The 57,671-nt window shown below is 71.6% G+C and carries 49 protein-coding genes and 3 pseudogenes (1 of these 52 running past the window's edge); 25 read left to right on the forward strand and 27 right to left on the reverse strand.

Annotated elements, in window-relative coordinates:
• Positions 1-324: RNA-guided endonuclease TnpB family protein (locus tag BT364_RS34440; RefSeq protein ID WP_143166599.1), on the forward strand; the 324-nt coding region annotated here is incomplete at its 5' end.
• A 152-nt stretch (positions 325-476) separates the two neighbouring features.
• On the opposite strand, the gene BT364_RS34445 is transcribed toward BT364_RS34440, so the two are convergent.
• A complete protein-coding gene (locus BT364_RS34445) occupies positions 477-932 on the reverse strand; it encodes a MarR family winged helix-turn-helix transcriptional regulator (protein ID WP_072489137.1) in 456 nt (151 codons plus the stop codon).
• A 158-nt stretch (positions 933-1,090) separates the two neighbouring features.
• Between BT364_RS34445 and BT364_RS34450 the strand changes: the two genes are divergently transcribed.
• Positions 1,091-2,533 (forward strand): MFS transporter, encoded by a 1,443-nt coding sequence (locus BT364_RS34450; RefSeq protein ID WP_072489138.1) that lies wholly within the window; start codon positions 1,091-1,093, stop codon positions 2,531-2,533.
• Between the two features lie 248 nt (positions 2,534-2,781).
• On the opposite strand, the gene BT364_RS34455 is transcribed toward BT364_RS34450, so the two are convergent.
• Both BT364_RS34455 and BT364_RS34460 read right to left on the reverse strand, forming a co-directional pair.
• Positions 2,782-3,489: a B3/B4 domain-containing protein gene (locus BT364_RS34455; RefSeq protein WP_072489139.1), complete on the reverse strand. Its 708-nt coding sequence runs from the start codon at positions 3,487-3,489 to the stop codon at positions 2,782-2,784.
• An 87-nt stretch (positions 3,490-3,576) separates the two neighbouring features.
• Positions 3,577-4,413, reverse strand: a complete 837-nt coding sequence (locus BT364_RS34460; protein WP_072489140.1) for a DMT family transporter — start codon at positions 4,411-4,413, stop codon at positions 3,577-3,579.
• Between the two features lie 117 nt (positions 4,414-4,530).
• Between BT364_RS34460 and BT364_RS34465 the strand changes: the two genes are divergently transcribed.
• Positions 4,531-5,115, forward strand: a complete 585-nt coding sequence (locus tag BT364_RS34465; protein ID WP_177328356.1) for a helix-turn-helix domain-containing protein — start codon at positions 4,531-4,533, stop codon at positions 5,113-5,115.
• A 92-nt stretch (positions 5,116-5,207) separates the two neighbouring features.
• Here BT364_RS34465 and BT364_RS34470 read toward each other — a convergent pair whose 3' ends face one another.
• From BT364_RS34470 to BT364_RS34485, 4 genes are read right to left on the reverse strand one after another with little or no spacing between them, the layout of a single operon-like run.
• Positions 5,208-6,374, reverse strand: a complete 1,167-nt coding sequence (locus BT364_RS34470) for an acyl-CoA dehydrogenase family protein (protein ID WP_072489142.1) — start codon at positions 6,372-6,374, stop codon at positions 5,208-5,210.
• A 30-nt stretch (positions 6,375-6,404) separates the two neighbouring features.
• Complete coding sequence (locus BT364_RS34475; protein WP_072489143.1) at positions 6,405-7,346, reverse strand: hydroxymethylglutaryl-CoA lyase; 942 nt, start codon at positions 7,344-7,346, stop codon at positions 6,405-6,407.
• A complete protein-coding gene (locus BT364_RS34480; protein ID WP_177328357.1) occupies positions 7,343-9,436 on the reverse strand; it encodes an acetyl-CoA carboxylase biotin carboxylase subunit in 2,094 nt (697 codons plus the stop codon). The genes BT364_RS34475 and BT364_RS34480 overlap by 4 nt, the downstream gene beginning before the upstream one ends.
• A gap of 7 nt (positions 9,437-9,443) precedes the next feature.
• Positions 9,444-11,051, reverse strand: a complete 1,608-nt coding sequence (locus BT364_RS34485) for a carboxyl transferase domain-containing protein (RefSeq protein WP_072489144.1) — start codon at positions 11,049-11,051, stop codon at positions 9,444-9,446.
• A 186-nt stretch (positions 11,052-11,237) separates the two neighbouring features.
• On the opposite strand from BT364_RS34485, the gene BT364_RS34490 reads away from it, so the two are divergent.
• The 5 genes from BT364_RS34490 (at position 11,238) to BT364_RS34510 (ending at position 17,202) form a co-directional block, all read left to right on the forward strand.
• Positions 11,238-12,485, forward strand: a complete 1,248-nt coding sequence (locus BT364_RS34490; RefSeq protein ID WP_079179794.1) for a DUF418 domain-containing protein — start codon at positions 11,238-11,240, stop codon at positions 12,483-12,485.
• Between the two features lie 23 nt (positions 12,486-12,508).
• Positions 12,509-13,114 carry an SACE_7040 family transcriptional regulator gene (locus BT364_RS34495; protein ID WP_072489146.1) on the forward strand — a complete coding sequence of 202 codons (606 nt, stop codon included), beginning with the start codon at positions 12,509-12,511 and terminating at the stop codon, positions 13,112-13,114.
• 178 nt (positions 13,115-13,292) lie between these two features.
• Complete coding sequence (locus BT364_RS34500; protein ID WP_072489147.1) at positions 13,293-14,762, forward strand: glycosyltransferase; 1,470 nt, start codon at positions 13,293-13,295, stop codon at positions 14,760-14,762.
• Between the two features lie 64 nt (positions 14,763-14,826).
• Positions 14,827-16,341: a DUF6056 family protein gene (locus BT364_RS34505; protein ID WP_072489176.1), complete on the forward strand. Its 1,515-nt coding sequence runs from the start codon at positions 14,827-14,829 to the stop codon at positions 16,339-16,341.
• Between the two features lie 75 nt (positions 16,342-16,416).
• On the forward strand, positions 16,417-17,202 hold the full coding sequence (locus tag BT364_RS34510; protein WP_072489148.1) for a phosphatase: 786 nt from the start codon (positions 16,417-16,419) through the stop codon (positions 17,200-17,202).
• Between the two features lie 51 nt (positions 17,203-17,253).
• Here the strand turns inward: BT364_RS34510 and BT364_RS34515 are convergent, their stop codons facing one another.
• From BT364_RS34515 to BT364_RS34540, 6 genes are all read right to left on the reverse strand, one after another.
• Positions 17,254-18,267, reverse strand: a complete 1,014-nt coding sequence (locus tag BT364_RS34515) for a cation diffusion facilitator family transporter (RefSeq protein WP_072489149.1) — start codon at positions 18,265-18,267, stop codon at positions 17,254-17,256.
• A gap of 59 nt (positions 18,268-18,326) precedes the next feature.
• Positions 18,327-19,202 carry an acyl-CoA thioesterase gene (locus BT364_RS34520; protein WP_072489150.1) on the reverse strand — a complete coding sequence of 292 codons (876 nt, stop codon included), beginning with the start codon at positions 19,200-19,202 and terminating at the stop codon, positions 18,327-18,329.
• A gap of 19 nt (positions 19,203-19,221) precedes the next feature.
• Positions 19,222-20,379 (reverse strand): acyl-CoA dehydrogenase family protein, encoded by a 1,158-nt coding sequence (locus BT364_RS34525; protein ID WP_072489151.1) that lies wholly within the window; start codon positions 20,377-20,379, stop codon positions 19,222-19,224.
• Between the two features lie 191 nt (positions 20,380-20,570).
• Positions 20,571-20,960, reverse strand: coding sequence for a peptidase inhibitor family I36 protein (locus tag BT364_RS34530; RefSeq protein ID WP_072489152.1), 390 nt, complete (start codon positions 20,958-20,960; stop codon positions 20,571-20,573).
• A 284-nt stretch (positions 20,961-21,244) separates the two neighbouring features.
• Entirely contained in the window at positions 21,245-21,514 is a 270-nt protein-coding gene (locus BT364_RS34535) for a hypothetical protein (RefSeq protein ID WP_371268682.1), read from the reverse strand.
• 120 nt (positions 21,515-21,634) lie between these two features.
• Entirely contained in the window at positions 21,635-23,110 is a 1,476-nt protein-coding gene (locus tag BT364_RS34540) for a PucR family transcriptional regulator ligand-binding domain-containing protein (RefSeq protein WP_371268683.1), read from the reverse strand.
• Between the two features lie 147 nt (positions 23,111-23,257).
• Here BT364_RS34540 and speB point away from each other — a divergent pair, with 147 nt between their 5' ends.
• From speB to BT364_RS34560, 4 genes and pseudogenes are all read left to right on the forward strand, one after another.
• Positions 23,258-24,226 carry an agmatinase gene (gene speB, locus BT364_RS34545; RefSeq protein ID WP_072489154.1) on the forward strand — a complete coding sequence of 323 codons (969 nt, stop codon included), beginning with the start codon at positions 23,258-23,260 and terminating at the stop codon, positions 24,224-24,226.
• Positions 24,223-24,512, forward strand: a pseudogene (locus BT364_RS34550) (thiamine pyrophosphate-binding protein); the annotation flags it as partial. The gene speB and the pseudogene BT364_RS34550, both read left to right, overlap by 4 nt.
• Positions 24,513-24,851: 339 nt before the next feature.
• Positions 24,852-25,823, forward strand: coding sequence for a serine hydrolase (locus BT364_RS34555; protein WP_072489155.1), 972 nt, complete (start codon positions 24,852-24,854; stop codon positions 25,821-25,823).
• A 145-nt stretch (positions 25,824-25,968) separates the two neighbouring features.
• Entirely contained in the window at positions 25,969-29,724 is a 3,756-nt protein-coding gene (locus BT364_RS34560) for an ABC transporter ATP-binding protein (protein ID WP_072489156.1), read from the forward strand.
• Positions 29,725-29,746: 22 nt separating this feature from the next.
• On the opposite strand, the gene BT364_RS34565 is transcribed toward BT364_RS34560, so the two are convergent.
• Positions 29,747-30,253: a hypothetical protein gene (locus BT364_RS34565; RefSeq protein WP_072489157.1), complete on the reverse strand. Its 507-nt coding sequence runs from the start codon at positions 30,251-30,253 to the stop codon at positions 29,747-29,749.
• A gap of 258 nt (positions 30,254-30,511) precedes the next feature.
• On the opposite strand from BT364_RS34565, the gene BT364_RS34570 reads away from it, so the two are divergent.
• A complete protein-coding gene (locus BT364_RS34570) occupies positions 30,512-30,883 on the forward strand; it encodes a hypothetical protein (RefSeq protein WP_072489158.1) in 372 nt (123 codons plus the stop codon).
• Positions 30,884-30,994: 111 nt separating this feature from the next.
• Positions 30,995-31,111: pseudogene (locus BT364_RS40580) on the forward strand (hypothetical protein); the annotation flags it as partial.
• Positions 31,112-31,171: 60 nt separating this feature from the next.
• Here the strand turns inward: BT364_RS40580 and BT364_RS34580 are convergent.
• The gene (locus tag BT364_RS34580; RefSeq protein ID WP_072489159.1) at positions 31,172-33,025 is read right to left on the reverse strand and encodes a glycoside hydrolase family 3 protein; all 1,854 of its coding nucleotides are present in this window, start codon (positions 33,023-33,025) and stop codon (positions 31,172-31,174) included.
• A gap of 153 nt (positions 33,026-33,178) precedes the next feature.
• Positions 33,179-34,093, reverse strand: a complete 915-nt coding sequence (locus tag BT364_RS34585) for a LysR family transcriptional regulator (RefSeq protein WP_072489178.1) — start codon at positions 34,091-34,093, stop codon at positions 33,179-33,181.
• A 104-nt stretch (positions 34,094-34,197) separates the two neighbouring features.
• Between BT364_RS34585 and BT364_RS34590 the strand changes: the two genes are divergently transcribed.
• Entirely contained in the window at positions 34,198-35,115 is a 918-nt protein-coding gene (locus tag BT364_RS34590) for an EamA family transporter (protein ID WP_072489179.1), read from the forward strand.
• A 48-nt stretch (positions 35,116-35,163) separates the two neighbouring features.
• On the opposite strand, the gene BT364_RS34595 is transcribed toward BT364_RS34590, so the two are convergent.
• The 6 genes and pseudogenes from BT364_RS34595 to BT364_RS34620 all read right to left on the reverse strand — a co-directional run bounded on the left by BT364_RS34595 (position 35,164) and on the right by BT364_RS34620 (position 44,031).
• Entirely contained in the window at positions 35,164-35,952 is a 789-nt protein-coding gene (locus BT364_RS34595; RefSeq protein ID WP_072489160.1) for a sugar phosphate isomerase/epimerase family protein, read from the reverse strand.
• 46 nt (positions 35,953-35,998) lie between these two features.
• Positions 35,999-36,334, reverse strand: a pseudogene (locus BT364_RS34600) (GAF domain-containing protein); the annotation flags it as partial.
• A 51-nt stretch (positions 36,335-36,385) separates the two neighbouring features.
• On the reverse strand, positions 36,386-39,304 hold the full coding sequence (locus tag BT364_RS34605) for an ATP-binding protein (RefSeq protein ID WP_072489161.1): 2,919 nt from the start codon (positions 39,302-39,304) through the stop codon (positions 36,386-36,388).
• 70 nt (positions 39,305-39,374) lie between these two features.
• Entirely contained in the window at positions 39,375-39,560 is a 186-nt protein-coding gene (locus BT364_RS34610) for a hypothetical protein (RefSeq protein WP_072489162.1), read from the reverse strand.
• A gap of 144 nt (positions 39,561-39,704) precedes the next feature.
• Positions 39,705-42,743 carry a type 2 lanthipeptide synthetase LanM family protein gene (locus BT364_RS34615; protein WP_256260349.1) on the reverse strand — a complete coding sequence of 1,013 codons (3,039 nt, stop codon included), beginning with the start codon at positions 42,741-42,743 and terminating at the stop codon, positions 39,705-39,707.
• A 223-nt stretch (positions 42,744-42,966) separates the two neighbouring features.
• Positions 42,967-44,031, reverse strand: coding sequence for a LacI family DNA-binding transcriptional regulator (locus tag BT364_RS34620; RefSeq protein WP_072489164.1), 1,065 nt, complete (start codon positions 44,029-44,031; stop codon positions 42,967-42,969).
• A 109-nt stretch (positions 44,032-44,140) separates the two neighbouring features.
• On the opposite strand from BT364_RS34620, the gene BT364_RS34625 reads away from it, so the two are divergent.
• The 6 genes from BT364_RS34625 to BT364_RS34650 all read left to right on the forward strand — a co-directional run bounded on the left by BT364_RS34625 (position 44,141) and on the right by BT364_RS34650 (position 50,011).
• Positions 44,141-45,292 (forward strand): Gfo/Idh/MocA family protein, encoded by a 1,152-nt coding sequence (locus BT364_RS34625; RefSeq protein ID WP_072489165.1) that lies wholly within the window; start codon positions 44,141-44,143, stop codon positions 45,290-45,292.
• Between the two features lie 38 nt (positions 45,293-45,330).
• Positions 45,331-46,482, forward strand: a complete 1,152-nt coding sequence (locus tag BT364_RS34630) for a dihydrodipicolinate synthase family protein (RefSeq protein WP_072489166.1) — start codon at positions 45,331-45,333, stop codon at positions 46,480-46,482.
• Positions 46,479-47,306, forward strand: a complete 828-nt coding sequence (locus tag BT364_RS34635; RefSeq protein ID WP_072489167.1) for a sugar phosphate isomerase/epimerase family protein — start codon at positions 46,479-46,481, stop codon at positions 47,304-47,306. The genes BT364_RS34630 and BT364_RS34635 overlap by 4 nt, the downstream gene beginning before the upstream one ends.
• Before the next feature lie 347 nt (positions 47,307-47,653).
• A complete protein-coding gene (locus BT364_RS42050) occupies positions 47,654-47,821 on the forward strand; it encodes a hypothetical protein (RefSeq protein WP_177328358.1) in 168 nt (55 codons plus the stop codon).
• 37 nt (positions 47,822-47,858) lie between these two features.
• Positions 47,859-49,256: an AAA family ATPase gene (locus BT364_RS34645; protein ID WP_107408384.1), complete on the forward strand. Its 1,398-nt coding sequence runs from the start codon at positions 47,859-47,861 to the stop codon at positions 49,254-49,256.
• Positions 49,257-49,429: 173 nt separating this feature from the next.
• Complete coding sequence (locus BT364_RS34650) at positions 49,430-50,011, forward strand: HNH endonuclease (protein ID WP_079179797.1); 582 nt, start codon at positions 49,430-49,432, stop codon at positions 50,009-50,011.
• A gap of 56 nt (positions 50,012-50,067) precedes the next feature.
• Here the strand turns inward: BT364_RS34650 and BT364_RS34655 are convergent, their stop codons facing one another.
• Together BT364_RS34655 and BT364_RS34660 are read right to left on the reverse strand one after the other, a co-directional pair.
• Positions 50,068-50,292, reverse strand: coding sequence for a DUF397 domain-containing protein (locus tag BT364_RS34655; protein ID WP_072489169.1), 225 nt, complete (start codon positions 50,290-50,292; stop codon positions 50,068-50,070).
• Positions 50,264-51,103, reverse strand: coding sequence for a helix-turn-helix domain-containing protein (locus BT364_RS34660; RefSeq protein ID WP_072489170.1), 840 nt, complete (start codon positions 51,101-51,103; stop codon positions 50,264-50,266). Before BT364_RS34660 ends, BT364_RS34655 begins: the two co-directional genes overlap by 29 nt.
• 181 nt (positions 51,104-51,284) lie before the next feature.
• Here BT364_RS34660 and BT364_RS42055 point away from each other — a divergent pair, with 181 nt between their 5' ends.
• Both BT364_RS42055 and BT364_RS34670 read left to right on the forward strand, forming a co-directional pair.
• Positions 51,285-51,635, forward strand: a complete 351-nt coding sequence (locus BT364_RS42055; RefSeq protein ID WP_079179795.1) for a hypothetical protein — start codon at positions 51,285-51,287, stop codon at positions 51,633-51,635.
• A 26-nt stretch (positions 51,636-51,661) separates the two neighbouring features.
• Positions 51,662-51,985: a hypothetical protein gene (locus BT364_RS34670; RefSeq protein WP_256260351.1), complete on the forward strand. Its 324-nt coding sequence runs from the start codon at positions 51,662-51,664 to the stop codon at positions 51,983-51,985.
• Between the two features lie 371 nt (positions 51,986-52,356).
• On the opposite strand, the gene BT364_RS34675 is transcribed toward BT364_RS34670, so the two are convergent.
• Both BT364_RS34675 and BT364_RS34680 read right to left on the reverse strand, forming a co-directional pair.
• The gene (locus tag BT364_RS34675) at positions 52,357-52,827 is read right to left on the reverse strand and encodes a hypothetical protein (RefSeq protein ID WP_072489172.1); all 471 of its coding nucleotides are present in this window, start codon (positions 52,825-52,827) and stop codon (positions 52,357-52,359) included.
• A 9-nt stretch (positions 52,828-52,836) separates the two neighbouring features.
• Positions 52,837-53,124 carry a type II toxin-antitoxin system HicB family antitoxin gene (locus BT364_RS34680; RefSeq protein ID WP_256260350.1) on the reverse strand — a complete coding sequence of 96 codons (288 nt, stop codon included), beginning with the start codon at positions 53,122-53,124 and terminating at the stop codon, positions 52,837-52,839.
• 108 nt (positions 53,125-53,232) lie between these two features.
• Here BT364_RS34680 and recD2 point away from each other — a divergent pair, with 108 nt between their 5' ends.
• Together recD2 and BT364_RS34690 are read left to right on the forward strand one after the other, a co-directional pair.
• Positions 53,233-55,560, forward strand: coding sequence for an SF1B family DNA helicase RecD2 (recD2, locus tag BT364_RS34685; protein ID WP_072489173.1), 2,328 nt, complete (start codon positions 53,233-53,235; stop codon positions 55,558-55,560).
• A 129-nt stretch (positions 55,561-55,689) separates the two neighbouring features.
• Positions 55,690-56,979, forward strand: coding sequence for a citrate synthase (locus BT364_RS34690; protein ID WP_072489174.1), 1,290 nt, complete (start codon positions 55,690-55,692; stop codon positions 56,977-56,979).
• A 497-nt stretch (positions 56,980-57,476) separates the two neighbouring features.
• Here BT364_RS34690 and BT364_RS34695 read toward each other — a convergent pair.
• Positions 57,477-57,671: part of a heavy metal translocating P-type ATPase coding region (locus BT364_RS34695; protein WP_143166600.1), annotated on the reverse strand (this coding region is incomplete at its 5' end). 902 nt of the annotated region lie beyond the right edge of the window; the window shows 195 of its 1,097 annotated nt.

The following is a 57,671-nucleotide window of genomic DNA, read 5'->3' on the forward strand; positions in this document are numbered from 1 at the left end:
TCGGACGCGAGCTGGAGCGAGTTCCGCTCCATGCTGGAGTACAAGGCCGCCTGGTACGGGCGCGAGGTGATCGCCGTCGACCGGTGGTTCCCCTCGTCCAAGCTGTGCTCCGCCTGCGGCACCCTCGTCGGGAAGATGCCGCTGAACGTCCGTACCTGGACGTGCGACTGCGGAACGACCCACGACCGGGACGTGAACGCAGCGAAGAACCTTCTGGCCGCCGGGCTGGCGGTAACAGTCTGTGGAGCTGGTGTAAGACCCCAACGGAGTTCTCCGGGCGGGCAGTCGGCGACGAAGCAGAAACCCCCACGGCGCGAGCCGTAGGAATCCCCCTCGTTCGCGAGGGGGAGGAAGTCAAGGACGGACTCTGCCGTGCGGTGCGGCGGGCTGTCGAACGGATTCCCCGGTCGGCCGCACCGCGTACCCCGATGCGCCGCGGTCATGCGAGTCGGGCACGGACCCTGTGCCGCGAACGGTCAGGGGCGCGGCCAGGGGCGGCCGCCCAGGCGCTCGATGTCGGTGTTGAAGCGCCTCAGGTAGGCGGCGAACCCGGAAATGTCCTCGTCCGACCAGTTGGCCATGACCCGCTCCAGGGAGCGGACGAGGCCCTCGCGTTCCGCGTCGAGCATGCGGGCGCCCTCGTCGGTGATCCGGAACTTGCGGGCCATGCCGCCTTCGGGGTCCGGGATGCGTTCCACGAGTCCGGCGCGCATGGCCGCCGCGGTCTGCCGGTTGAGGGTGGAGGCGTCGAGCCCGAAGGCGTCGCTGAGCTCACCGATCGACATCGGCCCCTGGATGCGGACGCGGCTGAGCAGGATGTAGGCGCTGTGGTCCATCAGGCCGTCCTTGCGACGGCCGCCCTTGTTCTGCAGGAGGCCGTGGCGGCTGAGGAGCATCTGCTCGTACTCGACCTCGTGGGTGGGCCTGGTCATGCGCCTGCCGCCTCCTGCTGTCTCCGGGAGTCCCGGCGTGTTTCCGAATGTCGGCTTCCATTCTCCCATAAGCCTATGCAAGGTGCATGTAGTGTGCTCGATGCATGAAATGTGTACGATGCATAATCTTCTTCCGATACACACCCGAGGAGTCCCGGATGGGTGCCCCCCAGCCATCAACCCGCACCGGCGGCGTCGTCGCCACGCTGGCCATCGCCGGTGTCACGGCGGCGATCATGCAGACCCTGGTCACCCCGCTCATCGCGGAGCTGCCGCAGATCCTGAGCACCACCCCCTCGAACGCGGCGTGGGTGATCACCGTCACTCTGCTGGTGTCCGCCGTCTGTGTGCCGGTCTCCGGACGTCTGGGCGACATGGTCGGCAAGCGCCGGATGCTTCTCGTGTGCTCCGTGCCGCTGATGGTCGGCTCGGTGGTGTGCGCGCTCTCCTCGTCCGTCGTCCCCATGATCGTCGGCCGCGGTCTGCAGGGCATGGGGATGGGTGTGCTGCCGCTCGGCATCGCCCTGCTGCGTGACGTGGTCCCGGCGGAGAAGCTCAGCTCCTCCATCGCGCTGGTCAGTGCCTCCATGGGCATCGGCGGCGCGCTCGGTCTGCCGATCGCCGCGGCGGTCGCCCAGTACACGAACTGGCGGGTGCTGTTCTGGGGCTCGGCCGGCCTCGCCACCGTGGTCGCGGTGCTGATCTGGTTCCTGATCCCCGACGTGCCGGCCGGAGCCAAGGGCCAGCGGTTCGACGTGCTCGGTGCGCTCGGTCTCGGGGCGGGCCTGGTCTGCCTGCTGCTCGCGGTCTCCAAGGGCGCCGACTGGGGCTGGGGCTCGGCGACCACGCTCGGCCTGTTCGCCGCCGCCGCCGTGGTGCTGCTCGCCTGGGGCCTGTGGGAGCTGCGTACCCGGGACCCGCTGGTGGACCTGCGCACCACCGCGCGTCCCCGGGTACTGATGACCAACCTCGCCTCCGTCTTCGTCGGCTTCGGCATGTACGCCAGCATGCTGATCGCGCCGCAGCTTCTTCAGCTCCCCTCCGCCACCGGCTACGGCCTGGGCCAGTCGATGCTCGCGGCGGGCCTGTGGCTGGCGCCCGGCGGGATCATGATGATGATCGTCTCCCCGCTCGGCGGAAAGCTCATCGACGCCCGGGGTCCGAAGTTCACCCTGGTCTGCGGCATCCTGGTCATCGCGGTCGGCTACGGCCTGGCGCTGGTGCTCATGGGCTCCGCGTGGGGCCTGATGGTGGTCGGCATGGTGACCAGCAGCGGTGTCGGCCTGGCGTACGGTGCGATGCCCGCACTGATCATGGGCTCGGTCCCGCTGTCCGAGACCGCCGCCGCCAACGGCTTCAACACGCTCATGCGCTCCCTCGGCACGTCGATCGGCGCCGCGGTGATCGGCGTGGTCCTCTCGCAGATGACCGTCACCATGGGCGGCTACACCCTCACCTCCGAGAACGGCTTCCGTACCGGACTCCTGGTCGGCTGCGGCGTCGCCCTGGTCGCGGCGGTGATCGCCGCCGCCATCCCGGCCGCGCGCCGTGTCGAGTCCGGCGCCGACGCCGCTCAGGAACAGGCCACGGTCAAGGCCTGACCTGCGGCTCGCACGACGCCGTCCCGTACCCGTGCCTGCGGGGAACGGGCGGATCCCCGGCCCGGGTGCCATGCGGGCCGACGGCGTCGCGGGCAGCCCGGCCCCGTCAACCGGCATGGCCCTGCCGCTGGTTGACGGGGCCGGTCCGGTTCGTCATGCCGGCTCCTCGGCCTCACCGGCCCCGACCGCTGGGAGGACCCGCACTGGCCCGGCCACCGCTACTGACGCACCGGCCCCGCCCGGGGGACTCAGACGGTGACCCGGGGCTGTGCCGGGCCGAGGTGGTGCACCGCGGTCTGTTCGGCGTGCGGGGCGAGCAGACCCTGCAACTCCCCGGCCGCGGCGGTGAGGTGATGGCCGTCGCGGGCGGCGTGGAGGGTTTCGAGGACGAAGGCGACGCGGGTGGAGTCCTCGGTGACGCGGGTGCGGTGGGCGTCGCGGTGGTTCCAGTGGCGGGTCAGGACGTCGGTGGTGTCCGCGTAGATGATCTCGCCGGGCTTCGGGTTCTCGGTGGTGTCCGGTTCGCCGAGCGGGGTGAAGGACTCGGTGCCGTCCGCCCGGCGGATGACGACCTCGCCGGTGACCCGGTCCAGGTCGAAGGCCCCGGCGGGCAGGCCGTGCCGGACGGAGACGGCGTTGTAGGAGTCGACGGCCGGGTTGATGCGCGGCAGGGCGCCCTTCTTGGCGAGGCGGCGGCCGAGCGCGTCGACGCTGGGGCGGATGCGGCGCGGGTTGGTGCCGAAGGAGCGGTAGGCGGTGTGCCAGGCCTCGATCCGGGGGTCGGTCTCGTCGGCGGGCTGCCAGCTTCCGTCGGCGAGCCGCTGCTCCAGGTCCGTCAGGGCGGTGGCGGTGTCGGGCCAGGGCTCGTGGCCGCGCAGGCCGGTGGCGGTGACCAGGGCGATGAGGGTGTCGGGGAAGGCGTCGGCGACGGCGGCGGTGAGGTGGAAGGCGGGCATGGCGGTTTCCTTGGTGCGGTGCGGTGCGGTGCGGTGCGGTGCGGTGCGGTGCGGTGCAATGCGATGCGATGCGGTGGTGGGCCCGGGTCAGGTCAGGGCGAGGAGGCCGACGGCGACGGCGGCGGTGCCCAGGCCGACGAGCTGGCCGCGGTGGATGCGTTCGGCGAGTACGCCCCGGGCGAGCAGGACCGTGCCCGCGGGGTAGAGGGCGGTGATCACGGCGACGACGGTGAGGTCCCCGCTGCGAACGGCGAGCAGGAACATCAGGTTCGCCAGGGAGTCCAGCACGCCCGCGGTCGCCGACATCGCGTACGCGGGCCGCTCGGAGCCCAGCCTGCGGCGCAGCAGCCCCGCCGCGGCCAGGGTGATGGCCGAGGAGACCGCCCGGCCCACGATCAGCGGGGCCACACCGCTGTCGGACGGCGCCTGGTGCAGGAAGACCAGCTGGAGCGCGATGGCGGCGCCCGCGCCGAAGGCCAGCAGCAGCGCGGTACGGGAGGGGCGTGCCACCCCGGCGCCGTGTCCGGCGCTGACCAGCACCACCGCCGCCAGCGCGAGCGGCAGGCCCACCAGCCCGGCGGCGCCCAGGTGCTCGCCCTGCATCAGCCCCACCCCGACCGGCAACGCGGCGGAGACCAGCGCGGTGACGGGCGAGAGCACGTTCATGGGGCCGATCGCCAGGGTCCGGTAGAGCATGGCGAACGCGGCGGCCGAGGCGACCCCCGACGCGGCACCCCAGCCGAGGGCGCCGGCACTGAACGAGGCGCCGAGGAGCGGCCACAGCAGCAGCTCGACCGCGAGGCTGGCCGGCGCCGCGATCATCACGGTGCGCAGCACGTGTGCCTTGCGGGCGCCGAGGCCGCCGAGGAAGTCGGCGCACCCGTAGGCGAGTGAGCTGCCCAGGGCGAGCAGCAGAGCGAGCACAGCACATCCCTTACTATTCAATGGAACGACCGCACCGTACAACGGACCGACCGGGTCATGTCAACCAAACGACCGTACGGTGCATTGAAGTGTTCCACTTGCAAGGATGGTGATCAGGTGGCCGAGACGGCCGCAGCCCTGCGGACGGTTGCGCACAATGTCCGGGCGGCCCGCACCCGCGCCGGCCTGTCGCTGGAGGAGCTCAGCCGGCGCGCCCAGGTGAGCAAGGGCGCTCTGGTGGGACTGGAGAAGGCCCAGGGCAACCCCAATCTGGCCACCCTGGTCCGGCTGGCCGACACCCTCGGCATCTCGGTCTCCGCCCTGATGCAGGGACCGCCCGAGGGCCGGGTCCGTGTCGTGGCCGCCGACGCCGTGGCGCCGCTGTGGACCGGAGCGAAGGGCAGCGAGGCCCGGCTCGTACTGACGACCTCCGGCCCGGCCCCCGTCGAGCTCTGGCGCTGGCAGCTGCAACCGGGCGAGGAGTACCCCAGCCACCCCCACCAGGCCGGGGTCGTGGAGACCGTCAGCGTCACCTCCGGCCGGATGGCCCTGGTCGTCGACGGCACCGAGCATCCCCTCGAAGCCGGCCAGACCGCCACGTTCGACGGCGACACCCCGCACGCCTACCGCGGCGCGGGCACCGAAGCCTGCACCCTGATCATGACGGTCCACCTGCCGGCCGGTCCCGCTCCCACGGGCTGACCGGCCGGACGGATCGCCGGGCGGTTCCGGGCCGACCGGCCGTCCGCCCGCCCGCCCGTCCGGCCGTCCGCCCGGCCCGTGCCGTCATCCGGTCAGGCCGGGAGGCCCAGTTCGCGGGCGATCAGCATGCGCTGGACCTCGCTCGTGCCCTCGCCGATCTCCAGGATCTTGGAGTCGCGCCACATCCTGGCGACCGGGTACTCGTTCATGAAGCCGTAGCCGCCGTGGATCTGGGTCGCGTCGCGGGCGTTGTCCACCGCGACCGTCGACGAGTACAGCTTCGCGATCGCCGCCTCCTTCTTGAACGGTTCGCCCGCCACCATGCGCGAGGCCGCGTCGCGCCAGCCGACGCGGGCCATGTGGGCGCGCGTCTCCATGTCCGCGATCTTGAACTGGATGGCCTGGTTGGCGCCGATCGGACGGCCGAACGCGTGGCGCTCGGCGGCGTACTTCACCGACTCGTCGACGCAGCCCTGCGCCAGGCCCGTGGACAGGGCGGAGATGGCGATCCGGCCCTCGTCCAGGATGCGCAGGAACTGGGCGTAGCCGCGGCCCTCCTCGCCCAGCAGGTTCTCCAGCGGGACGCGGACGTCGGTGAAGGACAGCTCGCGGGTGTCCGAGGCGTTCCAGCCGACCTTGGAGTACGGGGCGGCGACGGTGAAACCGGGGGTGCCGGACGGCACGATGATCGAGGAGATGCGCGGGGCGCCGTTCTCCTTGCGGCCGGTCACCGCCGTCACCGTGACCAACTCCGTGATGTCCGTACCGGAGTTGGTGATGAAGCACTTGGAGCCGTTGATCACCCACTCGCCGGTGGCCTCGTCGCGCACCGCCGTCGTCCGGGTGCCGCCCGCGTCCGATCCGCCGTCCGGCTCGGTCAGGCCGAACGCGCCGAGCGCCTCGCCGGAGCAGAGCTTCGGCAGCCACCGCTGCTTCTGCTCCTCGGTGCCGAAGCGGTAGACGGGCATGGCGCCGAGCGAGACCCCGGCCTCCAGCGTGATCGCCACGGAGGAGTCGACCCGGGCCAGCTCCTCCAGCGCGATCCCGAGGGCGAGATAGTCGCCGCCCATGCCGCCGTACTCCTCCGGGAACGGCAGCCCGAACAGGCCCATCCGCCCCATCTCCCGCACGATCTCGTACGGGAACTCGTGCCGTTCGTAGAAGTCGCCGATCTTCGGCGCGACGACATCGTGCGCGAACTCCTCGACGGTGCGCCGCAGTTCCTCGTGTTCGGCGGTCAGCCGGTGGTCCAGGGACATGGCAGGGGTCACTCCTTGTGGGACGGGTGTCTATCGCACCGAGAGCGCGCGGACGGTACGGGACGGGCTGGGTCGGCCCAGTTGATCGGCGAGCCACACGCTGGTGGCGGTGAGCGCGTCGAGATCGACCCCGGTTTCGATGCCGAGGCCCTGGAGCATCCACACGAGGTCCTCGGTGGCGAGGTTTCCGGTCGCGCTCTTCGCGTACGGGCAGCCGCCGAGGCCGCCCGCGGAGGCGTCCACCGTGGTCACCCCGTGCTGGAGCGCGGCGAGGGTGTTGGAGAGGGCCTGGCCGTACGTGTCGTGGAAGTGCACGCCGATGGTGTCGGTGGGCACGCCCTCCTCGTTCAGCTCGGCGAGCAGGGTCTGCACATGGCCGGGCGTGGCGACGCCGATGGTGTCGCCGAGGGAGAGCTCGTCGCAGCCGAGGTCCATCAGGGCCTTGGCCACCCGCACGACCTGGTGGACGGGGACGGGCCCCTCCCACGGGTCGCCGAAGCACATCGACAGATAGCCGCGGACATGCACCTTGTCGGCCTTGGCGCGGGCCACGACCGGCTCGAACATGGCGAGCGACTCGTCGACGGTGCGGTTGAGATTGCGGGCGGCGAACGTCTCGGTCGCGGAACCGAACACGGCGATCCGGCGGGCACCGAGCGCCAGCGCCCGGTCCAGGCCGCGTTCGTTCGGTACGAGGACCGGCAGGGCGACGCCGTCGATGTCGGCGAGGCGGGGGAACAGGTCCTCGGCGTCGGCCAGTTGGGGCACCCACTTGGGGTGTACGAAGCTGGTCGCCTCGACGGTGGTCAGGCCCGAGGCGGCCAGCCGGTGGATGAACTCCGCCTTCACCCCGGTCGGTACGACGGTCTTCTCGTTCTGCAGCCCGTCGCGGGCACCGACCTCGTGGATGCGGACCCGGGCGGGCAGATCCTGGGCCGGCACGGTCATGGGCAGGGTGCGGGACGTCGTCATGCTTCCTCCCCGGGAGCCTCGACGGGGGCCACCACGGCCAGGATCTGGTCCATGGCGACCGTGGCACCGGCGCCGACGTCCAGTTCGGTCACGGTCCCGGCGTGCGGGGCGGAGATGACGTGCTCCATCTTCATCGCCTCCACCACCAGCAGGCTCTGCCCGGCCACGACCTCGTCCCCGACCGCCACCTTCACCACGGTGACCGTCCCGGGCATGGGCGCGGCGAGCGTGTCCGCCCCGGAACGGCCCGCGCCGGCGAGGGACGCCGCCACCGGGTCGTGATCCTGTACGTGCCAGCTGTCGCCGTCCCGGCCCAGCCACACGCCGTCCGGGGAGGGGGCGTGGGTGAACGCGTGGGTGACACCGGCGAGTTCGAGGGAGAGACGGGGGCCGGAGACCTCGACCAGCCTGGCCGTCTCCCTGCCGCCCGGCAGCGGGGCCAGCGGACCGCACGCCCCCGTCACGGGCTCCGGCGGCTGCGCGCCCTCCCCGACATGGCCGAACGCCAGCTCCGTGCCGGCCGGGCAGGAGCGCAGCGAGACCTGCACCGGGTCGTGGCCCGGCAGCCGGAAGTCGAGCACCGTGCGGGCCGGGGTGCCGCCGAGCCGCCAGCCGCTCGCCACCGAGAACGGGTCGACCCAGCCGGAGGCGTCGGCGAGGGAGGCAGCGGGGGCCGTGGACCGCCGCAGCAGCGCCGCCGCCGCGTACACCTCCTCGGGCACGCCCTCCGGTACCAGGCCGGCCGCCTCGCGCTCCACCAGACCGGTGTCCAGATCACCCGCCACCACCGCCGGGTGGGCGAGCAGCCGGCGCAGGAAACCGGCGTTGGTCGGGACGCCGAGGATCACCGTGTCCGCGAGCGCCGCCCGCAGCCGGCGCAGGGCCGTGGCGCGGTCGGGGCCGTACGCGATGACCTTCGACAGCATCGGGTCGTACAGGCTGCCGACCTCGCCGCCCTCGCCGAGCCCGGAGTCCGTCCGCACCCCGTTGCCCTGTGGCTCGTGCAGTGCGAGGACCGTGCCGCCCGAGGGCAGGAAGCCGCGTGCCGGGTCCTCCGCGCAGATCCGGGCCTCGATCGCATGGCCGGTGAGCGTGATGTCCCGCTGCTCGTACGGGAGCCGCTCGCCCGCCGCGACCCTGAGCTGCCACTCCACCAGGTCCAGGCCGGTGATCAGCTCGGTGACCGGGTGCTCGACCTGGAGGCGGGTGTTCATCTCCATGAAGAAGTACGAGGCGGGGTCGTTGCCCGGGACGATGAACTCCACCGTGCCCGCGCCCACATAGCCGCAGGAGCGGGCTGCCTGGACGGCCGCCTCGCCCATCGCCGCCCGGGTCTCCTCGTCGAGCAGGACCGAGGGCGCCTCCTCGATGATCTTCTGGTGGCGGCGCTGGAGCGAGCACTCGCGCTCGCCGAGGTGGACCACGTTGCCATGGGTGTCCGCCAGCACCTGGATCTCGATGTGCCGGGGGCGGTCGATCCACCGCTCCACCAGCAGGGTGTCGTCGCCGAACGAGGACCGCGCCTCACGCCGGGCGGCCGCGATCTCGTCCCCGAGCAGCGCCTCGTCGCGCACCAGCCGCATGCCCTTGCCGCCGCCGCCCGCCGAGGGCTTCAGCAGCACCGGCATCCCGATCTCGCGGGCAGCGTCGACCAGCCGGTCGTCGGTGAGCCCGCTCCCCGAGGAGCCGGGCACCACCGGAACCCCGGCCGCCGCGACCGTCTCCTTGGCCCGGATCTTGTCGCCCATCAGGGTGATGGCGGAGGCGGGCGGGCCGATGAAGACCAGCCCCGCCTCGGCGCACGCCCGCGCGAAGCCCGCGTTCTCGGCGAGGAACCCGTATCCCGGGTGGACCGCCTGCGCGCCGGTGCGGCGGGCCGCGTCCAGCAGCGCGGGCACGCTCAGATAGCTCATGGCGGCCGGGGCGGGCCCGATCCGTACCGCCGTGTCGGCCTCCCGGACGTGCCGGGCGTCCGCGTCCGCGTCGCTGAAGACGGCGACCGAGCGGACGCCCAGCTCCCGCAGCGTGCGGATGACACGTACCGCGATCTCGCCGCGGTTGGCGACCAGAACCGTGTCGAACATCGTCATCTGTTCCTCACATCCGGAAGACGCCGAAGCCGGGCTCACCCAGCGGGGCATTGGCACACGCGGTCAGGGCGAGTCCCAGCACCTGCCGGGTCTCCAGCGGGTCGATCACCCCGTCGTCCCAGAGCCGGGCCGTGGCGTAGTACGCGTTGCCCTGCGTCTCGTACTGCTCGCGGATCGGGGCCTTGAAGGCCTCCTCGTCCGCCGCGCTCCAGTCGTCGCCGAGCTGGTCGCGCTTGACCGTCGCGAGGACGGACGCGGCCTGCTCGCCGCCCATGACGGAGATCTTCGCGTTGGGCCACATCCACAGGAAGCGGGGGGAGTAGGCCCGGCCGCACATGGAGTAGTTGCCCGCGCCGTACGAACCGCCGACCACCACGGTCAGCTTCGGGACACGGGTGCAGGCGACCGCCGTCACCATCTTGGCGCCGTGCTTGGCGATGCCGCCGGCCTCGTAGTCCCGGCCCACCATGAAGCCGGAGATGTTCTGCAGGAAGACCAGTGGGATGCCGCGCTGGTCGCACAGCTCGATGAAGTGGGCGCCCTTCTGGGCCGACTCGGAGAACAGGATGCCGTTGTTGGCGACGATGCCGACCGGGTGGCCGTGGATGTGGGCGAAGCCGGTGATCAGAGTCGTCCCGTACTCGGCCTTGAACTCGGCGAACCGCGAGCCGTCGACGACCCGGGCGATCACCTCCCGTACGTCGTACGGGGTGCGGGAGTCGACCGGGACGGCGCCGTACAGACCCGCGGGATCGACCTTCGGCTCGTCGACCGGGCGCACGGACCACGGCAGCGCGCCCCGGTCCGGCAGGGTGGCCACGATGTTCCGCACGATCCGCAGCGCGTGCGCGTCGTCCTCGGCGAGATGGTCGGTCACCCCCGACGTACGGGAGTGCACCTCGCCGCCGCCCAGCTCCTCGGCCGTCACGACCTCGCCGGTCGCGGCCTTCACCAGCGGCGGGCCGCCCAGGAAGATCGTGCCCTGGTTGCGGACGATCACGGCCTCGTCGCTCATCGCGGGGACGTACGCCCCGCCCGCCGTGCACGAGCCCAGCACCGCCGCGATCTGCGGAATGCCGGCGCCCGACATCCGGGCCTGGTTGTAGAAGATCCGCCCGAAGTGCTCCCGGTCGGGGAAGACCTCGTCCTGCATCGGCAGGAACGCACCGCCCGAGTCGACGAGATAGAGGCAGGGGAGACGATTCTCCAGCGCCACTTCCTGGGCGCGGAGGTGCTTCTTCACCGTCATCGGGTAGTACGTGCCGCCCTTGACGGTCGCGTCATTGGCGACGATCACGCACTCCCGGCCGCTGACCCGGCCGATCCCGGCGATCACCCCGGCCGCCGGGGCGGCGCCCCCGTACAGCCCCTCGGCCGCCAGCGGGGCCAGCTCCAGGAACGGGGAACCCGGATCGAGCAGGGTGTCCACCCGGTCCCTGGGCAGCAGCTTGCCGCGCGCCACATGCCGGGCGCGGGCCCTCTCACCCCCGCCGAGCCTGGCCGTGGCGAGCCGCTCACGCAGCTCGTCGGCGAGCGCGTGATGCGCCGCCTCGTTGGCCTTCCAGGCCTCGGAGGCGGGATCGGCCGCGCTCGCCAGCACCGGTGCCTGCTGCATCGTGTCGAGCCCCCTTGCCCGTACCGCAGTAGTTAGTGACCGTTAACGTCCGACTTCAGGTTAACGAGCGCTAACAGCCTTGTCCAGGGCGGAATGCCGGGGCGGAATAATGGCCCGCGCCGCTCCCTGACCCGGGGCGGCGACGGTCGCGGACCGACGATGGCCTTCGGGGTGGGGGAAAAGCGGATGACGCAGCAGTCGCAGTCGCAGTCGCAGTCGCAGACGGTGCGGGGCGTGGGCGCGGGGGAGGGAGCGGCCGTTGGAGTGACCGGGAGGCCGCGCGTCCTCGAAGTGGACGCCCTGCGCGGGTTCGCGCTCGCCGGGATCCTGGTCGTGAATCTCCTGACGACCGCCGGACCTCCCGGCGCCAGGGGCGGGCTCGCGGCCGTGCACGCGGCGGACGGGGCGGTGGAATGGCTGGTCGTTCTCCTCGCGCAGTCGAAGTTCTACCTGCTCTTCTCGTTCCTCTTCGGATACAGCTTCACCCTCCAGATGGACTCGGCCGAGCGCGCCGGCGCGCGCTTCGTGCCCCGGATGTCGCGGCGGCTGGCCGGACTGTTCGTCCTCGGAATCGCGCACGCGGTGCTGCTGTACACCGGCGACATCCTCATGATCTACGCCCTGCTCGGACTGGTCCTGCTGGCCGCCCGGAACGCCGGACCCGCCAAGGTCCGGCGGGCGGCGCTGTGGGTGTTCGGCGTCGCGGGCGGGTTCCTGCTGCTGATCGGGCTGGGCGCGGCCCTGCTCGACCCGGGCGACCTGGGCGAGTCCGCCACCGTGAAGGCCGAGCTGACCGCCGCGTACCGGGGCGGCTTCACCGAGGTCGTCGGCGCCAACATCCGGGCACTGCCCGAGATCCTGGCGGCCGTTCCGCTGATGGGCGGATTCGTGGTCGCCGCCTTCCTCGTGGGGTTCGTGGCCGGACGGCGGCAGTGGCTCGGGGCGCCCGCGCTCGCCGACCGGGCGCGGCTGCGCCGCATCTGCCTGACGGGTCTCGCCATCGGGGTCCCCGGGGCGGTCTTCTCCGCCGCGGCGCTCATGGGGCCGCTGCCGGAACGCTGGACGCTGCTGGGCCTGGCGGTCGGTATGGTGGCGGCCCCGGCGCTCTCGGCCGCGTACGCCACCGGGCTGCTGCTGTGGTTCGCCACACCGGGTGGCGCCGCGACGGCCCGGGTCCTCGCGCCCGCCGGGCGGATGGCGCTGACCAACTACCTGACCCAGTCCCTGGTCATGGCCCTCGTCTTCTCCGGGTACGGGCTCGGGCTGTACGGCCGTACGGGTGCCGCGGCGGCGGTCGGCGGGGGGATCGCGCTGTACGCCTGCCAGCTCGCCCTGAGCGGGTGGCTGATGCGCCGGTACCGGCTCGGGCCGGTGGAGTGGCTGCTGCGCACGGTGACGCTGTGGGCGCGACCCACATCAGTTAACGTTCGCTAACCCGACTGTCTAGAATCGAATCCATGACCACGAGGACGGACGCCCCCACCCGCCGCGAGCAGATCCTCAAGGAGGCCGCCCGCCTCTTTGCCGAGCGCGGCTTCCACGGCGTCGGTGTCGACGAGATAGGTGCCGCCGTCGGCATCAGTGGCCCCGGGCTCTACCGCCACTTCCCCGGCAAGGACGCGATGCTCGCCGAGTTGCTGGTCGGGATCAGCGAGCGGCTGCTGGCGGGCGGGCAGCTGCGCGTCTCGGAGGACGCCGCCTGCGCCGACGGCTCCCCGCAGGCGCTGCTCGACGCGCTCATCGAGGGGCACATCGACTTCGCCCTCGACGACCGTCCCCTGATCACCCTCCACGACCGCGAGCTGGACCGGCTCCGGGACGCCGACCGCAAGCGGGTCCGCCAGCTTCAGCGGCAGTACGTCGAGGTGTGGGTGGAGGTGGTCCGCGAGATGTACCCGGAGCTGCCAGAGCACGAGGCCCGCGCCGCCGTCCACGCCGTCTTCGGTCTGCTGAACTCGACCCCGCACCTGGGCCGGCCCGGTGCGCAGCCGGACCGCGCGGGCACGGCGGCACTGCTGCACCGGCTGGCGCGCGGGGCCTTCGAGGCGGCGGCCCGCGCGTAGGCCGTGGCGTATGCGTGAATTCCTCCCGCGCTTCGAATATATGAATTGATGCGCAAGGGGAGGAGAGGTGTCCAAATTCTCCCCCATTTCTCCGCCGCGGCTCCGTACGTCGGAGTGTCGCGGTGATCCACAGGCATATGGTTTGAGTCGTCTCGCCCACGCCTGATGGGGAATTTAAATGAAAACATGTCAGGTTTCGATCATTGTCCCCTGTTTCAATGAGGACGAGGTCGTCGAGGTATTCCACCGTGCGTTGATCTCCGCCCTCGAACCGACTCGGCGGACCTTCGAGATCTGTTATGTCGACGACGGCAGCAGCGACCGGACCAGGCTTCGGATCGGTTCGCTCGCCACTGCGGACCGACGGGTCCGCTACACCTCCTTCAGCCGCAATTTCGGCAAGGAGGCCGCCATGCTCGCGGGACTGCGCATGTCCCGCGGTGACGCCGTCGTCCTCATGGACGCCGACCTCCAGCACCCGCCCGAACTGCTGCCCCGCATGCTGGAGCTGCGGCAGCGCGGCTACGACCAGGTCGTCGCGCGGCGCGACCGCACAGGAGAAGGCGCCCTTCGTACCTTTCTCAGCGCCCTCTGCTACCGGGCCATGGGCCGGTGCATGGACGTCGAAGTCGTCGACGGCGAGGGCGACTTCAGGCTGCTGTCGCGCACCGCCGTGGACGCCGTGCTCGCGCTGCCCGAGACCAACCGGTTCTCCAAGGGGATCTTCTCCTGGATCGGCTTCGACACCGTCGGCTTCACCTACCGGAACACCCGGCGCGCGGCGGGACGTTCGAAGTGGGGCGGCAGACGCCTGCTCAACTACGGGATCGACGGGCTGATCTCCTTCAACAGCCGTCCGCTGCGCCTGGCCATCCACATGGGTCTCGTGCTCGCGCTGGCGGCACTGGGATACGCCCTGTGGATCATCGCCGACGTCGTGCTCCACGGTGTCGTCGTACCCGGCTACACCACCCTGCTGACCGCCGTCGTGGCGCTCGGCGGAATCCAGCTCGCCACGCTCGGCGTCATCGGCGAATACGTGGGACGGATCTACTCGGAGTCGAAGCGCCGCCCGCACTACGTGGTGCGGGAAACGGACGAATCTCCGCACGTCCTCCCGGTCGATATTCCGGCAGAGGCGCGTTCGGGGCCGTCCGCCCCCGGGGGCGGGAGACCATCGGCGGGGCGCACCGGGGCGACCGCGCTCGGGGCATCGAGGGGGCGCACCGTACGCCAGTTCATCGAATTCGGGTTGATCGGGATCATCAATACGGCGGTATATCTGGCGGTATACGCCTCGCTGAATTCCTGGATTCCCTATCTGGCCGCGCACGTCATCGGATACGCGGTCAGCGTCGTGGGATCATTCCTGCTCAACTCCTGCATCACCTGCCGCACGGAGCCGACCTGGCACGCCTTCGTCCGGTATCCCCTGTCGAGCGTCGTCAATCTCGTACTCACCGGAATTCTGCTCTACCTCGGCGTGAGCAGGCTGGGCATGGACAAGAACATCGCCGCCGTGGCCGCGGGGATCCTCGCCGCCCCCTTCTCGTTCCTGCTCGCCCGCTGGGCCATCGACTCCGGTGCCGCCCTCGCCCGGCAGGGCGGCGGCCCGGCCGGGAGCAGTACCGGACACACCGCACCGTGAACCCACACCGCCTGAACTTCTTGGGGCGCAAGACGTGAGCAACGTACGAAGGGCACCAATGCACATGACCACGGACACGTCGGAATTCGCCGGCACACAGGCGGAGGGCGAGGAATCCCCCGGGCCGGAACCCGGTCCGGGCCCCGCGCGGCGGTGGGCGACGATCGGGACGTCGGGCCTTGCCCTGCTGCCGCTCGCCCTGCTCGGCGCGGCCTTCTGGATCGGCCGGCTGGTCCGCCCGGGAGGGGACGACTGGTGCTTCCTCCCGGTCGTACGGGACGAGGGCGCCTCCGGGATGATCGGGAAGTTCTTCCTCGACGACAACGGACGCATCGCCAACGCGCTGCTCGTCATCGCGTACGGATTCTTCGGCGTCCCGGGCCAACAATGGTTCGCCCTGGTCAGCGGAGTGCTCATGCTGGGCATCCTCTGGGCGCTGATCGCCTCGGCGCTCAAGAGGGCCGGACTGACCGCGCCACGCGGGCTGGCGCTGCTGGTGGGCGCGACGGCGGCGGCGCTCTTCTTCCTCGCGACGCCCAACCCGTACAAGGCGTTCTACTGGCCCGCCTCCTCCGTCTCGCACACCGTCGCACCGGTGCTGGCCTGCGCCGCCGTGATCCCGCTGCTGCGCGCACGGACGCGGCGGGGACGCGACTTCGCGCTGGGCGTCGCGTACCTGGCGGGGATCTTCATCGGCACCCTGTCGGAGGAGACGGCGATCGTCGCGTTCGTCGTGCTCGCCACCGTCCTGCTGATGAGCCGGTGGGCCCTTCCCGGGGCCGGCCGGACCCGTACGCGCGTCTGGTGCGTGGTCGCCTTCGCCGGGGTCGCCGTCGGGACGGCCATCCTGTACATGTCGCCCGGCGCACGCACCCGGCGTGAACGGTTCGGCGCCGACAGCGCCTCCATGTTCGGCCCGGAGGCACTGACCACGGCGCTGCGGGCGTTCGGACACGTCCTGGGGACGGTCTTCACGACCTGGCAGTACCTGGGAGCGGTCGCCGTCGGCGTGCTGCTGGGCCTGCTGGTGCGCGGAGGCGAGCGGGGAACGGACGTGCCGGACGGGTCCCTGTGCCGCAGGCCCCTCCTCCTGGTTCTCGTCGGATTCCTCGCCTTCCTGGTCTCCGGCTACCTCTGCGTCGTCGTCGCCTACCCCGCCTTCGGGACGAGCGTGGTGACCGCGTCGCGCATCTGGGGCGACTTCCTCCTGTTGTACGTGCTGCTCCTGGTCGGCGCCGGCGCCCTGCTGGGGCGGTGGCTGCGGGCCCGCCGGTGGGGGATCCGTACGGCGACGGCGGGCGTCGCCGCCGCCATGTGCGCCGCGACCTGCGTCGGCCTCGCCGTCCCGCTGTTCCGGCTGGAACGGCAGATGGAGGTGCGTGCCCAGCGCTGGGACCGGCAGGACCGCGCGCTGCGGGAGGGGGCGGCGCGCGGCGCCCGGGTGCTCCCGTACACGCCGGTGCCGGTCAGCGGGATGCTGGAGCCCTTCGGCAACCACGGCCGGCGGGCGTGGCCGGCGAAGTGCGTCGCCCAGTACTACCACCTGGAGAAGATCACGCACTCGACCCGGCTGCCCTGAGCGGCGGCCGGGTTCGGTCCGCCCGTCGTGCAGGACACCCGGCACACTGCGCACACCTGACGGCACAATGGGTTCATGCCGATACCCAGCCGTGCCGCCCTCGTCGAACACCTCGTCCGTACGCGTATAGCCGGAGACGTCGCCACACCGCGCGACAACAACCTCTCCCACTACCGCAAGCTCGCCAACGGCGACCGCCACTACTGGCTGGGGCTGGAGCTCGGGGACCGGTGGCGCGACGAGCAGGACGTGCTGGCGGTGATGGCCGAGCGCTGCGGGGTCAGCGACGACCCGGAGCACCGGTTCGGCCAGGACACCATCGACCCGGAGCTGACGGTCGACGCGCTGGAGCGGATGGCGGCGCGGCTGCGGAAGGCCGTGGCGGGGTCGCAGCGGGTGCTGTTCGCGACCGGGCACCCGGGCGGGCTCCTCGACGTGCACCGGCAGACCGCGGCCGCGCTGCGGGCCGCGGGATGCGAGATCGTGACGATTCCCTCGGGGCTGATCGCCGACGAGGGCATGGTGTTCCAGTTCGCGGACGTCGCGGTGCAGGAGCGCGGCGCGACGCTCTGGCACACGCACTCGCCCGCCCCGATGGCCGCGATCCTGGACGGCCTGGAGCGCGAGGGCCGCCCGCTGCCGGACCTGGTGGTCGCCGACCACGGCTGGGCGGGGTGCGCGGCGCAGCGCGGGCTGGACGCGGTGGGGTACGCGGACTGCAACGACCCGGCGCTCTTCCTCGGCGAGGCGGAGGGGACGCTCCAGGTCGCCGTCCCGCTGGACGACCATGTGCTGGACCCGCGGTTCTACGACCCGATGACGGAGTATCTGCTGGACGCGGCGGGGCTGACGCAGAGCTGACCCGGGGCCGGTCCGGGCCGACGCGGAGCTGCCGTCGGCCGTTCGGCCCGGTCAGACCGGACCGGTACCGCCGCCGGTGCCGGGCCCGCCCGGCCCGCGCAGCCGCTGCCTCAGGCCCGGGGTCGGGTCCAGGTACACCCGGCGGACCGACGGATAGCGCTCGCGCAGCTGCTCCTCGGCCTCCTCGCACGCCCACTCGATCTGGTCGGCGGTCGAGGCGTCCCGGAAGTCGACCTTCGCGGCGATCAGGATCTCGGCCGGGCCCTGGACGAGCGTGGTGAGTTCCAGTACGTCGATGATGTGCGGGACGGAGAGCAGTTCCTCGCGGATGCCGGCCCGCATCGTCTTCGGCACCGGGCGGCCGATCAGCAGCTGCGCGTTGGACCGGCCCAGCACCCAGGCGACGTACACCAGCAGCAGACCGATCAGGATCGACGCGATGCCGTCCCAGACCCCGGAACCGGTCAGCCGGCCGCCGAGCAGTCCGCCCGCGGCGAGCAGCAGACCCGCCAGCGCCGCCGAGTCCTCCATCACCACGGCCTTGACCGCGGTGTCGGGGGTGTGGCGGAAGTAGTGCCCGACGGGCGCCCGCAGCCGCGCGGCCTCGCCGCGGACCTGGCGGAGCCCGGTGCGCAGCGAGTAGCCCTCCAGCAGGAAGGCCACCGCGAGCACGATGTACGAGACCAGCGGATCGCCGAGTTCCTCGCCTGCCGCGAGGGTGTGGATGCCGTCGTACACGGAGAAGACCGCGCCGCCGACGAACGTGGCCACGGAGGCGAGCAGCGCCCAGATGTAGCGCTCGGGGCCGTAGCCCAGCGGGTGTTCCTCGTCCGCGGGCTTCCCGCTGCGCCTCAGCGCGGTCAGCAGCATCAGTTCGGTGACCGTGTCGGCGACCGAGTGCGCTGCCTCGGAGAGCATCGCGCTCGACCCGCTGATCAGTCCGGCGACCGCCTTCGCCACGGCGATGCCGAGATTGGCGGCCGCCGCGACGACGACCGTGAACGCGGACTCCCCACCGCCGGACTTCGCGTCGCCCACGGTCTCGTCCACGGTCTTGTCGCTCATGGTGGGGAGTATGTCCGAACCGGCGGCCGGCGGCCGGCGGCCCGCCGGCGCGGGGCGCGTCAGTCCCGGGGGACGCGGACCACGCCCTCCTGGATGACGGTGATCGCCAGCCGGCCGTCCTGGGTGTGGATCCGGGCCTGGCCGAGCCCGCGCCCGCCGGAGGCGGACGGCGACTCCTGGTCGTACAGCAGCCATTCGTCGGCCCGGAACGGCCGGTGGAACCACATCGCGTGGTCCAGGCTCGCGCCGACCACGTCGCCGACCGCCCAGCCACCGCGCCCATGGGCCAGGAGCACCGAGTCGAGCAGCGTCATGTCGGAGACGTACGTCGCCATGCAGACATGGAGCAGCGGATCGTCCGCGAGCTTGCCGTTGGTGCGGAACCACACCTGGGAGCGGGGCTCGCGCGGTTCGCCGACGCTGCCGAAGGGCGGGGCGTCCACATACCGCAGGTCGACCGCGGCCCGCGCCTCGATCAGCCGGTCCACGACGCCCGGTCCGCTGAAGCGGTCCGCGTACCGGGGCAGCATCTGCGCCGCCGTGGGCAGCGTCTCCGGGTCCGGGGCGGGCGGCATGGCCGCCTGGTGCTCCAGGCCCTCCTCGTACGTCTGGAACGAGGCCGAGAGATGGAAGATCGGCTGGCCGTGCTGGACGGCGACGACCCGGCGGGTGGTGAAGGAGCGGCCGTCGCGGATGCGGTCGACGCTGTAGACGATCGGCGCGCCCGGGTCGCCCATCCGCAGGAAGTAGGAGTGCAGGGAGTGGGCGGCCCGGTCGGCGGGGACGGTGCGGCCCGCGGCGACCAGGGCCTGGGCCGCGACCTGGCCGCCGAAGACCCGGGGCACTACCGCCGAACGGCTCGTACCCCGGAAGATGTCCCGCTCGATCTGCTCCAGGTCGAGCAGATCGAGCAGGGAGTCGAGTGCTGCGCTCATGGAACGAACGTAGCCGCTCTCACAGGCCCATGGACTTGGCGATGATCGACTTCATGACCTCGCTGGTGCCGCCGTAGATGCGGTTGACCCGGTTGTCCGCGTACAGGCGGGCGATCGGGTACTCGTTCATGTAGCCGTAGCCGCCGTGCAGTTGGAGGCAGCGGTCGATGACGCGGTGCGCGACCTCGGTGCAGAACAGCTTCGCGGAGGCGGCCTCGGCGGCGGTCAGCTCACCGGCGTCGTGGGCCTCGATGGCGCGGTCGCAGACGGCCTCGGCGGCGTCGACCTCGGCCTGGCAGGCGGCCAGCTCGAACTTGGTGTTCTGGAAGGACGCGACGGTCTTGCCGAAGACGGTGCGATCGGAGACGTACTGCTGGGCGAACCGGACGGCGGCCTTGGCTTGGGCGTACGCGCCGACGGCGATGCCGAGGCGCTCCTGAGGCAGGTTCTGGCCGAGGTAGGAGAAGCCCTTGTTCTCCTCGCCGAGGAGGTCCTCGACCGGCACCTTGACGTCCACGAAGGCCAGCTCGGCGGTGTCGGAGGTGCGCAGGCCCAGCTTGTCGAGCTTGCGGCCGACCGAGTAGCCCTCGGCCTTGGTGTCGACGACGAGCAGCGAGATGCCGTGCCGGCGGTCGTCGGCCCTGGGCGCGTCGGTGCGGGCGCAGACGATGACCCGGTCGGCGTGGACGCCGCCGGTGATGAACGTCTTGGCGCCGTTGAGGATGTAGTGGGTGCCGTCCTCGGAGAGCTTGGCGGTGGTCTTCATGCCGGCCAGGTCGGAACCGGTGCCCGGCTCGGTCATGGCGATGGCGTACATCGTCTTGCCGGTGACGAAGTCCGGCAGCCAGCGCTTCTTCTGCTCCTCGGTGGCGTACGCCTTGATGTACGGCAGGCAGAGCAGCACATGCACGCCGGAGCCGCCGAAGTTGACGGCCGCGCGGGCGCACTCCTCGGAGATGATCGCCTCGAACTTGAAGGACTCGATCCCGGCGCCGCCGAACTCCTCCGGCACCTCGATGCCGAATATGCCCAGCTCGGCGAGCTTGTAGTAGAAGTCGCGAGGCACCTGGCCGGCCGCGAACCACTCGTCGTAGACGGGGGCGACCTCGGCCTCGATGAAGGCGCGGATGGTCTCCCGGAACGCCTCGTGGTCCTCGTTGAATACCGTACGGCGCACGGGGGTGCCTCCTTGGTCAGCTTCGGGCGAGCTTCGGCCAGCCTGGCTAAGCGCTTGCTCAGATACGTTTAGAAGTTACCCGGGGGTCACCGAGACTGTCCAGGGTGATGCGCAGCACGCCCGCGCGGACACGGAGGAGCCCTCCCCGGCCGGGTGGGCCGGGGAGGGCTCCTCCGTGTGGTCCTTGTCGCCTACTGGGGCTTGAAGGAGCGGATCTGGTAGTTCCCCTGGAGGTTGCCGCCCTGTCCGGCGGGGGTGGAGCCGACCCGGGAGTTGTAGTTGGTCTGGGTGTAGTACTGCACCTTGTGCCCGGTCGCGTTCCATACGGAGCGGACGTTCTGGCCGCGCTGGATGAAGGAGCAGTCGTCGGCGGTATTCGCCCGCCGCTCGTCGGACCACTGGCAGCGGGTGCCACCTCCGTTCCAGTCGCTGTAGATACAGAAATAGCCGGGGCTGCAGTTGTAGGAAGCCCTGGCGCTCCCGACGGCGGCGTTCTCCGCCGCCGCGACCGCGACGGGTCCGGCGCCGAGTCCCAGGGCCAAGGCGATCGAGGTGATGGTGAGCGCGCTGATGCGATGCATGACGAAACCCCTTCTCCTGACGGTGATCAGGGTTCCGTGCCCTGATCAACAGCAGCGTGGCACGGCTGCGACCTGCGCAGACAGGCGGAAACGGGGGCGCTCGAAGCCCGCTTCGAAGATCGCGGCACTCCTGTGCGCACCGGCGCGAACCCCCACCCGGCACGAGCGGCGGCGGGCGCCCCGTGTCCTCCCTGCTCGAAGGCGCCCCGGGCGCGCTCAGCGCCCTGCTCACCGCCACCCACGACACCTCGCGCGACTGGCTGCACTGCCTCGGCCTGCGGTAGCTAGGAGCGGGTGGCGGTCGCGCAGCTGTTGCCCGTGGCCGTCGTGCCGTTGCTCGTGTCGATCGGCTTGCTGCGGTCGTACGGATCGACCTGGTGGGCCTCGTCGGCGGGCTGCTCGTCGGCCGTGCCGAAGGGTGGCACGAAGTAGCCGGTCGGGGCGGAGCAGCCGCCGTTGGTCATGTCGAGCGCGTACGAGACGAGGGACATCGTGCCCGGTTCGGTGATGACCTCGGCCGGGTCGTCCCAGCTCATCACCACCTGGCGCCGCACGATCGTACGGACGACCTCGGCGTCCCGCCCGCCGTCGCCGCGATGTCCGCCGGCACGGGCGTGGGCGTGACATTTGACGACAGAACCTGGCTGAGGGCTCCGCTCCGTGCCGGGCGCCGTTCACCGCTGCCGCAGCGCGAACCACAGCTCCGTCCGTACGTCCATGTCGTCCAGGTCCGCGTCCAGCAGGGCCGCGCAGCGGGCGATGCGCTGGCGGACCGTGTTGCGGTGGATCCGCAGGGCCGTGGCCGTGCGGTCCCAGCTGCCGTGCAGGCTCAGCCAGCAGCGCAGGGTCTCGGTCAGCGGCTCGGTGAGCGGGGCGAGCAGGGCGCGGGCGTGCGCCTCGGCGCGGTCGGCGGGGACCAGGGCGGCCAGACCGGCCGCGGCGTCGGTGAGGTGGTGGGTCAGCGGGGTGCGGGTGGCGACGGCGCGGCCCAGGGCGCGGGAGGCCTGACCGTCGGCGAGGTCGAGGGCGGTGATGGGGGCGGGGGCGGACGTGCCGAGGGTCCAGCCCGGCTGCGGGGTGATCCGGTCGGCGCCGGGGATCAGTACCCGTACGGCGTCGCCGCCCCGGCCCGCGTCGACCAGGGCCGAACCGAGGGCGGCGCCCAGCGCCCCGGTGGTCAGCGGATCGACCGGGCCGTCGCCGCTGCGGCGCGCGTGCACCACCGTCCACAGCTCGGCGTCGCCGAGCAGCGGCGCGACGTCCTGCGGGTCCGCGCCCAGCAGCATCCGCACCAGGGCGGCGGACCGGCCGGCGGCGTCGGCACCCTGGTGCGGGGCGGCCAGCAGGGAGAGCAGGACGACCGCGACCCCGGCGATGGTGTGGTCGCCGGCCACGCGCCGGTCCGTCGCCAGCGCCAGGACGAGCCCCTGCCCGCCGCCCAGCGCGTACGCGGACAGATGGCTGTCCCGCAGCGCGTCGGTGGCGGACGTCGGGCCGGGGCGGGCCCCGGCGGCGACCACCCGGGTGAGCCTGGCCAGCGCCGCCGCGACGTCGGGGGCGGGGCGGCGGCCCGAGGCGTGCAGCTCCTCGCCGTCGGCGGCGAGCAGCGCCGCCCGGCCCTCCAGCTGAGCCGCCAGCTGGTGCAGCACCGCCGGGACCGGGTCCGGCCGGGCCGCCGCCGTGGCCAGGGCCTGCTGGGCGCGGGTCACCCGGCGCAGCTCCCGGTGCCGGGCCTCGGCCATCAGCCGCCACACCGCACGGGCGATCGCCGTGAACGGGGTCTCGGGCGGCACCTCCAGCAGCGGCAGGCCATGCCGGTCGCACGCCTCGATCAGCTCCCGCGGCACCGTGTCGAACACCGGCGTCACCCCGAAACCGAGCGCCGCCGCCCCCGCCTCCACCAGCCGGGCCACGAACGTGTCCGGGTCCGTCAGCTGCACCCCGGCGCTCAGCAGCAGCTCACCGCCGAGCAGATACGGGTACGGGTCGGCCATCTCCGAGGTGTGCACCCACAGCAGATCCGCCTCGGCCGGACCCGCGATCCGGCGCAGCCCGAGCTCCTCGTGGGCGAGCAGTTCGCCGAGCGGGATCGGGGGAGTGGGCGGCGGGGTCGGCCCGCCCGCGGCTTCCGGCATGGACGATCCATCCATCAGAGACTTCGATAATGGATGAAACGTACTCTTCAGCGCCGCCTGTGGGCCACCTACCGTCTTCACCACGTACGACGTGCGCGCACGTGACACACAGCGCGCACCGCCCCGGCGCCACCACGCATCGCAACAAGAAGGGCACTTCACATGAGCAGCAACGAAACGCCGCGCGGTCCCGTCGACTCCTCCCGCGTCCCGCGGTACGCCGGACCCGCGACCTTCGCCCGGCTGCCCCGCCTCGACGAGGTCCCCGCGGCCGATGTCGCCGTCGTCGGCGTGCCCTTCGACACCGGTGTCTCCTATCGCCCCGGCGCCCGCTTCGGCGGCAACGCGATCCGCGAGGCCTCGCGCCTGCTGCGCCCGTACAACCCGGCGCAGGACGCCTCGCCGTTCGCACTCGCACAGGTCGCCGACGCCGGTGACATCGCCGCGAACCCGTTCGACATCAACGAGGCCGTCGAGACGATCGAGGCCGCCGCCGACGACCTCCTCGCCACCGGCGCCCGCCTGATGACGCTCGGCGGCGACCACACCATCGCGCTGCCGCTGCTGCGCTCCGTCGCCAAGAAGCACGGCCCGGTCGCCCTGCTCCACTTCGACGCGCACCTCGACACCTGGGACACCTACTTCGGCGCCGAGTACACCCACGGCACCCCGTTCCGCCGCGCCGTCGAGGAGGGCATCCTCGACACCTCCGCGCTCTCCCACGTCGGCACCCGCGGCCCGCTCTACGGCAAGCAGGACCTGGACGACGACGCGAAGATGGGCTTCGGCATCGTCACCTCCGCCGACGTCATGCGGCGCGGCGTCGACGAGGTCGCCGACCAGCTGCGCCAGCGCATCGGCGACCGGCCGCTCTACATCTCCATCGACATCGACGTCCTGGACCCGGCCCACGCCCCCGGCACCGGAACCCCCGAGGCCGGCGGTCTGACCTCCCGCGAGCTCCTCGAAATCGTCCGCGGCCTGTCCTCCTGCAACCTCGTCTCCGCCGACCTGGTCGAGGTCGCCCCCGCGTACGACCACGCCGAGATCACCTCCGTCGCCGCCTCCCACACGGCGTACGAGCTGACGACGATCATGTCCCGCCAGATCGCAGGGGCCCGTACGAAGTGAGCCACGACCACCACGACGAGCGGCCGCGGCTCACCCCGAGCAGATCGCGGCCGCTCTGAACCCCCCGGCCGGGCGCAACGGCGGCGACCTCGTCGTCGAGACCCTCCAGGGCCTCGGCGCGACCACCGTCTTCGGCCTGCCCGGCCAGCACGCGCTCGGCATGTTCGACGCGCTGCGCCGCTCCTCGCTGACCTGCATCGGCCCGCGCGTCGAGAACAACGCGGGTTTCGCCGCCGACGCGTACGGCCGCATCACCGGCGAGGTCGCCCCGCTGCTGCTCTCCACCGCCCGAGTCCTTCGGCGTCCCGGCGGTCCGCACCACCCCCGAGACGCTCACCGCCGACCTGACGAAGTCCTTCGCCCGGCCGGGCCCTTCGGTGGTCGTGCTCCCGGCCCTGCTGAGGATGTTCGAGCCCACGCATCTGTAGCCGGCCGGCTCCACGGACAACCGGAACCCGCGCCCCCGCCCGGCAGTCCGTCTGCGCAGCGTCGGCAGCGTCCCCGGCGTCACAGCCCCGTCACATGACCCGTGCCTCGTACAACTTTTCGTACGCCAGGGAGTCATTCCTTTCGGGCGTGCAGGGGGCGCGCCCGTACAGATGACTCAGGGGACGGGGAAAGCCTCATGTCTGGATCCCACGTATCGCGCCGTGCGCGCGGCGCGCTGTCCGTCGCGCTCGCCGCGGGCGTGCTCGCACCGGTGGCGCTCGGCGCCGCGCCCGCCGCCGCGGCGGCGACGCCGACGGTGAGCTGCACGTCCGGGAAGGCGGGGCTCGCCGCCAAGCTGTCGAAGGACATCACCGCCGCGCTCAAGGGCCGGAAGTCGACGACGGCCGTGGCGCTCTACGACCGCAGGACCAAGACCAACTGCTCCCTGCGGGCGACCAGCACGTACGACTCCGCCAGCGTCGTGAAGGCGACCGTGCTGGCGACGCTGCTCTGGGACAACAAGAAGCACAACCGCTATCTCACCCAGCGCGAGATCAACCTCGCCACCGCCATGATCACCAAGTCCGACAACAACGCGACCACCAGCCTGTGGAAGCAGCTCGGAGTGACCAAGGTCAAGGCGTTCCTCAAGGCGGCCGGGATGACGCACACGGTGCCCGGCTCCGGTGGCTACTGGGGGCTGACCCGGATCACCGCCCAGGACGAGCTGCGGCTGCTGACGCTGCTGACCGCCAAGAACTCCGTGCTGAGCGACAACTCGCGCTCCTACGAGCTGGGCCTGATGCGCAAGGTCGTCTCCTCGCAGCGCTGGGGCACGCCCGCCGGAGCCCCGTCCGGGGTGACCGTCCAGGTCAAGAACGGCTGGCTGCCGCGCGCCACCCACGGCTGGCGGGTGCACAGCATCGGCGCCTTCACCGGCACGGGGCACGACTACGGGATCACCGTGCTCACGCAGGACAACAAGACGATGAACGACGGCATCAACACCATTCAGGCCGTCGCCCGCGCCGTGCACAAGGACCTCAACCCGGCCGTCGCCGCGAAGACGACCTCCACCATCGCCCCGCCCGCCGCCCCGCAGGAAGCGGTGCCCGCGGTACCGGAAGCCCCGGCGGTACGGATGCTCACCGCGACGCCGCGTTCGTAGCCGGGCAGCGGACGGCGTACGCAGGCCGTAGGCAGGACGTCGCACCGGCCTACGACCAGGGTCCCGTCTTTTGTAACGGCGGGATGAAATCCGCTGCCCACCGCGTTGGTGCCTTCCGGTAGAGCAGGTCTGACGGGAGGCACCGGTGACGGACGCAGGGGACGTACAGAGCGTGACGCAGGCCCCGGGATGGGCCCGGCGGCTGTGCGGCTACGCATGGCGCTACCGGCGCAACGTGCTGCTGGCGCTCGGCTCGTCGCTCGCGGGCATGGCGGTGATGGCCCTCGTCCCGCTGATCACCAAGGTGATCATCGATGACGTCGTCGTCGACCGCACGCGGTCCCTCGCCGTCTGGACCGGGCTCCTCATAGTCGCCGCCGCGCTGGTGTACGTGTCCACGTACATCCGCCGGTACTACGGCGGCCGGCTCGCCCTCGACGTGCAGCACGATCTCCGTACCGAGATGTACGGAACGATCACCCGCCTCGACGGGAAGCGGCAGGACGAGCTGTCCACCGGCCAGGTCGTCGGGCGCGCCACCAGCGACCTTCAGCTGATCCAGGGGCTTCTGTTCATGCTCCCGATGACGATCGGGAACGTACTGCTCTTCATCATCTCCCTGGTGATCATGGCGTGGCTCTCGCCGCTGCTCACCCTGGTCGCGATCGCCGTGGCCCCCGCCCTCTGGTTCATCGCCCGCCGCTCCCGCTCCCGGCTCTTCCCCGCCACCTGGTACGCCCAGGGGCAGGCCGCCGCCGTCGCCGGAGTCGTCGACGGGGCCGTCTCCGGAGTCCGGGTCGTCAAGGGGTTCGGACAGGAGGAGCAGGAGACCGGCAAGCTGCGCGAGGTCGGGCGGAAGCTGTTCGCCGGGCGGCTGCGGACCATCCGGCTGAACTCCCGCTACACCCCCGCCCTCCAGGCCGTCCCCGCGCTCGGCCAGGTCGCGATGCTGGCCCTCGGCGGCTGGCTCGCCACCCGGGGCGAGATCACCCTCGGTACCTTCGTCGCGTTCTCCACCTATCTCGCCCAGCTCGTCGGCCCGGTCCGGATGCTCGCCATGGTCCTCACCGTCGGACAGCAGGCCAGGGCCGGCGTCGAGCGCGTACTGGAACTCATCGACACCGAGCCGACCATGAAGGACGGCACCAAGGAACTCCCGGCCGACGCCCCCGCCAGCGTCGAGTTCGACGACGTACGGTTCGGCTACGACGCCGAGCGCCCCGTCCTCGACGGGTTCTCGCTGACCATCGAGCCCGGCGAGACCGTCGCCGTCGTCGGCGCGTCCGGCAGCGGGAAGTCCACCGTCTCGCTGCTGCTGCCCCGCTTCTACGACGTGACGCACGGCGCCGTCCTGGTCGGCGGCCACGACGTCCGCGAGCTGACCCACGAGTCCCTGCGCGCCGCCATCGGCCTCGTACCGGAGGACAGCTTCCTGTTCTCCGACACCGTCCGCGCCAACATCGCCTACGGATTCCCCGACGCCACCCGGGAACAGATCGAGGAGGCCGCCCGCGCCGCCCAGGCCGACCGGTTCATCGCGGACCTGCCCGAGGGTTACGACACCAAGGTCGGCGAGCACGGACTCACCCTCTCCGGCGGCCAGCGCCAGCGCGTCGCGCTCGCCCGCGCCATCCTGACCGACCCCAGGCTGCTCCTCCTCGACGACGCCACCTCCGCCGTCGACGCCCGCGTCGAGCACGAGATCCACGAGGCGCTGCGCCAGGTGATGGCCGGGCGGACCACCCTGCTGATCGCCCACCGCCGCTCCACCCTCGGCCTCGCCGACCGGATCGCCGTCCTGGAGAACGGCCGGCTCGCCGACATCGGCACCCACGAGGAGCTGGAGCGCCGCTCCCCGCTCTACCGGCGGCTGCTCACCGACCCCGACGAGCTGGGCGGCACCTCGCCCGGTCACCACCGGCCGACCCCCGCCGTCGGCACCACCCCCGAGGACGAGCGCGCGCTCCAGGAGGAGCTGGACGCCGAGTTCGACGCCGAGCGCGGCATCAGCCCCCACCTGTGGGTCCGCAAGGAGGAGCCGCGCGACACCGGCGCGGCCGGCATGCCCGCCACCCCCGAACTGCTCGCCCAGGTCGAGGCGCTGCCGCCCGCCACCGACACCCCTGACATCGACGAGGCACGGGCCGTCGGCGCCGAGGACTCCTACGGGCTGCGCAGGCTGCTGCGCGGCTTCGGACTGCCGCTGCTGGTGAGCCTGGTACTGGTCGCGGTCGACGCGGGCGCCGGTCTGCTGCTGCCGGTGCTGATCCGGCACGGCATCGACCAGGGCGTCTCGCAGCTGGCGCTCGGCGCCGTCTGGGCGGCCTCCGCGCTGGCCCTCGTGGTCGTCCTCGTGCAGTGGGCCGCCCAGATCGGCGAGACCCGGATGACGGGCCGCACCGGCGAACGGGTGCTGTACTCACTGCGGCTGAAGATCTTCGCGCAGCTGCAGCGGCTCGGCCTGGACTACTACGAGCGCGAGCTGACCGGCCGGATCATGACCCGGATGACGACGGACGTGGACGCGCTGTCGACGTTCCTGCAGACCGGACTGGTCACGGCCTTCGTCTCCGTCGTCACCTTCTTCGGCATCATGGTCGCGCTGCTGGTCCTCGACGTACAGCTGGCCCTCGTCGTCTTCACGACGCTGCCGCTGCTGGTCATCGGAACGTTCTTCTTCCGCCGCAAGAGCGTGAAGGCGTACGAGCTGGCCCGCGAACGCATCAGCGTGGTCAACGCCGACCTCCAGGAGTCCGTCTCCGGGCTGCGGATCGTGCAGGCCTTCGGCCGCGAGGCCGACGGCGCCGGCCGGTTCGCGGAGCGCAGCGACCACTACCGCGAGGCCAGGGTCCGCGGCCAGTGGCTGATCTCGGTCTACTTCCCGTTCGTGCAGCTGCTGTCCTCGGTGGCTGCGGCCGCCGTCCTGATCGTCGGCGCGGGCCGGGTCGACAACGGCACGCTCACCACCGGTGCGCTGGTCGCCTACCTCCTCTACATCGACCTGTTCTTCGCCCCGGTGCAGCAGCTCTCCCAGGTCTTCGACGGCTACCAGCAGGCCACCGTCTCCCTCGGCCGCATCCAGGAGCTGCTGCGCGAGCCGACCTCCACCGACGCCGCTGACGAACCGCTGGACGTGCTGTCGCTGCGCGGCGAGATCGCCTTCGAGGACGTGTCCTTCGCGTACGGCTCCGGTGACGATGCCGAGGAGGCCCTCAGCGGCGTCGACCTGCGGATACCGGCCGGCCAGACGGTCGCGTTCGTCGGCGAGACCGGCGCGGGGAAGTCCACCCTCGTCAAGCTCGTCGCCCGGTTCTACGACCCGACGGGCGGCCGGGTCACGGCGGACGGCACCGATCTGCGCCGCCTGGACCTCACCGCGTACCGGCACCGGCTCGGAGTCGTGCCGCAGGAGGCGTACCTCTTCGCGGGCACGGTCCGCGACGCCATCGCCTACGGGCGGCCCGAGGCCACCGACGCCGAGGTGGAGGCGGCGGCGAGGGCGGTCGGCGCCCATGACATGATCGCCACCCTGGACGGCGGCTATCTGCACGAGGTCGCCGAGCGGGGCCGCAACCTCTCGGCCGGTCAGCGCCAGCTGATCGCGCTGGCCCGCGCCGAACTCGTCGACCCGGACGTCCTGCTGCTCGACGAGGCGACCGCCTCCCTGGACCTGGCCTCCGAGGCCCTGGTCAACCAGGCGACCGACCGGCTCACGGGCCGCCGCACCACCCTGGTCGTCGCCCACCGGCTGACCACGGCCGCCCGTGCCGACCGGGTCGTGGTGATGGACCACGGCCGGGTCGTCGAGGACGGCACGCACGACGAACTCCTGGCCAGGGACGGGCATTACGCCGTGCTGTGGCGCACCTTCATCGGGGAGGACGAGCCCGCCGGGGTGTGAGCCGGCGGGCCCGCCCGCCGGCTCACCGGCCGATGCCGGAGATCTTCCCGTTCCGCAGGTCCGAACGCACGGTCAGGTACGAGTACGTGGGGTGCTCGCCACCGCTCCAGGTGAGCCGCACCGTCGACCAGGTGTGGCCGGCGGCGCTGTCGCCCGGGGTGACCCGGAAGGCGAGCGGGGTGTTCTGGGCGCGGAGCACCCCGTCCGCGTGGTTGCGCTGCTCCCAGGTGTTCAGCTCGGAGCGCAGGCGAGGGGTCAGATAGAAGGTTCTCAGGGCGGTGGCGAGCCGGCCGCCGTCCCCGGCGGAGACGGCATCGATGTAGGCGCCGTAGAAGTGGGCGACCTGTTGGTAGGCGGGGGCGCCGAGGTCGCTGCGTACCGGCGCCGCGGCCGCCGGGGTCCGCGGTGCCTGCGGGGCCGCCGCGACCGCCGGGACCGCGGCGACGGCGGTGAGGAGAGCGGAGGCGAGCAGCGTCCGGCCGATGAGGTGTCGGCTGCGGGGGTCCTGTGCGTTGCGGAGTTGAAGCATGACAGTTCCTGCCTTTCGTGTGGCTCTGTCCGGTTGGAGTCATGCTGTGGCGATTCGGTTGCGCCGGGGACGGAGCGCGCCGAATGCAACCTCCGGATGGTCTCCTGCGTCGTACGCATGTATGCGTATACGCCGATCAAGGGTGTAAGCGTTCGACTGGTGATGGGGTTGCTGGTGATAAGAGGGACGGAAAAGTCCGGAAAGGCAGAATTGCCCGATGGGGGTGGCGACAGAAGGGGAAACGGCAACGGCCGCCGGATGCTGATGTGCTCGGTCGTCCTGCCGCTGGTGGCCGCCCTCGGCCTGGTGCTCGGCGGCCCCGCGGCCGGCCGCGCCGACGCCGCGACGGTCTGCGCCGGGCGCCCCGCGAAGACGGTCCCGTTCAAGACCGGCGAGCTGCGCGTCTACAAGAACCGTTCCTACGCCTGCGCGATAGCGGTCGCCAAGAAGCCGGGCCCGCGCCGGCCGATGTCCGTGACGATCCAGGCGCGTGGCGGCAGCCCCGTCGTCGACAGCGGCAAATACACCAAGCAGGCCGGCCCGGTGACGGTCCATGCGCTCAACCGGTGCGTCAGGGCCTCGGCCAGGATCTCGGGGAAGCCGGGCTCCACGGGCTGGATTCTCTGCTGACCCGCGGGCCCGGACACGCGGTTCCGCCGCGTCGACCGGGTCTGGCGGCACAGGTGCCGCCGCTAGGTTCACGACGACTGTTGTGACTCCTGGGGAGGGCGTATGCGCAAGGCGTTCATCGCCCCGGCCGCCGTGCGGGACGACCCGGCGAGGGCGAAGCCGCTCGCGAAGTTCGACGCACGGCTCGACGAGCGGGACGTGATGAACGAGCGCGGGCTGCGGCCGTAACGGTCCCGCGAGCAGGGGGAGGGGCTGTGCGCGCGGCGCACAGCCCCTCCGTGCTTCCGGCTAGTACGTCAGCCCGTAACCGACCGGGTGCAGCACCCGGGCCGGATCGTCCGCGCGCTGCACCGGGACCGGCAGGGTGCCCCGCGGTTCGGCGCGGCCCGCGATCACCCGGGCGGCGGCCCGCAGTTCGACATCGGTCCAGGAGTACGTGGCCAGGTTCGCCGCGAACCCGGTTCCGGTCAGCTGGGCGACGTCGTACGGATTGCGGATCGCCACCGTGATCACCGGGATGCCGGTGGCCGCCAGCGCGCTCACCAGGGTGCGCTGCGAGCTGGTCGCCGAGACGTTGTACGTCGCCACGACCACCGCGTCCTTGCCCTGTGCGGCCGCCACCGCCTCGTCGATCTTCGCCTTGGCGGGGGCGGTGCCGGTGGACAGCGCGGTCGCCGCGTACCCCAGTTCGCCGAAGGTGGTGGCCAGCGTGGTGGTCGGCGGTCCGGTGGTGCCGGAGGGGGAGGCGGGATCGGCGCCGACCACGAGCAGGTTCCGGTGGGAGCGGCGGGAGAGCGGCAGCACCGCGCCCTCGTTGGCGAGCAGGGTGGTGGTGCGCTCGGCGATCCGGTCGGCGGCGGCGAGATGTGCCCGGGTGCCGACGGTGCGGTCCACCCCCGAGTGGCTGACGAACGGGTCGTCGAACAGCCCGAGCTTCGTCTTCAGCCGCAGGATGCGCAGGATCGATTCATCAATCCGGGCCTCGCTGATCTCACCGTTCTTCACGGCCTCCAGGACGGCGTTCCAGGAGACTTCCAGGCTCGGCGGGTTGAGCAGCTGGTCGACGCCGGCCTTGAGGGCGAGGACCGGCACGCGGTCGTCGCCGTACTTCGTCCGCACCCCCTCCATGCCGAGCGAGTCGGTCACCACGACACCGTCGTAGCCGAGCTCCTCGCGCAGGATGCCGGTGAGGATCGGGTGGGACAGCGTCGCCGGATCCTCGGCGGGATCCAGCGCCGGGACCACGATGTGCGCGGTCATGATCGAGTCGATGCCCGCGGCGATCGCGGCCCGGAACGGCGGCTCGTCCAGCTCGGCCCACTGCTCACGGGTGTGGTTGATGACGGGCAGTCCGGTGTGGCTGTCGGTGCTGGTGTCGCCGTGGCCCGGGAAGTGCTTGGCCGTCGAGGCGATGTTGCTGCTCTGGTACCCCTTCACCTGCGCGGCGACCATGCCGGCCACGGACTGCGGGTCGGAGCCGAAGGAACGTACACCGATCACCGGGTTGGCAGGGTTGACGTTGACGTCGGCGTCCGGGGCGTAGTTCTGGTTGATGCCGATCGCGGCCAGTTCGGCGCCCGCGATCTGCCCGGCCCGGCGGGCGTCGGAGCGCGAACCGCCCGCGCCCAGCGCCATCGCGCCCGGCATCAGGGTGGCGGGCTCGCCGACCCGGCAGACGATGCCGTGCTCCTGGTCGGTGGAGACGAGGAGCGGCAGCGGGGTGGAGCCGGCGAGCCCCGCGCGCTGGATGCCGTTGGAGAGGTCGGCGATCTGGTGCGGGTCGCGGGTGTTGTGCGCCCAGGCGAAGTAGATGATCCCGCCGACGTGGTACTTGGCGATCATCTCGGCGGCCGTGCGGACCCCGATCTCGGCCAGGTTGGCGTCGATGTCGGCCTGGTCGGGGTCGGTGGCGGAGTGCCCGTACACCCGCATCACGAAGAGCTGCCCGACCTTCTCCTCCAGGGTCATCCCGGAGATGATCCGCTTGAGGCGCTTGGTGGTGGCGGCTGAGTTGTGCTGTCCGCTGCTCGCGGACCGCTGGGCGGCGACCGCGCCGGGCGCGAGGCCCGCGCCCGTGACGGCGGCGACTGCCGTCGCGGCGGTGGCGGTGAGCAGGGTGCGTCTGGAGGTGCGGTGGTGCACGTGAGCTCCTTCGGCCGTACTCGGGGACGAGGGGTGGTGAAAGAAACTTCCAAGGAGCACGGATATCCAGAAAATAACTTCCGGTCAAGGGTCTGGACCGTTTTGAGCACGTCCGGCGTGGCAGAGGTGTCCCGGCGCCCGCCCCGACCCGCCTCAGTCCTGCCCCAGCCCCACCGCGGCGCCGTGCGCCCGCAGCGCGGAGACCGCCGCCGTGATCGCGGGCCGCCGGGCCGCCTCCGTACGCCACAGCGCGTACAGCCGTCGCACCGGTACGGGATCGAGCGGCACCGCCACCACTCCCGGCGGCAGCTGCCCCCGCCCCAGGCACGGGATCAACGCGACCCCGAGACCGGCGGCCAGCAGCGCCAGCTGGGTGTGGTTCTCCTCCGCCTGGTGCCGGATGTCCGGCTCGTATCCGGCCGCCCGCAACGTCCGTACGAGCCAGTCGTGGCAGACCGTCCCCGGTGGCTGGCAGATCCACCGCTCGCCCGCCAGCTCCTCGCGCCGCACCGCCTCCCGCCCGGCCAGGCGATGCCCCTCGGGCACCAGCAGATCGCAGCGGTCGTCACCGATCACCGCCTGCGCCACGCCCTCGGGGGCGGGCAGCGGGGCGATGTCCCAGTCGTGTGCGACCGCCAGATCGATCACGCCCTTGGCCACCAGATCGACCGAGAGATGCGGATCGACCTCGGTCATCCGGACGTCCAGGGCCGGGTGGTCCCGGACCAGCTCCGCCAGCACGCCGGGCAGCAGCCCGCGTGCCGCGGAGGCGAACGCGCCGATCGACAGCCGCCCGGTCGGCAGCCCCCTGCGCTCCTCCAGCGAGGTCTCGGCGCGCTCCACGATCGCCAGCAACTGCTGGGCCGTCGCCGCCAGGTGGAGCGCCTCCTCGGTCAGCGCGACCCCGCGCCCGCGGCGCTCCAGCAGTGTGGTGCGGGTCTCCCGCTCCAGCTTGGTGATCTGCTGCGAGACCGCCGACGGGGTGTAGCCGAGGGCGGCGGCGGCCCCCGCGACGGAGCCGTGGACGAAGACGGCGTGCAGGGCGCGCAGCCGGGCCAGATCGAGCACCGGACCTCCCGTGCCATTCATGGGTGATTCATTAGCGACACTCAATTCCACCATGAAGAAATCCGCGCTGGTGCTACATGGTCGGCGCGGGTGATCCTCGGTCCATGCGTCCCCTCCACATAGCCCTGGCCGCCCTGGTGGCCGCCGTCTGGGGTGTCAATTTCGTGGTCATCGAGGTCGGCCTCGGGCACTTCCCGCCGCTGCTCTTCTCCGCCCTGCGCTTCCTGGTCGCCGCGCTGCCCGCGGTCTTCCTCGTCGGCCGGCCCAAGGTCGCGTGGAAGTGGATCGTGGGCGTCGGGCTGGTCCTCGGGGTGGCGAAGTTCGGCCTGCTCTTCATCGGCATGGACCGCGGCATGCCCGCCGGCCTCTCGTCCCTCGTGCTCCAGGTCCAGGCGGTCTTCACGGCCCTCTTCGCCGCCGTCGCCCTCGGTGAACGCCCCGGAAAGGTGAGGCTGCTGGGGATGGGAGTGGCCCTCGCGGGCATCGGGGTCGCGGCGGTCGACGAGGGCGCGGGCGGCCCCGTGCTCGCCTTCGTCCTGGTGATCGCGGCGGCGGCCTGCTGGGGCGTGTCCAACGTACTGACCCGCAAGGCCGCCCCGCCCGACTCGCTCAACTTCATGGTGTGGGTCTCGACCGTGCCCGTCCTCCCGCTGCTCGGCCTCTCCCTCCTCTTCGAGGGCTGGGACCGCGACAAGGAGGCGCTGGCCGCGCTGGACTGGAGCGGCGCCGGGATCATCGTCTACGTCGCCTGGATCACCACCGTCTTCGGCTTCGGAGCCTGGGGCTTCCTGCTGCGCCACCACCCGGCCTCCTCGGTGGCCCCGTTCACCCTGCTCGTCCCGGTCTTCGGGATGTCCTCGGCCGCGCTGCTGCTGGACGAGTCGGTGAGCCCGCTGCGGTGGTGCGCGGCGGCGCTGCTGGTCGGCGGGGTTGCCCTCACCTCACTGGCGGGGGCGCGGCGCCCGCGCACCCCGGCACCGAAGACGCCGGAGCCGGAGCCGGAGGTGGCGCGGGCCGCCTGAGCCGGCCGCGTGCCGCCCCCGGCCCCGGCGCTGGGGCTCGGGCGCCGCCTACTGCTTGGGCGCGCCCAGCCGCAGCAGGTACTCCCGCCCGGCGTCCAGCAGCCCGGGCAGCTCCGCCGCGTCCGGGTGCCAGCGCTTCTCGTACTCCCAGCAGACCCAGCTGTCCGGGTCCAGCGTGTCCAGACAGGCCCCCAGCGGCAGCACCCCGGCCCCCAGCGCCAACGGCTCGGTGTCGTCGGCCGACGCGATGTCCTTCACCTGTACGTAGCCCAGGTGCGGGGCCAGCACCGCATGGCTCGCGGCCGGCTCCTCGCCCGCCAGCCAGGTGTGCATGATGTCCCACAGCGCGCCGATCTGCCCGTGCCCGACCGTCCCGACGACCCGGGCCACATCGACACCGGCCCGGTGCGAGTCATGGGTTTCCAGCAGGATGCGTACGCCCTTGTCGGCGGCGTGCGGAGCGGCGGCGGCCAGCCGCCGGGCGGCGGTCGCGTCGGCCACGGCGGGGTCCTGGCCACCGCCGCCCGGGAAGACCCGGACGTTCTGCGCGCCCAGGTCGTGCGCCAGGTCCACCAGCCCGGCCAGCTCCTCCAGCACGGGCGCGTCCTCGCCCTCGGCGGCGGCCCGGACATACCCGGCGACGGTCAGGATCTCGACGCCGCCCTTCCCGAACTCCTCGACGACGGCGGCCCGTTCGGCCGAGGTCAGGCCCGGGTGCACCGGCTCCTCGGGGTGGGCGCGCAGCTCCACCCCCTGATAGCCGTGTCCGGCGGCGAGCCGGACGACATCGGCGACCGGCATCCCCGGGACTCCGAGAGTCGAGAAAGCGAGCTTCACGTGCGTGGTCCTTCCGTCGTCGTCCGGCCACCCTTCCGGCCCGGCCTCAGCAGGGCTCCCGGAGCAGCTGCTCCAGACTATCCAGCAGCCTCAGCGCGTCCGCCCGCTGCCGGGGCCCCAGCCGCCCGCCCGGCTCCGGCGCACCCGCGCCGGCCGGGGCGTACGCCGCCATCCGCAACGCCGCGGCGGCCTGCCGGGCGAACATGGCGAGCAGGTCGAGCTCCCTGATGTCCGTGCGGGCGCGGGGGGACGGGTCGAGCACCTCCAGCACACCGAGCACCCGGCCGTCGCCGATCAGCGGGGCCGCCATCAGAGCACCCGGCACGAACTCGGTGGACTCGGCGAGCGCACGGTCGAACGAGGAGTCCGTGGTGAGGCCGTCCTCCGGGGGAGCCCCCCGGGCCGGCCCTCAACCGCCGCCCCCGGCCCCGGGTCAGTCGCGTTCGGCCGCGCACTCGGCGGAGAACTCGCAGAGTGCCGCGCGGTCCGCGCGCCCCGTCTTGCTCAGCAGACTCGCCATGTGCTTCTCCACCGTGCGCGGCGAGATGGACAGCCGCCGGGCGATCTGCTGGTTGCCCGGCCGCTCCGCCAGCAGTACGAAGACCTCGTACTCGCGCGGCGTCACCCCGCTCGTCCGCAGCGGGGCCGGGATGCGTTCCCAGCCGCCCCGGTGCTGCCCGACGCTGGCCCCCGCCTGCCGCAGCGCCGCCCGGCACGCGGCGGCGACCGGCTGGATGCCCGCCCCGTAGAAGTACTCCTCCGATGCTCGCAGCCAGCCCACCGGCTCGCCCCACTTCTCGGCGAGGGCCGCGCCGGCGACCAGCCGCAGCCCCAGATGGCGGGCGAGCGGAAAGGCGGCGGCGTCACCGACGGCTGCTTCGACCGACCGGGCGGCCCGGTCCGTGTCGCCCGCCCGGCCGTGCAGTACGCCATCGGCCAGGCGCAGGAACAGCTGGTTCCAGGCCAGGTCCGCGCCGGGGCTCTCCAGGATCGCGTCGAGCTCCGCCCGGCCGCCCCGGCCGTCGAGTATCCGCAGCAGCGGACGCAGACCGTAACGCCCGCTCAGATAGAAGAAACTGGGGTGCTCCAGCTCCCAGGCCAGCGAGGCGTCCAGGTCGGCCAGCGCACCCTCGCGGTCCTCCTCCAGCAGCGCCGCGAACGCACGGCAGAGCCCCAGTTGCAGCGGGACGAGTAAGGACTCCTCGCCGCCCGCCCGGCGGAACCGGGCCATGGCCCGGTCCAGGTCCCGTCTTCGGCCCCGGTGCGCGGCGAGTGCCGCCGAGGCCAGCAGCAGATAGCGGTGCGCCCCCAGATTGCGGACCCGCGCGCTGGCGGCCACCGACCGCTCGATGATCTCGTGCGCCCCGTCCCACTCGCCCCGCATCACCGCGTTCATCGCGAGCAGTCCGTCCACGGTCTGCATCGGCACCAGCGCGCCCAGCGACTGGGCGGCGGTCCGGGCCGTCTCCAGCCGGGCCGGGTCACCGGTGCGCATGAACGTGTTGGCGCCGAGCCGGACCAGCGCCTCCACCCGCCACACCGGCAGGGCGTGCTGCTCGGAGACCGCGAGCATCCGCTCCAGGCACGCGTCGGCCTCGTCGAAGCCGCGCTCCCGGGAGAGCAGCGCCAGCAACTGCCAGGCCTGGCAGGCGACCACGGGAAGGCTGCGCTCCTCCGCGACGGCGGCGGCCCGGCGCGCGGCGTCCTGCGCGCGCTCCTGCTGCCCGTGGCCCGCATGACCGGGCAGCAGGGCCAGATGACCGTCCACCACGTCGAGCGCCGCCTCCAGCTCGGGGCGGACGGCCGTGCCGAGCATGCCCCGCGCGGCCCGGATCTGCCCGGCCGCCTCGTCCACCCGCTCCGCCATCACGGCCGCCCAGGCGATCCGGATGTGGGTCTCGCCACGCTGCTCGGAGGCGTCGGAGCGCGGCGGCACCGGAGGGAGCTCCGCGGTCAGCGCCAGGGCCGTGTCGAGTTCACCGGCCTCGGCGTGGGCGACGGAAAGGGACTCCGTGATGCCCCGCAGATCGCTCTCGTGGGCGAGCGAGCGGGCCCGTTCCAGCAGGATGACGGCGGAACCGGACGCGCCCGCGGCCAGCATCCGGCGGCCGACGCCGGCGAACTGGCGGGCGGCGCCGTGCCGGTCGCCCCCGGCCAGCTGCAGCGTTGCCATCAACTGCCGCTGCTCGTCACCGAGTTCGTGCTCGATCGCGGCGAGGGACAGTGCCGCGCGGCGGGCCGTCGCGGCCCGCTCCGCCGGTGCCAGTGAGGCCACCAGGGCCTCGGAGGTCAGCGCGTGCCGGAAGGTGTAGCGGTCGGGGTCCGCCCCGTCGGGGGCGATGATGTTCGCCTCCACTGCGGAGCGCAGATGGCTGAAGAGCGTGCGGTCGTCGAAGCCGGTGACGGTCTGGAGCACGGTGACCGAGAACCGGCTGCCCAGGGTGGCCGAGCACAGGAGCAGCTCGCGCACCGGTTCGTCGAACCGGTCCAGCCGCCGCGACCAACTGCGCACCACGCCGGTCGGCACCGACGCGTCCGGGTTGGTGTGCTCCTCCCACCGGTCGTCGGCCCGGCGCAGCTGGCCGGAGTCGAGCAGATCGGCGAGCAGCACCTCGACCAGGTACGGATTGCCGCCCGCCCGGCCGGCCAGCCGTTCGTGGGTGGCCTGCGGCACCTCGTCCGGGGAGGCCTCCAGACACGAGGCGGTCATCTCCCGCACGTCCGCGTCACCGAGCGGTGCCAGCTCGCGCACGGTGGCGACCTGCCGCCGTTCCGCCGAGCGCACCAGGTCGAGTGCGACACCGGGCTCCGGGCGCAACGTCCCCAGCAGCAGCACCGGCAGGTCCGCCACGTTGTCGACGACGTACTCCACCACCGCGATCGTCTCGGTGTCGGAGTCGTGCAGGTCCTCCAGCAGGATCACGCAGCCGTGCTCCTGGCCGAGCACCGACAGCAGCCGCAGCAGCGCCTCGGCCAGCTCGACCACCGTCTCCGGATAGCCGGGGGAGGAGCCCTGGCGCCACTCCGGCACCAGCCGGGCCAGCGCCGGACGGTACGGGTCCAGCTCCGGGTCGGTGGGTGTCCCGACCGCCCGGAACCGTGAGGACAGCGCCTCGATCAGCGGGCGGAACGGCACCACGAGCCCGGTCGACGTGGCCCTGCCGCGCAGCACCGGCATGCCCCGCTCGTACGCCCGGTAGGCGCACTCGCCGGCCAGCCGGGATTTGCCGATGCCCGCGTCCCCGACGAAGAAGACCGCGCGCCCCGAACACCGCGAGGCGGTGTCCAGGGCGTTGCTCAGCAGGCCGGTCTCAGCGACACGCCCGACAATCACCGACGAAGTGGTACGCATGGACGCAGGCTACTTGAGCCACTACCCACCGGTCATGGCGTCAAATCGCTTGATACGAGATGGAATTGGCTCAGTTCCAGGTCATGGTGGTCCACGGCAGGTCCGAGGTGTCGGGGTTGCTGTCCACGGCGCCGAGGATTCTGCTGCGCAAACCGAGTCTGCCGCCCGCACCCAGGGCGATCCGGCCGACGGGGTGCTCGTCGGCGACGTCGTCGAACTCGTGGGCGCGGAAGGCGGAAGCTTCGGTGGTCTGCATGGTCTGCCTCTTCTCGTGGGAGGTTGTCGTTGCGTGAGCGGTGCGATGAGACGTGTACGAAGCGGTGGTACGTGAGCGGTGCGGCGGTACGGGCTGTGGTGCGGGTGGTACGTGCGAGGCGCTGGCGCGCAGGGGGAGGCGGGCTCAGCCGGGCGCGACCGGCAGGGTGGGTCCGGCGAGCAGCAGCACCGACGGCACCCGGTCGGGGAATCCGGCCCGCAGCAGCCCGTGCCCGATGCCCGCGAGTCCGGTCAGCAGCCCCGGATGCGGTACCTGGCCGGGTGTTCCGCAGCGCGGCTTCGCCCGGTCGGCCGCCGCGAGCAGCGCCCCGGCCCGCTCCACCCAGCGGGCGCGAGCACTCGACAGCTCGCCGCGGCGCAGCAGTTCGAGGACGCCGAGCTCGCCGTGGCACAGGCTGTCGTCCGGCGGCGGTTCGGCCCCCGCGATCTCCGCCGCCGCCTCGCGCGCCCAGGCGGACAGCAGCGGGTCGGCCCGCGCCGCCGGGCTGTCCAGCACGGCCAGCGCCACGCCCGTCCGGCCCCGGCACCAGGAGATGTCGCAGTCCACGCCGTCGGTCGCGGCCCGCAGCGCGGCGAGCCCCGAGGCGCGGTACGGTTCGCCGCCGCCCGCCTCGGCGAAGCGCAGCAGCGCCCAGCCGATCCCGGCGGACCCGTCGGCGAACCCCGGTGTGCCCGGCAGCGGTGCCGCGCGCAGCAGCCCTGCGCAGCGTTCCGCCGCCCGCCACACGTCGGCCCGTCCGGTGGCCCGGTACCCGGCGAGCAGAGCGACCAGCCCGCCGGCCGTGCCCCCGCGCACCCCGTACTCGCTCTCGGCGACGGCCGCCGCACCGGTCAACCGCAGTGCGGGCGCGACCAGTCGGCCGAGGCGCGGGTCGTCCAGCGTGTCCGCGACCTGAGTCAGTGCGTACGCGATCCCGCCGAGCCCGGCGAACGCACCCGAGCCCACCGGGCCCAGATCGTCCGGGCGCGCGTGCAGCGCGTCCAGCAGCCCGGCGAGCGGCGCCAGCGCGTCCCGGGCGGCTGTGGCGTACCGGTCCGCACCGGTGAGCGCGGCGAGCTGGGCGAGGAAGCACGCCGCACCGGTGTAGCCGCCCGCCAGGTCGGCGGCCATCGGTCCCAGCCGCCAGTAGCGCTCGTCGAGCAGCTCCAGGCCGATCCAGTTCAGCCGGGTGGGCCCGGAGTAGGCCTGGGACACCAGCTCGTCGCCGACCGACCGGGCCGCCGCGAGCAGTTGCTCCGGCTCCGGTGCGGTCGCGGCCGTACGGACCCGGCGCGGGCCGGGCCGGGACTCGTGGGCGGGCTCGCGCGAGGTGGTCACCATCGCGGCGCGGATGATCCGTTCCTGGTCCTGGCGGTCCACCGTGTCCATGGCCGCCAGCTTCGCCCGGACCAGGGACAGTCCCGTCCGGGCGAGCGTGCCGGGCAGCAGCCGGCCGGTCCCGCTCCACAGGTCGGTGCGTTCGGGAAGGGCGGTGAACACGGGCACGTCGCCCGACCAGAGCTGGTCGATCTCCTCGTCCAGGAGGCCGGGCAGCGCGGCGGATCCCAGGGTGTCGGTGCCCAGCAGCGCGAGCACCTCGTGCCGTTCGGCGGCGTCCTTCATCAGGTCCGGGTGCGTGGACTCGTCCAGGAGCGAGGCGTAGATCCAGGTGGGCCGCGCCACCACCCGCACCTCGTCGTGCGCGAACCGGTCCAGCAGCCCGCCGGTGCGAAGGAGTTCGGCGCGGGCCTCCTTGATCGCGGTGTATCCGGCGCGGAATCCGGCGCACAGCGCACGGGTGAAGGCGGACGGGTCGGCGGGCGTTTTGGTCAGCCGGGGCCGGTTCGCCGACCCGCCGATCCGGGCCGTGCGGCGCACCAGCCGCATCCGGTCGGTCCCCGCGTCGGCCCAGTCGACGCTGCGCACCGGGGAGTCGGCCGCCTGCCCACCGCCGATCCCGGACATGTCGAGCGCGGTCTCGTCCCCGACGAGCAGCTGCGGCAGCAGTCCCACCCGGTGCACCGAGCCGTGCAGGGCGCGGGCGGCCGGATCGTCCGAATCCGCGGTGGGCAGCGGCGGGTGGAACAGCGTCTCGACGTCGACGAGTACGGGGTACTCCCCGTCCGCGATCAGGTTCTCGTGGTGCAGGTCGGTGCCGTCCAGCGTGTGCAGCAGGGCCAGTAGCGCGCCCTGGCGCCGGTAGAAGGCCTCGACCTGGCGGGCCGAGCGGCAGGGCCGTTCCGCGACGAACTCCACCCAGCCGTACGGACCCCGGTCCAGCAGGGCGAGCGTACGGAGTCCGGGGGCGCCGGGCAGCGCGTTGAACCACTGGACCAGTTCGTTGAAGTGCCGGTGCGCGGCGAGCGGACGCGGCTTGTAGACCAGCCGGGCACCGTCCTCGAACCGGAGCAGCATCACGGTCCGCCCGCCCCGGTGGCCGTCCCCGGCACCGGGCTCGACCGCCATCAGCCGGCCGTTCCCGGCCTCTTCGCCCCGGGACGCGCGGACGCCCGGCAGCACCGGCCGGTCGGCGGCGAACCGGACCAGCATCTCGGCCAGCGCGGCGGCGGCGTCGAGCGCGGCACGTGCCAGGATCCGGGCCAGTACGGGGTACGTGGTGCAGAGCGCGGTCAGTCCGGACCGGGCGCCGGTCCTGCGCAGGAAGTCGGTGAACCGGTCCTCGGGACCGTGCCCGGCCAGCCGCCCGTCCCGCCGCGCCGTGTGCAGCTCCAGGACCAGGGTCCGGGCGGCGAGCCGCGCGAGCCGCCGGGACAGGTGGCGCTCGAAGTCCTCGCGTACGGCGTCCAGATCGACGCACTGGTTCAGCCGCCGCGGCAGACCGTCCTGCATCCGCCGCGCCGCGCAGGCGGTGAACGGGGCGAGGACGCGTTCGAATCCACGCAGCCCCGGCAGGTGTTCCCGGTCGCCGATCACCGCCCGCTCGGGCGCGGCAGACATCGCGTCCTGGACGAACACCGCCCAGTCCGGGGCGTGTTCGGGCAGCGCGTCACCGGTCAGCGCCGGCCGCCACCACGAACCGTCGGACCAGGAGGACCCGTCCGCCGCCGGCCGCTCGGCCTCCAGCAGGCCGACCGCATCGGCGGAGGAACCCGCTGCCGCGGCCGGACGTGACGCGGAAGAGACGCCCAGCCGTTCGCCGCCGCCCGCATGAATCTCCGCCATCGCACCTCCTCGGTCCGGCGCCGGCACCGCCGGTCCGCCAGACCCCATACTTCCGGCGACGCGTTCGCAGGACATGGGGGCAACGCCCCCATCTTTCTGCCCGTGACCCGAACGGGAACCGGAACGGGCCCCGGCACGCCCCCGGCCGAAGGCCGGAGCGGGGCCGGAAACCGGAGCGGGGCCGGAAACCGGGCCGGAGCGGGGCCGGGGCACGGGCCGCGGCTCACACCCGCGGCGGTGCCGTCGACCCCCGCACCATCAGCTCCGCCGCGATCGTCGCGATGCCCCCGGGCGGTGGCGTCTCCTTGCCCATCGCGAGACGGCCCGCCCGCGCCCCCGCCTCGAAGAGCGGCAGCCGTACGGTCGTCAGCGCCGGGACCGCGTCCACCGAGAACGGCAGATCGTCGAAGCCCGCCACCGAGATGTCCTCGGGGATGCGCAGACCGCGGTCCCGGACCGCCGCGCTCGCGCCCAGCGCCACCGTGTCGTTGGCGGCGACGACCGCCGTCACCTCCGGTTCGCGGCGCAGGAGTTCGAGCGTGGCGTCGTAGCCGGAGCGGCGGTCGTACGGGCCGTGGACGGTGAGGCGCTCCTCGTCGCCGACGAGCCCCGCCGCCCGCATCGCCTCGCGGTGTCCCTCCAGCCGGTGGCGGGTCGTCGTCCGCTCCAGCGGGCCCGCGACATAGCCGATCCGCCGGTGGCCGAGCGAGAGCAGGTGCTCGGTGAGACGGCGCCCGCCGCCCCGGTTGTCGAAGGCGAGCGCGGCCACCACCGCCTCGCCGTCCGGCAGCGGGGGCCGCCCGCACAGCACCACCCGGGTGCCCGCGTCCGCGAGCTTGGCCAGTTTGGCGGAGACCGCGGCCTGGTGCGCCGGGTCCTCCACGGCGCCGCCGGTCAGCACGACGGCCGCGGCGCGCTGGCGCTGGAGCAGGGTGAGATAGGTGAGTTCGCGCTCGGGGGAGCCGCCGGTGTTGCAGACGACGGCCAGCTTCTCGCCGCCCGCCCGGCCCGAGCCGTCCCCGGGCCCGCCGATCTCGGTCTGCGCCGCGCCCGCCATGATCCCGAAGAACGGGTCCGCGATGTCGTTGACCAGGATGCCGACCAGGTCGGACGTGGCCGCCGCGAGCGAACTCGCCGGCCCGTTGAGCACATAGTCCAGGTCGTCCACCGCGCGCAGCACCCGTTCGCGGGTGGACGCGGCCACCGGGTAGTTGCCGTTCAGTACGCGGGAGACGGTGGCCGGCGACACCCGGGCGCGAGCCGCCACATCCGCCAGGGTGACTGTCATCGCTCTCCTCCGAGGGTTTTGGGCCGGGCCCTCTTGTCCGGGCCGCTGTCGGCAGGCTAGCGTCATCCCGGATAGAAAGCGCTTGCTACGGCTGTATGGAGGAAGTTTCGTGACACGCAGGACAGTGCGCATCGCCATGAACGGCGTCACGGGTCGCATGGGGTACCGGCAGCACCTGGTGCGCTCGATCCTCGCGATCCGCGAGCAGGGCGGCCTCGACCTCGGCGACGGGGACGTGCTGTGGCCCGAGCCCGTGCTGGTCGGCCGCCGCGCCCACGCGCTGGAGGAGCTGGCCGCGAAGCACGGTCTGACCGAATGGTCGACCGACCTCGACGCGGTCCTCGCCGACGACACCATCGACATCTACTTCGACGCCCAGGTCACCTCGGCCCGCGTCGAGGCGATCAAGAAGGCGATCGCCGCGGGCAAGCACATCTACACCGAGAAGCCCACCGCCACGGACGTCGAGGGCGCCCTGGAGCTGGCCCGGCTGGCCGGCGAGGCCGGGATCAAGCACGGCGTCGTCCAGGACAAGATCTTCCTGCCGGGCCTGCTGAAGCTGAAGCGCCTCATCGACGGCGGCTTCTTCGGCGAGATCCTCTCCGTGCGCGGCGAGTTCGGCTACTGGGTCTTCGAGGGCGACTGGCAGGAGGCCCAGCGCCCGTCGTGGAACTACCGCGCACAGGACGGCGGCGGCATCGTCGTCGACATGTTCCCGCACTGGGAGTACGTGCTCCACGAGCTGTTCGGCCGGGTCTCCACCGTCCAGGCGCACGTCCAGACGCACATCCCGCAGCGCTGGGACGAGCAGGGCGAGCCGTACGCCGCCACCGCCGACGACTCCGCGTACGGCATCTTCCAGCTGGAGAGCGGCGCGGTCGCGCAGATCAACTCCTCCTGGACGGTCCGCGTCAACCGCGACGAACTCGTCGAGTTCCAGGTCGACGGAACCCACGGCTCCGCCGTCGCGGGCCTCCGCAACTGCCGTGTCCAGCACCGCTCGGCCACCCCCAAGCCGGTCTGGAACCCGGACCTCCCGGTCACCGAGCCGTTCCGCGACCAGTGGCAGGAAGTCCCCGACAACGCGGTCTTCGACAACGGCTTCAAGGCCCAGTGGGAGCTCTTCCTGCGCCACATCGTCCTCGACGAGCCCTACACCTGGGACCTGATGGCCGGCGCCCGCGGCGTGCAGCTCGCCGAGCTGGGCCTGAAGTCCCACGCCGAGGGCCGCCGTCTCGACGTCCCGGAGCTGTCGCTGTGAAGAACCGTCCCGAGCACGGCACACCGGAGCTGATCTGAGTGACCATCCACCTCCCGCAGGGTCCGTACGAACCCCGCACCACCCCGCTCGACCTGGCCCCCGGCACCGGCCCGCTCGCCTCGCGCACGGTCTTCTCCGCCGCCCATGTCGTCGCCGACCCGTACGCCGACATCAGCCCCGACTCGCCGGCCGCCGTCGACTGGGACGCCACCCTCGCCTTCCGCCGCCACCTCTGGTCGCACGGCCTGGGCGTCGCCGAGGCGATGGACACCGCCCAGCGCGGCATGGGCCTGGACTGGGCCGGCGCGGCCGAACTGATCCGCCGCTCCGCCGCCGAGGCCAAGGCGGTCGGCGGCCGCATCGCCTGCGGCGTCGGCACCGACCAGCTCACCGGCCCGGCCACCCTCGCCGGGGTGCGCTCCGCGTACGAGGAGCAGCTCGCCCTCGTCGAGGAGAGCGGCGCCCAGGCCATCCTGATGGCCTCCCGCGCGCTCGCCGCGGCGGCGCAGGGGCCCGAGGACTACCTGGAGACCTACGCCCACCTGCTGCGCCAGGCGTCCGAGCCGGTCGTCCTGCACTGGCTGGGCCCGATGTTCGACCCCGCGCTGGACGGCTACTGGGGCTCCTCGGACCTCGACACCGCCACCGACACGTTCCTGAAGGTCATCGCGGAACACCCGGACAAGGTCGACGGCATCAAGATCTCGCTCCTGGACGCCGAGCGCGAGATCGACGTCCGCCGCCGCCTCCCGAGCGGGGTCCGCTGCTACACCGGCGACGACTTCAACTACCCCGAGCTGATCGCGGGCGACGACCGGGGCTTCAGCCACGCCCTGCTCGGCATCTTCGACCCGCTGGGCCCGCTGGCCGCCCATGCGGTACGGGTCCTCGACACGGGTGACACCCAGGGCTTCCGTGACCTCCTCGACCCCACGGTCGAGCTGTCCCGGCACCTCTTCCAGGCGCCCACCCGCTTCTACAAGACGGGCGTGGTGTTCCTGGCCTGGCTGGCCGGCCACCAGGACCACTTCACCATGGTCGGCGGCCTGCAGTCCGCCCGCTCGCTGCCGCATCTGGCGAAGGCGTACGAACTCGCCGACCGCCTGGGCCTGTTCCCCGACCCGGAACTGGCCGAATCCCGGATGCGCGCCCTGCTCGCGGTCAACGGCGGTAACGGAGGCACCCGATGAGCGACGGCCGTCTCTCCGTCAACCAGGAGACCATCAAGCAGTGGTCGCTGCCCGAACTGGCCGAGGGCTGCGTCAAGGCGGGCATCGACAAGGTCGGCCTGTGGCGGGCCCCCGTCCAGTCGTACGGCGTCGAGCGCACCGCCCGGCTCCTGTCCGACTCCGGCCTCTCCGTCACCAGCCTCTGCCGCGGCGGCTTCTTCACCGCCCCGGACCCGGCGGAACGGGCCCGCGCCCTGGACGACAACCGCGCCGCGATCGACGAGGCGGCGGCCCTGTCCACCGACACCCTGGTCCTGGTCTCCGGCGGCCTCCCCGAGGGCAGCAAGGACCTGCACGGCGCCCGTGAACGCATCGCGGACGCCCTGGGCCAACTGGCCCCGTACGCGGCCGAACGCGGCGTACGCCTCGCCATCGAACCGCTGCACCCGATGTTCGCCTCGGACCGCTGCGTCGTCTCCACGCTCTCCCAGGCCCTGGACATCGCGGAGCGCTTCCCCGCCGACCAGGTCGGGGTGGTCGTCGACACGTACCACATCTGGTGGGACGACCAGGCGCCCGCACAGATCGCCCGCGCGGGCGCGGGCGGCCGCATCCACTCCTTCCAGCTGGCCGACTGGATCACCCCGCTCCCGGCCGGCGTCCTGGTCGGCCGCGGCCAACTCGGCGACGGATCGGTGGACTTCCGCGCCTTCCGCACCCTGGTCGAGGCCGCCGGCTTCGACGGCCCGGTCGAGGTGGAGATCTTCAACGAGGGCCTCTGGGCCCGCGACGGCGCCGAAGTCCTCGCGGAAGTGGCGTCCCGGTACGCCGAACACGCCTGCTGACAGGGCGCTTTGCCACCAAGGCAAAGAGATCGTCAAGACGTGCAACCGTTCGGCACCCAGCCGAGTCGTATCTGGCGTCGGGTGCTTCCGGGGAGGGATCTGGGGGGATCGGGAAGCCCTGACGGTGGGGGAAAGCGAGGGGGGTCCGGTCATTCGACCGGGCCCCGTTTCGTCTTTCCGGCTCCTCGGACCCGCATGTCCGGCTCCTCGGACCCGCACCGACCACGGACGGCCCAAACGAAAACGGCCCACACGAAAGATGAACGCCGCGAAGTCCTGGAGCCCGACCACCCCACCCCTCGTAGAATCGATCACCTGACGATACGCACCAGTGGGGTGGGAACAGCGTGGCCGACCGGCTTCGGGACCTGACCAAGGCAGCTCCGAATCCCGGCGTGCTCCGTCGGCGCCGGCCGTTTCCCGCCCTGTACGGTGCCCAGGCCGAACTCGGCGAGTTTGCCGCGATCGCCGAGGCGCTCGGCGGCGAGGTCCCGGCCGACGCGGAACCGGAGTAGCACCTCCCCCTTCCCATACCGGACGGAACCGCCATCCATGTATGTCTCCCGCGTGTACATCGAGAACATCAAGTCATTCCATGGCCTGCGCGCTGTCGACCTGACGCTCACTCGCCCGGACGGCTCGCACGCAGGCTGGACGGTCCTGGCAGGCCGCAACGGGGCCGGGAAGACGACGCTGCTGCGAGCTCTCGCCCTGACGCTGAGTGGCCCGGCGTCGGCCCGTGGTCTGGTCCAGAACTTTGAGAACTGGGTCACCTGGGAGTGGGAGGGGTTCGGCACTGCGCAGGCGGAGGTCGTCACAGATCCGGCCTTCGATGAGTTCACGACGTCGGGATACACCCAGGACAGATTCTGGACAAGACTGAAGTGGACAGAGCACGCAGAGAGCGCCGGAGGGCGAAGAAGTCCTCAGCCGGCGCTGACCGAGATCAGGGACGACGCGAGGCCGGAAGGCGACAGCCCTGCTTGGCAGGGCCCCTGGGCCGACAACCCGGTGGGCTGGTTCTGTGCCGCGTACGGGCCGTTCCGGCGTATGGCTGGGGGCTCGGGCGAGGTGCAGCGTCTGATGCTGGCCTCCGGGCCGGTGGCCCGGCAGGTGAGCCTGTTCCACGGGGATGCCTCGCTGGCTGAAGGGGTGGCTTGGCTCATCGAGCAGCATCTGCGTGCGCTGGAAGGCAGGGAGGGCGCCGCAGAACTGAAGGCGGCGGCGCTCTCGGTTCTGGGCGACGGGCTTCTCCCAGACGGCTACCGCGTCGAAGAGGTGGACTCCGAGGGGCTGTGGGTTACACGGGACGGGCATCGCTACCCCTTGCGCGAGATGAGCGACGGGTTCCGCACGGTGGCCGCGCTCGTCGTCGACCTCCTGAAGCAGATCCACGACACCTTCGGTGACGAGGTGTTCGGCGGAAGCGGGGACGGACCCAGCCGTCTCAAGGTCCCCGGTGTCGTGATCATCGATGAGATCGACGCCCACCTCCACGTCTCCTGGCAGCGCCGCATCGGCCCATGGCTCACCTCGCACTTCCCGAACATCCAGTTCATCGTGACGACCCACAGCCCGTACATCTGCCAGGCGGCCGACCCTGGCGGTCTGATCCGCCTGCCGGGTGTGGACGAGGACACCGCGCCCGAGGTCGTACCGGAGGAACTGTATGAGCGGGTGGTCTACGGCAGCGGTGACGACGCGGTCCTCTCCGAACTCTTCGGCCTGGACACCCCGTACTCCGTACGCGCCGAGCACGCCCGCGCGGAGTTCGGCGCCCTGGAATCCAAGGTGTACGACGGCGATACCTCGCCGGACACCGTCGCCCGCTACAAGGCGTTGAAGGGGCTGCTCGCCAGTTCTCCCGCAGCGCGCGTAGTCGAAACGTCCGCTCGGCTTCACCGCATCGCCGAGGAGATCCGGAACGGAGAGGAGGGTGAGGCGGAATGATCCGGCTGCGACGCACCGACCTGCCCCCAGCCGTGGCGGCGCACCTGAAGACGTACACCCGGGAGATCGAGAAGGCCGCAGCGTCGAAACGCAAGGTAAAAGCGGCAAATCTGTGGGCTCATTCGACCGTACGGAGACATGTACGAGAAGGTCTCCTCGCTACCCTCGCGGAGATGGCGCCCGGCCACCAGCGCTGCATGTACTGCGGTGACAGCCAGGGCACGGACATCGACCACTTCGAGCCGAAGAGCCTCGCCCCGGCGCGTACCTTCGAGTGGCTCAACCACTTGCTGGCCTGTGCGTACTGCAACAGCAACCAGAAGCGGAACGCCTTTCCCCGATCCGGGGAGGACGGCAGCCCGCTCCTTGTCGACCCCACGCTCCAGGACCCACTGAGTCACCTGCGGCTGGTGCTGCCGCTGTGCACGTACAAAGGACTGACGCCTCAAGGCGAGGCGTGCATAGATGTGTTCGGACTCAACTCACGCGGTGTCCTCGTCAACGGGCGACGAACGGCCTACGGGACCGCCAAGCAGTCGATCGAGCTGTGGCGCATCGCCACGGACCGAGGGCAGCACGACAAGGCAGCGGAAGTCGTCCGGGTGGCCTGGAACCGACCGCTCGCGGATGTCCTGGCCGCGATGTTCCACCAGTCGGACCACCCGGCCGCGGATCTGCTCTTCGACGGCGAGGAGGAGACCCTTGGGCTCCTCCGGGACCAGGAATTGCGGGAGGCGTTTCTGTCCCGCACGTGACATCGCCCCGGCGAACCTGGCTGTGGTGAGGACGAGTTCGCCGGGCACGGCGTGGGTCAGGCGCTGAGTCGGCCGTCCTTGATCGCCTCGACGAACGACGACCAGCCGACGGGGGAGAAGACGACGGCGGGGCCGGAGGGGGCCTTGCTGTCGCGGACGGGAACGGTGGTGTAGCCGCGGGCGGCCTCCAGACAATCGCCGTTGGAGCCCCCGCTGTAACTGGACTTGAACCAACCGGTCAGCGCCCTGGCATCAGTGACGGTGTGGTTGATGCTGCGCATGTTCGTGCTCCTCTGCGATGGCCCTGACGAGGCCCACCGAATTCTGTTGGGAGGCCGCCTCGCTCAGGGCGAGAGTGTAGGACGCTTGACAGGCAGCCACCAACGTCGGATCGTCCATCAGATTCCCTGTGCGAAGCCCCTCGACGTATGCAAGCGGAGCGGCGTCGGCGAAGTCCAGCAGATAGAGCGCACTCTCCAGAAGGGCGTGCGCTCCTGCCGCGAAAGGCAGCACGTGCAGACGCAAGCGCCCGGATTCCGCCATGTCTGCGACTTTACGCAGTTGCTCCGCCATGACCTGCGGGCCGCCGATGCGCCGTCGAAGCGACGCCTCGTCAAGAAGGGCCCAGGCGATGGGGGTCATTGACTTGCTCAGCACCCGGCCGCGTTCCATCCGGTTGACAATGAGTTTGTCAAGCTCATCCGCCCGGTAGTTGGGGCGATACGCCTGGAACACGGCACGAGCGTATGCGTCGGTCTGGAGAAGGCCGGGGATGAGGGACAGGCCGTATAGGCGTACCTCCGTGGCTTCACATTCCAACTCGGCCACCGCTGTGAAGAACTGGGCGAACTTCGAATCCAGGTCCTCCAGCCACCGGGCGAAGAAGCCGTCGGTGCCCAGTGCGACATCAATGCGCCGAGCGTCATCCGGCTTCGGTAGCCGTCGCCCCGCCTCCCAATGACTGATCAGTGTGGGCGAGCAGACCACCATCTCGCCCAGCGCCTCCTGCGTCAGCCCCGCCGCGATACGCCGCAGCTTCAGCTCCTCGCCGTACTTCTCCCGAGGCGTACGCGGCCTTCGCACTGTTCCCACGTGGTCCAACTCCCCGTCTTGACGGACGCGCTGTCATCCCCGCCCCCCTGGCAGCGTAGCGACCCATGACCCCACCCTGTGATGAGTTCGCTACAGAAAGCAGCGGATATGCGCCGCGCAAGACCCTCGCGACCGCCGTAAACGGCCCGGGGGCGTGGCCACCCTGAGAAAGCAGGCTGACGTGAAGCACGCTATCGCCCGACTCTTCGAGCCGCTGCTGCGGTTCCTGAACACTGGTTCCAGGACGCGACATCGACAGGAGTGGGGCACCGCCCCGTACGCGTACCCGTACTCCTGCGACTACGCAGGCGGACCCACCGCCTACCGCACCGGCGAGCGGCCACCGCGCGGCGAGGACAGCCCCCTCGTCCGGCCGTACCTGATCGCGCACGAACGGCAGTTGGCCGAGAAAGCGGCTTGGGCAGCCGCCGAGGAGAGGCGTCAGCGCGCCCGCCGCCGCACGCTCTGGCTCGCCGTGCACGGGGTGGACGTAGGGCCCTGCCGCATCCATGGAGTCGAGGTCGCCGCGTGAATGGCAAGGAGCACAGGCCCGACGTGATCAGGCTGCTGCCGTGGACCGGGCCGGAGAACAAGCCGTGTTACGTCCTCGGGGACGGAAGCGGCTACGTGTCGCGGATGGCGGACGACATCGAGAGCATCCAACTCGGCATGGCGGGCGACCTGCTCGGCCACGCCGTCGGCCTCCTGAGGGACCGGAAGGTCACCGGGGCGGAACTCCACTTCCTGGCCAGCCGGTTGACCGAGTCGTTGCGGGAGGTCAAGCGGGTCGCGGAGAGCCGGGGTGCGCGGCTGGGCGGGACGAAGGTCGATCCGGACAGGAATCGGCCGCAGCGCCGAGAACCAGACATCGGCAACCGCTGAGTCGGCCAAGCGCTAGACGAGCCCCCTGACTGTCACGAAACCTGTTCACGCAGCTCAGCTCGGCGAACATGTGACAGTGCGGGGGCTTACCGGACGGCCATTCCCAGGCCGAACACCAGCCGGTTCGAGGCGTTCACCACGAACCTCGCCTACGCCCGCAAGATGGTGGACGCGGGGCGGTATCTGGCCCCGTTCCAGCCGGGGACGGTCGATGTCGACGACTTCTACCGTGCCGCCTGGGTACAGGCCGTGGCGGCCATCGACCACTGGTTCCTCGTCCGGCCGAGGGTGGTGAGTCCGTGGTCGGCTGACCGTTCCCGGCACGGGCCGTTGCAGCCACGGGCACCGTCACGGCCAAGTGGACTCGCCCGTCAGATGGCCACGGCCGAGACATCGGCTCCGGGCAGTGTGGTGGCGTACGCCTCGATGTCGTCGGTGTCGGAGGTCAGCACGGCGCCTCCGCCGTGGGCGGCTGCGACGAAGACAGCCAGCGCATCCACCGGGTCGGGACGTTTCTTGGGCGGTAGCGCGGCCGTGCCGATCATGTCGCCGATCGTTTTCCAGTTCTCGATGGTCATGCCCCCCGCACAGGGAAGACAACTGGGCACCCGGTCCACGGGGAAGCGGGCCCTGGTTCCGGGGTGCACGACCACGTCGGCGAGGATTCGCTTCCACTCGTAGGCGGTCTTCGGGCTTGTCCGCCAGGCCTGCGAGAGGGCGGGACCAGGGACGATCGGCCGGTGTCCGCCGGCTGCGACGAAACCCTTGTGCAGGACGTGTGCCCGGCGGTCCTGGCTCACCAGCGCCATCAACATGCCGGTGTCGTAGACGACTACGTTCACGCGGCGGCCTCATCGCGGGAGGGGGCGGCCGAGGATCGCGGCAACCTCCGCCCGTTCATCCCTGGTCAACTCGATCTCGTCGCCGGCCCAGGTGCCGGTGCCAGCATTCTCCTCGGCCTCCGCGCGGGCCTCCTCGAACGGCTTGAAGATCCTCCTGACGCGGTCCTGCTGGTCCATCTGGGCCTGTGCGGCGATCGTGAGGAACGTGGAGACATCGAGCCCGGCGTCTGCGGCGTGCTCTCTGATCCGGTTGCGGACCTCGGACGGCATGCTGATCGAAAAGCGCTCGGTAGCCATACGACCACGATGACACCGAGTGTTACGGGGTGCCGCGGGCTCGGTGCATGGTGGCCGGCTTCCGGCGCGGCCCACCCGCTGTCAGCCCCGCCCGGTACCGTCGCACCCATGTCCACCACGTCCGCCACGCACCCCAAGCCGAACATGGCCGTCCTCGAAGGGGTCCTGGAGAGGATCACGTACGCCAACGAGGAGAACGGGTACACGGTCGCGCGCGTCGACACCGGTCGCGGTGCGGGCGATCTGCTGACCGTGGTCGGTTCGCTGCTCGGTGCGCAGCCCGGTGAGTCGCTGCGGATGGAAGGGCGCTGGAGCTCGCACTCGCAGTACGGCAAGCAGTTCACCGTCGAGAACTACACGACGATCCTGCCCGCCACCATTCAAGGCATCCGCCGCTACCTCGGCTCCGGGCTGATCAAGGGCATCGGCCCCGTGATGGCCGACCGGATCACCACCCACTTCGGCGTCGACACCCTCGACATCATCGAGAACGAACCGAAGCGGCTCGTCGAGGTCCCCGGCCTCGGCCCCAAGCGGACGAAGATGATCGCGGCCGCCTGGGAGGAGCAGAAGGCGATCAAGGAGGTGATGGTCTTCCTCCAGGGCGTCGGCGTCTCCACCTCCATCGCCGTCCGTATCTACAAGAAGTACGAGGACGCCTCGATCTCCGTCGTGAAGAACCAGCCCTACCGGCTGGCCGCCGACGTCTGGGGCATCGGCTTCCTCACCGCCGACAAGATCGCCCAGGCGGTGGGCATTCCGCACGACAGCCCGGAAAGGGTCAAGGCCGGGCTGCAGTACGCGCTGTCGCAGTCCACCGACCAGGGGCACTGCTTCCTCCCCGAGGAGCGGCTGATCGCGGACGGCGTGAAGCTGCTCCAGGTCGACACGGGGCTCGTCATCGAGTGCCTCGCCGAACTGGCCGAGGACCCGGAGGGGGTCGTACGGGAGAAGGTGCCCTCGCCCGAGGGCGGCGAGCTCGTCACCGCCATCTACCTGGTGCCCTTCCACCGCGCCGAGGTCGCCCTCGCCGCCCAGGTGCAGCGGCTGCTGCGGACGCCCGAGGAGCGGATGCCGGCCTTCGCGGACGTGGACTGGGACAAGGCGCTGGCCTGGCTCGGCACGCGTACGGGGGCGGATCTGGCGCCCGAGCAGGAGGCGGCGGTCCGGCTCGCGCTCAGCCGGAAGGTCGCGGTGCTGACCGGTGGGCCCGGCTGCGGGAAGTCGTTCACCGTCCGGTCGATCGTGGAGCTGGCGCGGGCGAAGAAGGCCAAGGTGGTGCTGGCCGCGCCGACCGGACGGGCGGCCAAGCGGCTCTCCGAGCTGACCGGGGCCGAGGCGTCCACCGTGCACCGGCTGCTCGAACTGAAGCCGGGCGGCGACGCCGCGTACGACCGGGACCGCCCGCTGGACGCCGATCTGGTCGTCGTCGACGAGGCGTCGATGCTGGATCTGCTGCTCGCCAACAAGCTGCTGAAGGCGGTGGCACCCGGTGCCCATCTGCTGCTCGTCGGGGACGTCGACCAGCTGCCGTCGGTCGGTGCGGGGGAGGTGCTGCGCGATCTGCTCGCCGACGGCAGCCCCGTTCCCGCGGTCCGGCTCACCACGATCTTCCGCCAGGCCCAGCAGTCCGGTGTCGTCACCAACGCCCACCGGATCAACTCCGGCGTACCGCCCCTCACTCAGGGCCTCAAGGACTTCTTCCTCTTCGTGGCGGACGAGACGGAGGACGCCGGCGTGCTCGCGGTGGACGTCGCGGCCCGTCGTATTCCCGCCAAGTTCGGCCTCGACGCGCGGCGCGACGTACAGGTCCTCGCCCCGATGCACCGGGGCCCGGCCGGTGCGGGCACGCTCAACGGACTCCTCCAGCAGGCCATCACCCCGGGCCGGCCGAACCTCCCCGAGAAGCGGTTCGGCGGCCGGGTCTTCCGGGTCGGCGACAAGGTGACCCAGATCCGCAACAACTACGACAAGGGGGAGAACGGCGTCTTCAACGGCACGGTCGGCGTCGTCACCGCCCTCGACCTGGACGAACAGAGGCTGACGGTCCTCACCGACGAGGACGAGGAGATCGGCTACGACTTCGACGAGCTGGACGAGCTGTCCCACGCGTACGCCATGACGATCCACCGCTCCCAGGGCAGCGAGTACCCGGCCGTCGTCATCCCCGTCACCAAGAGCGCCTGGATGATGCTCCAGCGGAACCTGCTGTACACCGCCGTGACCAGGGCCAAGAAGCTCGTCGTGCTGGTCGGCTCACGGCAGGCGATCGGCCAGGCGGTCCGCACGGTTTCCGCGGGCAGACGCTGTACGGCGCTGGATTACCGGCTGTCGGGGGGCTCGGGCGGAGGATCGGCGGAAAAAATGATCGATCAAATCGGTGGGAAACATCACGCAGCCCTTCCGGAACCGGAACCGAGGGGGCAGGATGAGTAAGCTCGCGGCACTCAGTGCCGCGAGTAGGTCCAATGGACGACCCCGAGTGCACTCTCCTGAGCCAAATGGGGGAGGGTGGAGACAGTCAGGGAACCTCGAAGAAGAGGCACTACGTCGGTGAGGGATGACGTGAGCGACAACTCTGTAGTACTGCGGTACGGCGACGGCGAGTACACCTACCCGGTGATCGACAGCACCGTCGGCGACAAGGGCTTCGACATCGGGAAGCTCCGGGCCAATACCGGTCTCGTGACGCTGGACAGCGGATATGGCAACACCGCAGCCTATAAATCCGCCATCACCTACCTCGACGGTGAGCAGGGCATCCTGCGCTACCGCGGCTACCCCATCGAGCAGCTCGCCGAGCGCTCGACGTTCCTCGAAGTCGCGTACACGCTCATCAACGGCGAGCTTCCCAAGGTCGACGAGCTGTCGACCTTCAAGAACGAGATCACCCAGCACACGCTGCTGCACGAGGACGTCAAGCGCTTCTTCGACGGTTTCCCGCGCGACGCCCACCCGATGGCCATGCTGTCCTCGGTCGTCAGTGCGCTGTCCACGTTCTACCAGGACAGCCACAACCCGTTCGACGAGGAGCAGCGCCACCTCTCGACGATCCGGCTGCTCGCCAAGCTGCCGACGATCGCGGCATACGCCTACAAGAAGTCGATCGGTCACCCCTTCGTCTACCCGCGCAACGACCTCGGGTACGTCGAGAACTTCCTGCGCATGACCTTCTCGGTCCCCGCCCAGGAGTACGACCTGGACCCGGTCGTCGTCTCCGCGCTCGACAAGCTGCTCATCCTGCACGCGGACCACGAGCAGAACTGTTCGACCTCCACCGTGCGTCTGGTCGGCTCCTCGCAGGCGAACATGTTCGCCTCGATCTCCGCCGGCATCTCGGCGCTGTGGGGCCCGCTGCACGGTGGCGCCAACCAGTCGGTGCTGGAGATGCTCGAAGGCATCCAGGCCAACGGCGGCGATGTCGACTCCTTCATCCGCAAGGTGAAGAACAAGGAGGACGGCGTCCGGCTGATGGGCTTCGGCCACCGCGTCTACAAGTCCTTCGACCCGCGCGCCAAGATCATCAAGGCCGCCGCCCACGACGTGCTGTCCGCGCTCGGTAAGTCCGACGAGCTGCTCGACATCGCGCTGAAGCTGGAGGAGCACGCGCTCTCCGACGAGTACTTCGTCTCGCGCAACCTCTACCCGAACGTGGACTTCTACACGGGTCTGATCTACCGGGCCATGGGCTTCCCGACCGAGATGTTCACCGTGCTCTTCGCGCTCGGCCGCCTCCCGGGCTGGATCGCCCAGTGGCACGAGATGATCAAGGAGCCGGGTTCCCGCATCGGCCGCCCGCGCCAGATCTACACCGGCGAGGTCCTGCGCGACTTCGTCCCGGTCGAGGCCCGCTGAGCCCCGTAACAACCCCCGCACGACCCCGGCCGCCGAGGCCGGTCGACTTCGCCCCGCGTACCGCGCTTTCGCACAGAGCGCGGTGTCCGGGGCGATTTGCGTGCCCGGCGGCGTGTCCACCGTCGAGCGACAGGGAGAAGCGCCCCGCCATCGATCCCCCCACGGGCCGACAGCGAGGCGCTTCCCATGTCCCGGAGCGGATTCCCCCCACGGGATCCGGCCGGGCGTCTGTGGGAGCCGGAGCTCCTGCGTTCCTCGACTAGCTGTGAACTGCGCTCTTCACTTGTCCTGCTCGTGCGATCTGCCGGGGTACGTACGCACGGGAGGGCCGCTCAAAGCTCCCCGGTGCACGTGCCCCGGCCAACGCTTGCCCGGAGCGTCCCCCAAGACCCTCCGACGGACATCCCCCAAGACATCCTTGGCATCGCACTCTTAGACTCACGAACCCGCCGGATGGTTACCCTGAAATCCATGTGATCTGGATCTCCTTGTGGAAATTACGTGAAGGCGCGCAGCCGCAGGCTGTTCGTCACGACGAAGACTGAGGAGAACGCCATCGCCGCTCCCGCAATCATAGGGTTGAGCAGGCCAAATGCCGCAAGGGGCAAGGCGGCCACGTTATAGCCGAACGCCCAGAACAGGTTGCCCCTGATGATGGTCAGGGTGCGCCGGGACAGCCGGATCGCGTCGGC

The sequence above is a fragment of the Streptomyces atratus genome (assembly GCF_900119365.1).
Taxonomy (GTDB): domain Bacteria; phylum Actinomycetota; class Actinomycetes; order Streptomycetales; family Streptomycetaceae; genus Streptomyces; species Streptomyces atratus_B.

Bases quoted from the DNA above. Each gene is read 5' to 3' on its own strand.
- BT364_RS34500 (WP_072489147.1), top strand. From the start codon at position 13,293: ATGAAAACATGTCAGGTTTCGATCATTGTCCCCTGTTTCAATGAGGAC.
- speB (WP_072489154.1), top strand. From the start codon at position 23,258: ATGAGCAGCAACGAAACGCCGCGCGGTCCCGTCGACTCCTCCCGCGTC.
- BT364_RS34555 (WP_072489155.1), top strand. From the start codon at position 24,852: ATGTCTGGATCCCACGTATCGCGCCGTGCGCGCGGCGCGCTGTCCGTC.
- BT364_RS34485 (WP_072489144.1), bottom strand. From the start codon at position 11,051: ATGCAGCAGGCACCGGTGCTGGCGAGCGCGGCCGATCCCGCCTCCGAG.
- BT364_RS34515 (WP_072489149.1), bottom strand. From the start codon at position 18,267: ATGAGCGACAAGACCGTGGACGAGACCGTGGGCGACGCGAAGTCCGGC.
- BT364_RS34645 (WP_107408384.1), top strand. From the start codon at position 47,859: ATGTATGTCTCCCGCGTGTACATCGAGAACATCAAGTCATTCCATGGC.
- BT364_RS34635 (WP_072489167.1), top strand. From the start codon at position 46,479: ATGAGCGACGGCCGTCTCTCCGTCAACCAGGAGACCATCAAGCAGTGG.
- BT364_RS34605 (WP_072489161.1), bottom strand. From the start codon at position 39,304: ATGCGTACCACTTCGTCGGTGATTGTCGGGCGTGTCGCTGAGACCGGC.
- BT364_RS34540 (WP_371268683.1), bottom strand. From the start codon at position 23,110: ATGGATGGATCGTCCATGCCGGAAGCCGCGGGCGGGCCGACCCCGCCG.
- BT364_RS34455 (WP_072489139.1), bottom strand. From the start codon at position 3,489: ATGCCCGCCTTCCACCTCACCGCCGCCGTCGCCGACGCCTTCCCCGAC.
- BT364_RS34680 (WP_256260350.1), bottom strand. From the start codon at position 53,124: ATGGCTACCGAGCGCTTTTCGATCAGCATGCCGTCCGAGGTCCGCAAC.
- BT364_RS34650 (WP_079179797.1), top strand. From the start codon at position 49,430: ATGGCGCCCGGCCACCAGCGCTGCATGTACTGCGGTGACAGCCAGGGC.
- BT364_RS34520 (WP_072489150.1), bottom strand. From the start codon at position 19,202: ATGAGCGCAGCACTCGACTCCCTGCTCGATCTGCTCGACCTGGAGCAG.
- BT364_RS34510 (WP_072489148.1), top strand. From the start codon at position 16,417: ATGCCGATACCCAGCCGTGCCGCCCTCGTCGAACACCTCGTCCGTACG.
- BT364_RS34615 (WP_256260349.1), bottom strand. From the start codon at position 42,743: ATGGCGGAGATTCATGCGGGCGGCGGCGAACGGCTGGGCGTCTCTTCC.
- BT364_RS34570 (WP_072489158.1), top strand. From the start codon at position 30,512: ATGCTGATGTGCTCGGTCGTCCTGCCGCTGGTGGCCGCCCTCGGCCTG.
- BT364_RS34565 (WP_072489157.1), bottom strand. From the start codon at position 30,253: ATGCTTCAACTCCGCAACGCACAGGACCCCCGCAGCCGACACCTCATC.
- BT364_RS34590 (WP_072489179.1), top strand. From the start codon at position 34,198: ATGCGTCCCCTCCACATAGCCCTGGCCGCCCTGGTGGCCGCCGTCTGG.
- BT364_RS34610 (WP_072489162.1), bottom strand. From the start codon at position 39,560: ATGCAGACCACCGAAGCTTCCGCCTTCCGCGCCCACGAGTTCGACGAC.
- BT364_RS34470 (WP_072489142.1), bottom strand. From the start codon at position 6,374: ATGTCCCTGGACCACCGGCTGACCGCCGAACACGAGGAACTGCGGCGC.
- BT364_RS34530 (WP_072489152.1), bottom strand. From the start codon at position 20,960: ATGCATCGCATCAGCGCGCTCACCATCACCTCGATCGCCTTGGCCCTG.
- BT364_RS34620 (WP_072489164.1), bottom strand. From the start codon at position 44,031: ATGACAGTCACCCTGGCGGATGTGGCGGCTCGCGCCCGGGTGTCGCCG.
- BT364_RS34490 (WP_079179794.1), top strand. From the start codon at position 11,238: ATGACGCAGCAGTCGCAGTCGCAGTCGCAGTCGCAGACGGTGCGGGGC.
- BT364_RS34450 (WP_072489138.1), top strand. From the start codon at position 1,091: ATGGGTGCCCCCCAGCCATCAACCCGCACCGGCGGCGTCGTCGCCACG.
- recD2 (WP_072489173.1), top strand. From the start codon at position 53,233: ATGTCCACCACGTCCGCCACGCACCCCAAGCCGAACATGGCCGTCCTC.
- BT364_RS34480 (WP_177328357.1), bottom strand. From the start codon at position 9,436: ATGACGATGTTCGACACGGTTCTGGTCGCCAACCGCGGCGAGATCGCG.
- BT364_RS34475 (WP_072489143.1), bottom strand. From the start codon at position 7,346: ATGACGACGTCCCGCACCCTGCCCATGACCGTGCCGGCCCAGGATCTG.
- BT364_RS34655 (WP_072489169.1), bottom strand. From the start codon at position 50,292: ATGCGCAGCATCAACCACACCGTCACTGATGCCAGGGCGCTGACCGGT.
- BT364_RS34495 (WP_072489146.1), top strand. From the start codon at position 12,509: ATGACCACGAGGACGGACGCCCCCACCCGCCGCGAGCAGATCCTCAAG.
- BT364_RS34505 (WP_072489176.1), top strand. From the start codon at position 14,827: ATGACCACGGACACGTCGGAATTCGCCGGCACACAGGCGGAGGGCGAG.
- BT364_RS34445 (WP_072489137.1), bottom strand. From the start codon at position 932: ATGACCAGGCCCACCCACGAGGTCGAGTACGAGCAGATGCTCCTCAGC.